The following is a 57,671-nucleotide window of genomic DNA, read 5'->3' on the forward strand; positions in this document are numbered from 1 at the left end:
CGCGCCGAAGTGCTGATAACCGAGGCCGCGCATCAGCGATGCCCACAGATCCGCGACCTGAAACGCGGACATGCCGGGCTGCGCGGGCGCCTGCGAAAACGCGAAGCCCGGCAGCGATGGTACGACCACATCGAACGAATCAGCGGGATCGCCACCGAACGCAGCAGGCTCGCAGAGCCGCTCGATCAACGCCTCGAACTCCACGAACGAGCCCGGCCACCCATGTGTAACGACAAGCGGATAAGGTGCCGGTCCCGCGCCGCGCCGATGCAGGAAATGCACGCGCTGTCCGTGCACATCGGCCACGAATTGCGGCTGGCGGTTCAAGCGCTGTTCCGACGCGCGCCAGTCGAACTGACCAGCCCAATAGTCGGCAAGCGCACGCAGCCATTGTGAATCGACACCCTGCTGCCACGCGGAAGACGGCGTAGCGGGCGCCCAACGAGTCGCGCGGATGCGTCGACGCAGATCGTCGATGTCATGGTCAGGCACGGCGATATGAAACGGCTCGATCCGCATGAATGTCGTCCTGCAACAAGTCATTGATGAAGAACTTTCTGTACGCAAGGCTCGCCGCAATCTGCTCACGGGAACCACGGAACTATCCGCATGGTACACAATGGCCGCATTTCCGTTTCCTGCTGGAGTTCGACATGCTTGCAGCGCTAGCTGCCCTGCTTACTTTTCAATGCCTCGGAGAAGGTGTCTCTTACGTGTTTCATTTGCCGGTGCCGGGTCCCGTAATCGGCATGCTGCTGCTGTTCGGCTTTGTCATGATGCGTCCGCAAACAGCCGATGCGATCGAACCCACCGCGCTCGAACTGTTGCGGCACCTGTCGCTGCTGTTCGTGCCGGCGGGCGTCGGCATCATGGTCTCGGCAAGCCGGATTCGCGGCGACGCCGTTGCGGTGATCGTGTCGATTGCCGTCAGCACGACTCTGGCGATTGCGGTGGCCGCGCTCGTCACGCGCGCGTTGATGCGCCGGCAGCAACGCCGGCAGTCGCACGATGACGCCGACCAGGAGGCCGCACAATGACCGCCTTACCGAAGCTCGGCGCAATCTGGGTCTATCTCGCAGCGAGCCCTTTGCTCGGCCTGACCATCACGCTGATCGCGTACCTGATCGCCCAGACGCTGTATGCGAAGGCGCGCTTCAATCCGCTGGCTAATCCAGTGCTGATCGCGGTCGCGTTGCTCGTCGCGCTGCTCGAAATCACGGGCACTCCGTACGCCACCTACTTCGAGGGCGCGCAGTTCGTGCACTTTCTGCTCGGCCCCGCGACGGTCGCGCTCGCGTTGCCGCTCTATCGCCAATGGGCGAAGCTGCGGCGCTTTGCGTTGCCGCTGATCGGCGGACTCGTTGCCGGCTCGCTAACGGCGATACTCTCCGCCATTGGGGTGGCAGCGCTCTTCGGCGCATCGCATCAGACGCTCGCGTCGCTCGCACCGAAATCCGCGACAACGCCGATTGCAATGGCCGTCGCTACCGAGATCGGCGGCATTCCGTCGTTGACGGCTGTGCTCGTCATCTCGACGGGCGTATTCGGTGCAGTGTTCGCCCGCGCCATTCTCAACGCGCTGAAAATTGCCGAGCCCGAAGTGCGCGGTTTCGCGCTCGGCATTGCGTCGCATGGCATCGGCACGGCGCGCGCCTTTCAGGTCAGCGAGCAAATGGGTGCGTTCGCGGGGCTCGGCATGGGTCTCAACGGTGTGTTCACAGCCTTCGTGGTTCCCGTGCTGATGCCGCTCATTGCGCGCTGGCTTGGCACCTGAGCAACGTGCTCTTTAGCTCGACGACGCAAAAAGGCCCGCAAATCGCGGGCCTTTTTGCAATGTGCCGCTAAAGCGGCACTGGATACGACTGCTTAGAAGCGATGGCGGATGCCGACCGTTCCGACCACTTGCGAACTGGTCGACGAAGCGCTCACGCCGACGATGTCCGCGGTAATGCCCGAGTTGCCAGTGCTGCCGACATGCTGGTATGCCGCTTCAGCATAGACGTCGGTACGCTTGGACAACGCGTAGTCCGTTTGCACCGTGACCTGATGGTACTTCGGGCTCACGCCGTCAAGACGCGCGTCGGTAAACGTGTACGCGCCTGACACCGACACCGCCGGCGTCAACGCATAGCGTCCGTTCACTTCGTAGTTCGTGAAGCGTGCGCTGCCGCCCGTCAAAGCCAGCCCGCTGCTCGTGCCCGATGCCGACGAACCGATCGCACTCGCGCCGTTCAGTTGCGTCTGTGTCACGACGAGACCGACGTTCGCCGGGCCGAACGCATAGCTCAGACCCGCGCCGTACGTGCGCTGACGCGCCGCCGTGAAGGTGGAGTCGCCGCTCGCAACCGCGCCGCTCGTGTTGGTCGACGAGCCGCCGCCGTTGAGTTGCAGATAACCCGCCGCGACCTTCAGCCCGCCGAACACATACGACGCGCCAACGCTGTACGCGCGGCTATCGGCGAAGCTGCCCGCTGCGTTCGAGAATCCGTATAACGCACCGAACTTGAAGCCGGCGTAATCGACGCTCTGAAATTTGACGGCGTTGTTGATGCGCACCGAGTTGTTCAGGTTGTCGTTGTCATACGGGTGTGACGCGAGCGTGCCGCCATACTGCGTGCCGTTCAGTGCAAGCGGCGCGAGATAATCGACCACGCTGTCGTACTGGCGACCCAGCGTGACGGCGCCGTACTGGCTGCTCGACAGACCGACGAACGCCTGCCGGCCGAACTCGCGGCTGTTCTGACCAAGCTTGCCGGTCGACAGATTAAAGCCGTTTTCAAGCACAAAGATTGCCTTCAGGCCATTGCCGAGATCTTCCGAGCCGCGCAGGCCCCAGCGATTGCCGTTCAGAATGCCGCTTGCCTGCTGGATGTTGCTGCTGCCGCCGGAATTGCTGGTGTAGGTCAAGCCTGTATCGATCAGGCCGTACAGCGTCACGGAGCTTTGTGCGTGAGCGACGCCCGCGGCGCCGGCAAGAGCGAGCGAGAGGCCCGACAATACGTATTTGTTCATTGAATATCTCCTGAATCCAATAGCGGGTGCTATTGAGCGGCGGAGAATACCGCATGAATTCCAAACGTATTTTTCACTGTATTACAGCGTTGCTTTTTAGCGACGTCATTGCATTTTAACTTTCAGTTTATTCTCCGCTCACATGCTTAGCGGACGCACAAACGAAATGGGGCGCACCTTGCTGCAGGTGCGCCCCAAGTGCCTGATTTACAACGCGCTCGGAATCTCAGACGAATTAAGAATAGCATATGGATTGTCTCGCAACAACGCGAATTACGAGCCTATTCTTCCAATATATTTCCGCGCGGAACTTCTGGTAATCGGACATTAGCACTTGAAACACCTTAGGCTGATTATTCCTTTAATAGCAAAGATATTTTTCCTGATCCGACAAGCTAAAAATGGTCTGGGCGCGGTAGCGGTTGCAGTTGAGCCTCCCATCAAGGTGTGTTGACGCAGACACCGGCCTCGATTACTTCGTCATCCCAACTAATCGGCACTTGGCCGCGGCTCCGCGACAGTCTCAGCAACGCCGCTCAACCCATTCACCGTGCATAGTTTGAAGCACGCCGTGTTTTATGCCATGCTAGCCACGCCCCAACTCGGGTCATCAGAACAGAGGGCGTGAGAGGCAGACCAATCCTGTTGTCCATTCCTCAGGAGGAGACATGATTGTGTCATCGCAAGCGTGCAGCATTAGCCGTGCCGGTAACGCGTCCGTCGTTCCGGGCGTCCTCGTTCAGCCTTCCCTCCCCGTCGCGCGATCGAAGTACGTGCATCGCGCGGTTGCTGTTTCAAGCTTCGCCTTCCTCGTTGGGCTGTCATCCGTCTGTCGCGCCGACACCTTGGTAGGCGGCACCTTGCCGCCCGCGCCCGATATCCTGTACGGCGACCTCTTCGTTGCGGTGCAGACGGCGCAGATCTATGCGGACCAGAAGACCTTCGTCGATGCAACGCCAAATGCGGACCCGGCCGTCATCGTGCAGTTGTACCAGCAGCAACGGGGCAAGCCCGGTTTTTCGCTGGCGAACTTCGTGAACCAGTACTTCACGCCGCCGAGCGAGCCGGTCATCACGCCGCCCGCAAATCAGACGCTGCGTGAGCACATCAACTGGCTATGGCCCGCCCTCACCCGCACGACCATGAGCGCGCCGCCGAACAGTTCGCTGATTCCGTTGCCGAAGCCCTACGTGGTGCCCGGCGGCCGCTTTCGCGAGGGCTACTACTGGGACACCTACTTCACGATGCTCGGCTTGCAGGAAGCGGGCCGTGAGGACCTCGTCGACAACATGCTCGACAACTTCGCGTACATGATCGACACGTTCGGGCATATCCCGAACGGCAATCGCACCTACTACCTTGACCGCTCGCAGCCGCCCTTCTTCTCGCATATGGTGGAACTCGCGGCGAAGGTGGAAGGCCACGGCGTCTATCAAAAGTACCTGCCCGCGCTGCGCAAGGAGTATGGCTACTGGATGCAGGGCGAAAGCTCCACGCCGGCCGGCTCGGCGACCCGCAATGTGGTCGTGATGCCCGACCGAACGGTACTGAACCGCTATTGGGACGAACTCGACACGCCTCGCGACGAATCGTATCTGGAGGACATACAGACCGCGCAAAAGGCCACCGGACGCAATCCCAACGACGTCTACCGCGAACTGCGCGCCACTGCCGAAAGCGGCTGGGACTTCAGCTCGCGCTGGTTCGGCGACAACATGACGCTCGCGACGGTGCGCACGACGTCGATTATCCCCGTCGATCTGAACAGCCTGATGTTCCACCTGGAAATCACCATTGCCAAAGGCTGCAGCGAGACGCGCGACTTCCGCTGTGTCGGCGAATTCGCAGGGCGCGCCGCCAAACGAGCACTCGGCATCAATCGCTATCTGTGGAATCCGAACGGCTACTACGGCGACTATGACTGGCAGCTCGCCAAACCGCGCGACAACAAGACCGCCGCCATGGTGTTCCCGCTGTTCGTCGGCGCGGCATGGCCTGAGCGTGCGAAAAAGACCGCGCAGCAAGTGCAGTCGACGTTGCTGCAGCCGGGCGGACTCGTGACGACGACCTACAACACCACACAACAGTGGGACGCGCCGAACGGCTGGGCGCCTCTGCACTGGGTCGCGATTCAGGGCTTGAAGCGCTATGGTCACGACGCCCTCGCGCAACAGATCGGCACGCGATTTCTTACCGACGTGAAAGGCGTCTATGCGTCGGATAAGAAGCTGGTCGAGAAATACGTGGTTGAGGGAGCGGGCACGGGCGGCGGCGGCGGTGGCGAGTATCCGCTTCAGGACGGCTTCGGCTGGACCAACGGCGTAACGCTCAAACTGCTCGATCTGTACAGCCCTGGCGAGTAGCGGCGCTCCCACGACGCAAACAGGCTCAAGCAGGCTCAAGCGGACGAGGACAAGAGGCACGGCTGGGAGGCAAGAACACTGTATAAAAACACAGTATAATGCCTTGCATGAACCAACCATCTGCTGGCCGGGCCGCTCGCGCCCGGCCTTGAACCATGGCGTCCCAGCAAGGCCTGTTTGCGCCCGAGCCCGTTGCGCTATTCGGCGACAGCGAGGGCGGAATACGCTACCTGCCCGACTCGATCCCGCTTGCCCTCGCGCAACGGTGGTTTGAAGAGGCGTTGTATAACATCGGCTGGAGCAGCCATCAACGCATGATGTACGAGCGCGAGGTGGCCGTGCCCCGGCTGATCGCCACTTTCATGCGCGAATCGGCGGACTTGCCCGCGCCGCTTGGCGAAGCGTTCGAGATGGTCCGTTCGCTGGTCGGCGCGCCGTTCAATCGGGTCGGGCTCAACCTCTATCGCGACGGGCACGACAGCGTCGCACCGCACAGCGACAAAACCGCGAATCTGGTGCGCGGCGAGCCGATTGCGATCGTGTCGCTCGGTGCAAGCCGCCGCATGACCGTCCGCCCGAAAAAAGGCTCGGGCCGCGCAGTGCATGTCGAACTCGAACCAGGCAGTTGCCTCGTAATGAGCTACGCGTCGCAGTTCACGCATGACCACGGCATTCCGAAGCTCAATGAGGGCGTTGGCCCGCGCATAAGCCTTGCGTTTCGCTGCTATAGCGGCTAGCAGCACAGCGCTAGCCACGTCGAGCATGCGCGGCCCAATCAGAACGCGTAAATATCCGGGTTCTCGAGCAGCGGCACGAATTTGCCGGTGCGGCCGTCGAGTGCGAGCATTACGCCGGTTTCAATGTCGAAGATCCAGCCGTGCAATTGCAGCGTCTTGTTCGCGAGCCCAACGGCGACCGACGGATGCGTGCGGATATTGGCCAGTTGCGCGACCACGTTGTCCTTGACCAGCGCGTCCAGACGCTCCGTAGCCGACTGATAGGTGCGCGACGCATTGATCGCCTTCGCCGCATCGGCGTGACGCAGCCAGCCGGCCACTGCGGGCAAATGTTCGAGATTCGTATTGCTCGTGATCGCGGTCATCGCGCCGCAATTCGAGTGGCCACATATCACGATGTCGCGCACGCCGAGCACGGCGACCGCATACTCCACTGTCGCCGATACGCCACCAGGCTCCGGACCATACGACGGCACGATATTGCCCGCGTTGCGGATCACGAAGAGCGCGCCCGGCTCCGCCTGCGTCAGCAGTTCGGGAACCACGCGGCTGTCCGAACAGGTCACGAAAAGCGTGCTCGGACTTTGCGCGGTCGACAGGCGCTTGAACAGAGCACTTTGCTGCGGAAACACTTCGCGTTGAAAGCGGATCAAGCCCTCGATGATTTCCTGCACGATGTTCTCCCGATAATCGAAGATGCGCGGCGCGCCCTGCATGGCGGCCGCGGTTCGCGCGAACTATACCGCGTTGTGATGGCTGCGGCAGGCGTTGCAGTGCTATTGGGGCGGCGCGATCGACCAGGCACTGGTGAACTTACCGGCGCGGCTCATGGACCGGCCACGAGTGCCGCAACGGCTCGCGGCGTCAGAGCCGAGGAGCCGCCGAGCCGCCCCAAACTTATCGGCGGAAACAACCGTCGAGCCCGGCGCATGCCGGACCCGTCGACGGCAATGACAATGGCAATGGCAATGACACTGCCAACGGCGGCAGCGGCAATGCTAAGGGCCCGTCTTGTCGAAGTCGCGCGTTTCGAGTTCCACCGACTGCCCACCGTTTTTTTCCAGCACCCGCTTGGTAGCCTTTTCAATCTGCGCGCGATTGGCCTCGAACGTACCTACCAGGTCGTGAGCCGACGGCCCGCCGTTACCGAAATGGTCGTTTAGCGCGTCGAGCGATACGCTGCACCAGACGCCTTTTCCATCGACATTGGCCTCGAAGGCGACGCGTGCCGCCGCCACCACTTCACGGCGTCCGGTGAATTCGATCCTCATAATGATCCTCCATGTGTCGAAAGAACCTTGCAGGTCGCAAGTGCTGTGCCAAACGGCGCAGAGCGCCGATGTCGCCGCTCGCATGCGAAGATTCTGTGCAAGGTGCATACTCGGGGTCGGCCGCCTCCGAACGGCCGTGCTCATGCGTCGCAGCGTGCAGGTCAAGCGCCAGGCGGCCGGACGCACCCACTATTCTGATCCAACTTCGTCCCATGTCCCGCAATCCGCAATCGTCGCGTCCTTTGGTCATTGCCGCCGTGATGGCTTCCATGGCGATGGTCGCCATCGAAGCCACCATCGTTTCCACCGCCATGCCGCAGATCGTCGCGCAACTCGGCGATCTGCATCTGTATAGCTGGGTATTCTCTTCGTTCCTGCTCGCGCAAACGGCAATGACCGTGGTGTTCGGCAAACTCGCCGATCTGTACGGCCGCAAGCCGGTCATGCTGGCCGGCATCGCGATCTTCCTGATCGGCTCCGTGCTTGCGGGCTTCGCATGGTCGATGCCGGCCATGATCGCGTTCCGGCTGATTCAAGGCATCGGCGCGGGCGCGATCCAGCCCGTCACGCTGACGATCGTCGCGGACCTCTACCCTGCGCGCGAACGCGGCAAGGTGCAAGGTTATCTTGCAAGCGTGTGGGCGATTTCAGCGGTCGTGGGACCGATGGTCGGCGGCTTCATCATCCACAACCTGTCGTGGGCATGGATCTTCTGGATGAACGTGCCGATCGGCCTCGCATCCGCGGCAGGGTTTATCGCGTTTCTACGAGAGTCCGAGCGGCATGCGCGCCCTTCCATCGACTTTGCAGGCGCGGCGCTCTTCATGGCCGCGATAGCCGCGTTGATGACCGCGCTCACCTGTGCCGGCGACGACGACCTCGCGCATGCATCGATGGCCGGCGTCGCATTCGTCGTGTGCCTGCTGCTGTTCGTGCTGCAGGAGCGCCGCGCAAAAGAACCCATGATCTCGTTTGCGCTGTGGAGCCGCCGCCCGATTGCCGCGTGCAACGGCGCGACCTTGCTGTCCGGCATGATCCTGATGGGCTCGACCACCTTCCTGCCGATGTACGTGCAAGGCGTACTCAATCGCTCGCCGGTGATAGCGGGCCTCGCGCTCACGATGATGATGGTCGGCTGGCCCGCCGGCGCCACGCTCGCCGCCAAGTCGTTTCATCGCATTGGCTTGCGGCGCATGCTGATCGGCGGCAGTGCTTTTATTCCGGTCGGCGCGGTGCTGCTGCTGTTTCTCGCGCCTGGCGGCTCGCCGCTCGTCGCCGGATTCGGCTCGCTGATCATGGGTTTCGGCATGGGCACCTCGAGCGTCAGCTGTCTCATCCTGATCCAGGAAATCGTGAAGATGGATGAACGCGGCAGTGCAACGGCGTCGAACCTGTTCTCGCGCAATCTGGGGAGCACGCTCGGCGCCACGCTGTTCGGCGCGGTGCTCAACTTCGGGTTGAGCCATTCGCATGGCGTCGCGGTCGTCACGTCCGACCAGCTGAAAAGCCTGCTGCAAAACCAGGCCGCGAGCCTCGGCAGTGGCGAAGCGATCCGCATGGTGCTGCATCAATCGCTGCACCTCACGTTCATTTCGATCTTCGCAATTGCGATTTTCGTGGTGTTGCTGCTGACTCTCGTGCCGGCGATCACCATCGGCGCGGAGAAAAAGATGCCGCTCGAAGCGCTCGCGCCGCTTGAAGATTAAGCCGCTGGCGGTAGCCGATTCGCCGGCAAACCGGTTTGCCGGTTTGCCGGTTCGCAATTGCGCGTGCGCCGTTTATGTGGAATGGGCGACGGGCGAATGCAATCGACCCGCCATCTGACACGTCACGCTTTCGCGTATAGCGTCGAATTCGCAAAGCCCTCAGCCGCGAGCACCTGTCCGACCAGAATCAACGCGGTGCGCTCGATCTGCGTGGACTCTACCTTGCCGAGAATGTCGTCGAGTGTGCCCGTGATCTTTTCCTCGTCGGGCCAACTCGCGCGATAGATCACCGCGATCGGGCACGCGCCGCCATAATGCGGCCGCAGTTCTTCGACGATGCGCGCAAGGTGCCGCACGCCGAGGTGGATCGCCATCGTCGCGCGATGCCGTGCCAGATCGGCCAGCTGTTCGCCTTCAGGCATTGTCGTTTTCGTTGCGTAGCGCGTAAGGATCAGCGTCTGCGAAATGCCGGGCAATGTGAGTTCGCAACCGAGTGCCGCCGCGCAAGCAGCCGTTGCAGTCACCCCCGGTACGATTTCGTAGGGAATTGCGAGCTCGCGCAACCTGCGAATCTGTTCGCCGATCGCGCCGTACAGCGACGGGTCGCCGGAGTGCACGCGCGCTACGTCCTGACCTTTGTCGTGCGCGCTTTTCAGTAACGCCACGATGTTATCGAGGTCGAGTTCGGCCGTGTTCACCACCTGCACCGCCGAATGCCCTTCGAGCACTGCAGCCGGTACTAAAGAACCCGCATACAGAATCACGGGACAACTGCGCACGAGACGCTGCCCCTTCACCGTGATCAGTTCCGGATCGCCGGGACCAGCGCCGATAAAAAACACCGTCATTCAATACTCCATGATTCAAACGGACGACTCAGACTGACAGATGCAGCGCTTCGAGCAACTCCGCCACGCTTTCGAATTCACGATCCGCCGCGGGCAATGACGGCCGACGCAGCATCACGACAGGCAAGCGGCGCTCACGTGCGACTTCGAGCTTGGCCTCAGTCGCGCTGCCACCGCTATTTTTGCTGACCACCACGTCGACGCGTTGCAGCGCGAACAGCGCACGCTCGCCTTCGAGCGTAAACGGTCCGCGCGCCGCGAGTATGCGGGAGCGTTCCGTGTCTGCGTGCGAGTCGAGACAGCGCACGAGCCAGAATTGATGCGCGGGGATCTCGTCGAGATGCGAGAGCGGTTCGCGTCCGAGCGTGAAGAGGGGTCGCCTGAATGGCGCGAGCGCCGTTGTGAGTTCGTCCCAGCCGTCGACCATGCGCCAGTCGTCGCCGGCGCGCGGCTGCCACGCCGGTCGACGCAGTGCCCAGCACGGCACCCGCGCGTGACGAGCCGCCTTCACTGCGTTCGCGCTGATCTGCGCCGCGTAAGGATGCGTCGCATCGATCACGAGGCCGATGTCTTCATCTGCGATGTATCGCGCCAGGCCGTCGCTGCCGCCAAAGCCGCCGACGCGCACGCTGCATGGCAGATCGTCGGGCACCTTGCCGAGTCCCGCGAGACTGTACACGTCGCGGGAAGTGAGCTGCCGGGCGATCCGCAACGCGTCGCCGGTGCCGCCGAGCAGCAGGACTCTCGTCATCGCGCGACTCCGATCAGCTTGCCCGCGCGGTCGATCGCAAACATTTCCACGTTCACCTGCGGCGGCACGATTTCGCGTGCGACGGCAAGCGCGTGCGCGCAGACGATATCGCCGAGCGGCACCTGCTCCGCATGCGCCAGCGCGACCGCTTGCTGACTCGTATTGGCCGCGCGGATTGCGGATTGCAACGCGTCGTTCGCGCCCTGTTCGGCGGCCCATGCGGCGAGCCGTTGCAGATCGATGCTCGAGTTGCGGCTATGCAGATCGAGATGGCCCGCCGCGAGCTTGCTCAGCTTGCCGAAGCCGCCGCAAATACTCAGGCGTTCGACCGGCGCGCGCTTCATATGCTTGAGCACCGCGCCGACGAAGTCGCCCATTTCGATCAGCGCAATGTCGGGTAAGCCGTAGTGCGAGCGCATCGCGTCTTCGCTGGCATTGCCTGTGCACGCGGCAAGATGCGTGTAGCCGTTAGCGCGCGCAACGTCGATGCCCTGATGAATCGACGCAATATAAGCCGAGCACGAAAACGGCCGTACGATGCCGGTCGTGCCCAATATCGACAGGCCGCCCACAATTCCGAGCCGCGGGTTCATCGTCTTGAGCGCAAGCGCTTCGCCGTCTTCAACGCCAATGGTCACTTCGAAGCCGCCGCCATATGCATGCTCGCTGGCGAGTTCTGCAAGATGCTCGCTCATCATTTTGCGCGGCACCGGGTTGATCGCCGGCTCGCCGACGGCGAGCGTCAGCCCCGCGCGCGTCACCGTGCCCACGCCCGGCCCGGCTCGGAACACAACGCCTGGCTCGGGGACCAGACGCACGCGCGCGAACACCACAGCGCCGTGCGTGACGTCGGGATCGTCGCCGGCATCCTTGATCGTGCCGGCTTCGGCGCCGTCATCGGTCAGCCGGCAGAAGACGAGCGGCATCGGCACATGCTGGCCTTTGGGCAACACGATCTCGGCCACCTCGCTAACCACACCCGCGAGCAGCAGACGCGCCGCCGCCAGCGACGTCGCGGTTGCGCAACTGCCGGTCGTGTAGCCGCTGCGCAGCGGCGCGGGTTGTTCGGGCGTTTCGTCGCGCATTAGCGTCACGTCGGTGAAGCAGCATTGGGGTAGTCAACAACACTATCGGCACCATCGGCAGCGCAACGCTTCACCACGTCGAACAAGGTGATCGGCAGCGCCTGCCGCCACGTATCGAATGCACCGAGCGGTTGAGCGTCCGAAAGCGCGATTCGCGTGAGCGTGCCGCCATGTTTGTCGCGCCATGCCGCGAGCGCCGCCTCGCCTTGCAACGTGACCGCGTTCGCAACCAGCCGGCCGCCGTCACGCAAATTTTCCCAGCACGTTTCGAGCACGCCCGGCACCGTCACGCCGCCGCCGATAAATACCGCGTCCGGCGCGGCCAACCCTTCGAGCGCTTGCGGCGCGCGGCCCGCCACGAGCTGCAGTCCAGGCACGCCCAACGCATCGCGATTGTGCTCGATGAAGCGCTGACGCTCCGCGTGCCCTTCGATCGCGATCGCCCGGCAAGTCGGATGCGCGCGCATCCATTCGATACCGATCGAGCCGCTGCCCGCACCCACGTCCCACAGCAATTCGCCGGGCGTCGGCGCGAGTCGCGCGAGCGTGATCGCTCGCACATCGCGTTTGGTGAGCTGGCCGTCGTGACGAAACGCGTCGTCGGGCAAGCCGCAGGTGAGCGGCAGACGCGGCGCGCCTTCGGTGGCGCGGCATTCGAGCGCGACCAGGTTCAGCGCGGCGGCATCGCCCGCGGACCATTGATCCGCGCGGCCGTCGATGCGCCGCTCGTCGTCGCCGCCAAGATGTTCGAGCACGGTCATCCGCGTTGCGCCGAAACCGCGCGCGTTCAGCAGTTCGGCGAGCGCGGCGGGTGTGCGCCCGTCCGCGCTGAGCACGAACACGCGTGCGCCGTCGTGCAAACAAGCGTTCAACGTGGGCAGCGGCCGCCCGACCAGCGACACGGTGGCCACGTCCTGCAGCGGCCAGCCGAGCCGCGCAGCCGCGAGCGATAACGACGACGGCGCGGGCAACACCCGCAGTTCGTTGGCCGGCAACTGCCTGGCCAGCGTCGCGCCGACGCCGAACAGCATCGGATCGCCGCTCGCCAGCACGCACACGGAGCCGCCGCGCTCGGCGAGGAGCGGCGCCAGATCGAATGGGCGCGGCCACTCGGCGCGGCGCGCGGCCAGCCGCGCGGGCAACATCGACAAATGACGTTCGCCGCCATAAATCACCGACGCTTCGAGCAACGCACGCCGCGCGGGCCGCCCCAAACCGGCGAAGCCGTCATCGCCTATGCCCACCACCGTCAGCCACGCCGACATGCGCCCTTCCTCATTTTGTATCTCAAACAATGCACTGCGCCATGCCGGTCAAAGCGTCCAGCCTCGTTGTGCTATCCGAAAAAAGGCATAATACAGCCGCCGGTGCCCTTCGGGGCCTAACAGGGAACACAGCGGGAGCATTACTGCTGTGGCTGCCCCCGCAACTGTATGCAGCGAGTCCGCCTGCGCTTGGCGCCACTGGTTCAACCGGGAAGGCCGCGGCGGACGACGACCTGCCAGCCAGGAGACCTGCCGGCGAGACTGTTCGTGCCAGCCAACATCGGGCGGGGTGTACCGATGCCGCAGCAATGCCGCTTGATCGCTTGCTCGGGCCGCCGCGCGACGCTAACCCGGTGTCCGTCTTGAATCCAGCTTCGCCCTCCACTGTCTTGCCTGACGCGGCATCTGCGCTGCGGCCCTCGGCGTGTCCGGGCCTGCTGCGGATCGTCCCCGCGCGCGACGGCGGCATCTGCCGGATCAAGCTGCCTGGCGGCGAGTTGAGCGCGGCTCAGGCCGAGGCGATCGCAAATGCGAGCGCGCAGCATGCGGCGGGCGTGATCGAACTGACGAATCGCGCGAATCTGCAGTTGCGCGGCGTTCGTGCCGGACATGAAGCTGCGCTTGTCGCCGCGCTGCTCGATGCGGGGCTCGGACCGAGCGCTGCAAGCGGCTCTGCAGGAATGGGCGGTGCACCGTCGACCGATTCCGCCGCAGACGATCACGATGGCAATCGAAACGCGCAAGCACTCAAAGCATCCGCTGCTGACGACGTGCGCAACGTCATGATCAGCCCGACTGCCGGACGCGACCCGTCCGCACTGTTCGACACCAGACCTCTGTGCACGGCGCTTCTCACGCTGCTGCAAAGCGAAGTGCGTTTCGCGGCGCTATCGCCGAAATTCGCGTTGTTGCTCGACGGCGGCGAGCGGCTCGCAAGAGTGGACCACCCGCATGACGTGTGGCTCGCGGCGGCGCAAGATTCTGCCGGTGACGTGCGCTTCGTATTTGGGCTCGCAGGCTGCCCGACCGTTGATGCAAGCGCGAGCGCAAACACACACATCGGCGGGAACTCGACATCGCCGTCACCATCATCAGGCAAAGCTGCGGGCTCGTCTGAAAAACCGCATGCGGACCCGACAGGCGCCTTGGCCTCGGTACTGCCCTCGCAAGTTCCGGCGCTCGTTCGCGCGCTGCTGCATACATTCCTCGATCTTGCGGCTGCCGATGCCACGCGTATGCGCCATCTGCTCGCCACGCATTCGGCGGACGCGATATTGCAGCATGCACAAACGTACGTGGATTTTCCATTGACACGCGACGTGACGCTCGCCGGCTGGCGCCGCAGCACGACCGCCGATGCCTCGCTGCGCCTCGGCGCACACGCGCAACGCGTCGCAGATACGTGGCATGCCGGCGGTCAGCCGCCGCTCGGCCGCATCGACGCGGCCACGCTGCACGGTCTTGCCGCACTCGCGCAACACCATGGCGACGGCACGCTGCGCATCACGCCGTGGCAGAGCGTGCTGCTGCCCGATATCCGAACGCACGCAGTGCCCGCGGTGCTTGCCGCGCTGAACGCGCTGGGCCTCGCATGCGATTCCGCCGATGCCATGACACGCCTGATCGCGTGCGCCGGTTCCACTGGCTGCGCGAAAAGCCTCACGGACACCAAAGCCGATGCATTGGCTCTCGCGAAGCGCCTGTCCGCCGGCGTCGACGTGCACTTAAGCGGTTGCATGCGCTCATGTGCTGCGGCGCATTGCGCGCCGTTCACGCTGCTCGCCGCTGCGCCCGGCATCTACGACCTCTTCCGACGCGACCAGGGCCCCGGCTTCGGTCAATGCGTCGCGCGCCAACTGACAATCGAACAGGCCGCCGATACGCTCGCGCGCCTTGTCCGAAGCGACACATGAGTGACACCGATGCTTGATTACATTCGCGACGGTCAGGAGATCTATCGCCAATCTTTCGCGACGATCCGCGCCGAAGCCGACCTGTCGCGCATTCCCGCCGACCTCGAAAAACTCGCGGTGCGCGTGATCCACGCGTGCGGGATGGTCGATGTGATCGACGATCTCGCGTTCTCCGGGAATGCCGGCACAGCAGGCCGCACGGCGCTCGCGCAAGGCGCGCCGATTCTCTGCGACGCCGGCATGGTCGCGCAAGGCATCACGCGCGCGCGGTTGCCGGCGAACAACGACGTGATCTGCACGCTCACGCATGAGCGAGTGCCCGCGCTCGCTCGCGAACTCGGCAATACGCGCTCGGCCGCCGCGCTCGAATTGTGGCGACCGCATCTGGCCGGCAGCGTCGTCGTGATCGGCAACGCGCCGACTGCCCTCTTTCATCTGCTCGATATGCTCGACGCAGGCGCGCCGAAGCCCGCGCTGATTCTGGGCTTTCCGGTCGGCTTTGTCGGCGCGGCGGAATCGAAAGCGATGCTCGCCGCGAACAGCCGCGGCGTGCCGTATGTCGTCGTGCATGGCCGACGCGGCGGCAGTGCGATGGCTGCGGCCGCTGTCAACGCGCTGGCAACGGAGGTCGAATAAATGACAGCGCAACAACGTGCAGGGCGTCTGTATGGGCTCGGCGTCGGTCCCGGAGATCCGGAGCTCATCACGCTGAAGGCACTGCGTCTGCTCAAGGCGGCGGCCGTGGTCGCCTACTTCGTGGCGAAGGGCAAGAAGGGCAACGCGTTCAGCATCATCGAAGCGCATTTGCACGATGCGCAGCAGCAACTGCCGCTCGTGTATCCCGTCACGACTGAAGCGCTGGAGCCGCCGCTGTCGTATGAAGCGATCATCGCCGACTTCTACGACACCGCGGCGGAAATAGTCGGGGCACATCTCGATGCTGGGCGCGACGTCGCCGTGATCTGCGAAGGCGATCCGTTCTTCTACGGCTCGTACATGTATCTGCACGACCGGCTCGCGGCGCGCTATGAGAGCGAAGTGGTGCCCGGCGTCTGCTCGATGCTCGGCGGCGCGGCCGTGCTCGGTGCGCCGCTCGTCTATCGCAACCAGAGCCTGTCGGTGCTCTCGGGCGTGCTGCCGGAAGACGAACTGCGCCGCCGTCTCGCGGATGCAGACGCCGCTGTAGTGATGAAACTCGGGCGCAATTTCGACAAGGTGCGGCGCGTGCTCGGCGAACTCGGGCTCGCGCACCGCGCGCTGTACGTCGAGCGCGCGACGATGGGTAACCAGCGTATCGTCCCGCTCGCCGAAGTGGATCCGATGGCGTCGCCGTATTTTTCGCTGCTCGTCGTGCCGGGGGAAAAATGGCAAGGATGATGCCGCCCGCCATCGTCATTCTCGGCGCGGGCGCGTTGGATACCGCGCGGCGCATTCAGACGCTGTATGCGGATTCGCAGGTGCATGCGCTGCAAAGCCGTGCCGAAGCCGATGTCGCGTACACCGAACTTAGCTCGCATCTGCGCGACCTGTATGCACGGGGCACGCCGATTGTCGCGCTGTGCGCGGCCGGCATCGTGATTCGCTGCGTGGCGCCGCTGCTGTCGAACAAGGGCGCCGAGCCGCCGGTGCTTGCCGTCGCTGAAGACGGCAGCGCGGTCGTGCCGTTGCTCGGCGGCCTCGCCGGCGTCAACGTGATGGCGCGCGAAATTGCCGCCGCGCTTGCTGTAGCGCCTGCAATCACCACGAGTGGCGAGTTGCGCTTCGGCACCTGTGTGCTCAATCCACCGGATGGTTATGCGCTCGCCGATATCGGCCAGGGCAAGCGTTTCGTGTCGGACCTGCTCGCTGGCGAAAGCACGCGCATAGAGGGCGAGGCGCCGTGGCTCGACCACGCGCAACTGCCGCGCTCGCCATCGGCGCGGCTTGCGATTCGCGTCACGCCTCGCGCATGGAATGGACGCGAGGACGAGCTCGTGATTCATCCTCGCAGTGTCGTCGCGGCGGTGGTGCCGGGGGCGGTGGCTTCAACGCCCGCACAAGCAGACAGCCCGGCAACGTCAACCGCAAGCAAGAACGCCGCCGCCGAAATCGCGGCTCGCGTGCACGCTTCACTCGACGCCCACGGCCTCGCTCCTCTTTCGCTTGCGGCATTGCTTGCGTCGTCGGAACACATGGCAGAACCGGCGCTCGCCGAAGCCGCGGCGGCGTTGAATGTGCCGCTGCGTTTCACCGAAGCCAATGCAGGAAACAGCAACTCACCGGCGAGCCTCCTGCGCGCCGCACTGCGCATTCCATACGAGATCCTGCACGACGATCGTGAGCAAGGCATCGCCCTCGCTCTATCGCCGTTGGCGGTCGATCCCGACACGATAGGACGGGCGCGCGGCCGGCTGACGGTAATCGGCCTCGGCCCCGGCAGCGCGGAACTGATGGTGCCCGCGGCGCGCACGGCGCTCGACCAGGCCACCGATATTCTCGGCTACGAAACCTACGTGAAAATGGCCGGCCCGCTGCGCGCCGGCCAACGCGTACATGGAACCGATAACCGCGAGGAGATGCAGCGCGCCCGCCATGCGTTCGAACTCGCGAGCGCGGGACGGTCAGTTGTGATGGTGTCGTCCGGCGACCCCGGCGTGTTCGCGATGGCCGCGGCCGTGCTCGAAGCGCTCGACGCCTCTGAGAACAGCGCATGGGCCGCTGTCGAGCTCAGCATCGTGCCGGGTGTATCGGCGGCAATGGCTACCGCCGCGCAAGCCGGCGCGCCGCTCGGCCACGACTTCTGCATGCTGTCGCTGTCGGATAATCTGAAGCCCTGGAGCATCATCGAAAAACGCTTGCGACATGCCGCGCAAGCGGACCTCGTCATGGCGTTCTACAACCCGATCTCGCGCGCACGTCCGTGGCAACTCGATAAGGCGCTCGATATCGTTCGTGAATATCGCACGGCGCACACGCAGGTCGTGCTCGGCCGTGACATTGGCAGACCGGGTGCAACGCTGCGCACGGTAACGCTGGGCGAACTGCGTTCCGCGGATGTCGATATGCGCACCATGCTGATCGTGGGCTCCTCCACCACGCGCCGCTTCACCAGGGGCGCGCATTGGGTCTACACGCCGCGCTGGTACGAGTAAGCGTCAACGGAAAAACGAGTAAGCGTCAACGGATAATCACGCCGCGGCCTTCATATCGTCGATGGCGCGCTGCCTCACGCCCAGGTCGTCCCATAGTTCCGGATGACAGGTGAACACCAGAATCTGATGCCGCGTGGCGGCGTCGATCAGCGCCCGCTTGATCGCGTCCCGCCGTGCAGCGTCGGTATGCACGGCTGCATCGTCGAGCATCAGCAACGTGGGCCGGCCGGACGCCTTCAGCAGATCGGCATACGCGAGCCGCGTAAGAATGCCGAGTTGCTCGCGCGTGCCGAAGCTCAGTGCTTCGAGTGTATCGGCGCGACCATAGCGATCGAGCGTCGCGGGACTCAGATCGTCGCCGAGCGCGATGGTCGACTGCGGAAAGACCCGCTTCAGATAATGGCCGAGCCGTTCAGTCAACGGCGCGCGCAATTGCGCGACCGCCGCATCGCGTTCCGCGACGAGCACTTCGTCGAGCAGACTCAACGCGCCGGCGCGCAAGCTCAGTTCGTCCTTGCGGCGCGTGGCCTGCTCCACTTTCGCGTCGAGCGCTGCAAGACGCTCACCGAGCCCCGACGCGCCCACTGTCTCCAACTGGCTGCGCAAACGCGTGATGCTGACCTGCCGCTCGTGCTGGTCCTGACGCGCAAGTTCCGCCGACGCGCGATAGCGCTTCGCCTCGGCCGCCGGGTCGTCCAGACGCACGGCTTCGAGTTCGCGCTCCCGTGCTTCGCGCTGTTTCGTCAGCGCCTCGACCTGCACGCGTTGTTCGACGATCTTCGCCTGCCACTGCGCGCGGTTGCGGCAGAACGCTGCATCGCTCAATTGCGCTTCCTTGCGCTGCAATTGAAGCGCGAGCGATTCGGCCGTCGCAATGCCGGTGGAACGCTTCTCGGTTGCCTCGTTCAGCATCTTGCGGGCGCTCTCCAGCGTGGAGGCCGCGATTTCGGCGCTGCGCCGCGCTTCGTCGAGCGGCAGCGCGGCGGAAACGTCGGGCAAACTCGTCAAACGCTCGTTGGCAGCCTGCAAGCGTGCGGCGGCCGAAGCCAACGCGGCTCGCAGCGCGTCGATGCCCTGCGGTGCGTACGCTTCGAGCACCTTCGCGTAACTCTTCTGCTGCGCGACGAGCGCCTTCCACTGTTCGTGCCTCGATTCGGCTTCGGCATACGAAGCCACGCCGAGCGCTTGCAACAACTGCGCATGCTGCGCTTCGAGCGCGGCGAGTTCCGACAATCGCGCGGGCAGATCCGACACGCCCGGAATCACGCGCAATTCGCCAAGCTCGCCGAGGCCGATCCGCTTTTCTTCGTCCACACGCAATACGCCCGCGCCGCTGATGGGCTCATCGCCCACCGTAATCGCGCCGCTCAACCGGTATTCGATGCGCGTCATCGCCGCTTCGGTGCGCGCACGCAACACGGTCAGCGACGCATCGAGCGCAGCGAGGCGCTTGAGCTTCGCCTCGTCGATTTCAAGCGCGGCTGCGGCGCGCGCGGCTTCTACGAGCGCTTCGTTGGCTTCGCTCGCGGCGGCAATGGCCGCTTCGAGCCGTTCCAGTTCCGCGCGATAAAGACCGATCTGGTTGCGCAGATCCGCGGCACTCACCGCCGCATTCGCCAGTTCGAGCGCGCTGTTTGCATCGGTAAAAGCCTGCTCCAGCTGCGCGACGCGGCTTGCCGCCTGTGCATATTCCGTCTCGACCGTCGCCACGTTCGCGCGTGCCGTGTCGAGTTGCTGACGCTCGCGCGCCACCGCCGTTTCCAGTTCCACCGCAGCCTGTTCGTGCTGCAACGGCAGCGCGAGTTCAGCCTCGCTGACTTTCAACGCCTGCGCGAGCCCCTGAACGCTGCGCTCCAGTTCCGCAGCCGCATCGGCGCGCTGTTGCGCCAGCACGGCCTTCTGCTCGTGAAGCTCCCAAGGCCGCTTGCGTTCGGTTTCTTCGAAGGCCTGCTGCTGCGCGGCAAGTCGTGCGATGTTTTCATCGAACTGTTCGCGTTGCCGGTTCAGATCGTCACGCTCCGCGATCAGCGCGGCGAGCGCGGCTTCGGCTTCCGCGAGCGGCCCCGTGGATTTCTGCGTGCGCGCGGTCAGCAGTTGCCGAAGCTCGCGTTGCACGGCGGCGATCAACGCATCTTCGCCCGCCGATTCGCGGCTACCGGACAATTGCGACAACGCATCGCGCAGATACTGCGCCGCGTGACCGGTCGAGTCACGCATGTCATGCGTGCCGCCCTGCTGCACCCACAGCAGACCGGGAACGCCCGCGTTTTCCGCCTTCAACGGCCCGCGCGCGGCACGCGAAAAACCGAGCAATGCGGCAAGCTTGTCTTCCGCCTCGTCTTCACCGAATACGGCCTGGCCGATCTTCAACTCACAGCGCTGACGCGTGACGAACTGCTTCGACAGGCGGCATGCGACGCCGTCGAGATCGAAGCTCACTTCGACCGACGGCTGCCCGCTCGCCTTGCCCCAAGGCAGCAATTCCTTCAGATGCGAGGCCTTGTAGCGTTCGAGAAACACCGCACGCACGGCCTCGGCAATCGTGCTCTTGCCGGCCTCGTTCGGTCCCACGAAAAGATTGAGACCGGGCTGCAGGTCGTCGATAAAAAGACGTCCGGTGAACTGTTTGAATTCCTGTATCGCGATACTCTGAAGCTTCATGCGGACCTCGCCTCACGCGGCAATTCACGTTGAAAGCGCGCCAGCAGCAATAAAGCCTCTGCCGCGCGCTTGACCTGTTGCGGGTCGGACTGCGGGTCCTCCTGCATGCCGCGCAAACGCGCGACGACTTTGGCCAGATAGCCGCTTTGCGCGCCGAGTTCGGCGAGATCCTCGGTAGTAGGCAGCACTTGCAAACCGCTCAGATCGACACGCAATGCACGCACGCGCGCGCGGGTTTCTTCGACGGCGACATGAAGCGCTTCGGCGTCGGCCAGCGCGGCCGTGCCGCTCACCGAGACGCGCAGCACGTCGCTGCCGCCCAACGCGGCGAGGCGCGCCTTCAGCGAGTCGACATCGGTCGGCACGGAAATCGTTTCGTCCCAGCGATGCCACTGATATTGACCGACCCGCACCGCGTCGACCAAGGGTTGCGCGCCGGGCTCGCTCAGCGTGACGTCGAGCATGAAGCCGGGATCGTTCGCGCGAAAACGGTCCTGCTCGTGCGTGCCGGCGTACCAGGTGCGCTCGTCGACACGAAAGTGGCCGTGCCAGTCGCCGAGCGCCAGATAGTCGAGGCGCGCGCTCGCGGCGCGCGTCGGCGAAATCGGGTTCGACGAGTCGATGCCTTCCTGCAGAATGCCGCTCACGCTGCCATGCGCGAGCCCCACACGGAGATAACCCGGCGGCGTCTCGGCGGTATCGAAGAAGCCGGTGGTGTCGTCGTAAGTAATGCGCTGCGTGAGCGGCGCGCACAGCACCGCGCAACGGCATGCGTCGAGCAACACGACGCCGGGCGCGAGCACCAGGCGCACGTTCGGCGGCACGCAATTCAGGCGCTGTGCACGCGTCCAGACGCTTTCCACGAGCGCCGCGTCGTGATTGCCAGGCAGCATGATCCATGGGCCCGTGAAGGCTTGCATCGCGGCGAAGAGGCGGCGGATTACCGTGTCGGACACCGTCTGCAGGTCGAACACGTCGCCCGCCACCAGCACCGCGTCGACCTTGCGCGCGGCTGCTTCGTCGGCGATGCGGCGCACGGTGTCGAAGCGCGCCTGTGCGAGGTGCGCTGCCTCGTCCGGCTCGAACTGGCCGAACTGCGTGCCGATCTGCCAGTCCGCCGTATGCAGAAACCTGATCACTGTGCCTCCATTGCGTTCAAATACATTGCCGCGTGGCGCACGCTGCTCGGGTCGCCGCCGCGGTTCAACCTTGAATGTTACCGCGCCGGCGGGGCAAAAAGAGACCGATGCGGCCGGATCGCGCTCAAGCGGCGCCATTCCGCGCTGTGCGGCATCATTCAGCAAGACTCGACAAGCCTCACACAACGCGGCGCACGGCGCTAAACTCGCGTTTCCCGACCCTGGCTCTCTCGCCGATGAACAAAGCACTCGAACTGAAGAAGGCCAAACGCACGCCGTTGCTGCTCCTCGCCGCGGCGGCCTGCGTTTTCGTCATCACGGCATTGATGCCGCGCGGCGTCTGGATCGACGGTATCAAGGCGGTGGCCGAAGCCGCTATGGTCGGCGCGCTCGCCGACTGGTTCGCAGTCGCCGCGCTGTTCAGGCGCGTGCCGATTCCGATGGTATCGGCGCACACGGCGATCATTCCGCGCAACAAGCACAAGATTGCCGACAACCTTGCCGTGTTCGTGCAGGACAAGTTCCTCGACGTGCCGTCGCTCGTCGGCCTGATCAAGAAACATGATCCGGCACAGAGCATCACGCGCTGGCTGACCGAGCCCGCCAACACCGCGCGCCTCGGCGATTACGTGGTGAAACTGACGAGCGGCATTCTCGATCTGACCGACGACGTGCGCATCCAGGTGTTCATCAAGGACGCGTTGCGCGATGTGCTTGCGAAGGTCGACCTCTCGCAGTCGATGGGCGCGATTCTCGACACGCTCACCAAAGACGGCCGCCACCAGGAACTGCTCGACGCCGGCATCGAACAGGTCGTCGCACTGCTGCGCGAACCGCAGGCGCGCGAGTTCATCGCGGAACGTATTGTCGATTGGGTAAAGAGCGAGTATCCGAAGATGGAGAAGATCCTGCCCTCTGCGTGGCTCGGTGAGAAAGGCGCCGAAGCTATCGCGAACGCGGTCAACCGGATGCTCGAACAGATCAGCGAAAACCCCACGCACCAGTTGCGCCAGAAGTTCGACGACGCCGCGCACAAGCTGATCGTGAAGCTTAAAAGCGATCCGGTCTTTCTGCAAAAAGGCGAGGAATTCAAGCGTTATCTGGTGGAAGGCGAAGCGCTCGCCTCGTATGTGAAGGACATGTGGGGCGAACTGCGCGCGTGGCTCAAACGCGATCTGCAAAGCAGCGACTCGGCATTGCATGCGCGAGTCGTCGCAGCGGGTCAATGGGTGGGCCGCGAGCTCGCAAACGATCCGGCGCTGCGCCAGTCGCTCAACGATCACCTCGAAGAAGCGGCACGCGCAATGGCGCCCGAGTTCGCGCAATTCCTCACACGGCATATCAGCGACACCGTGAAGAACTGGGACCCGCATGAGATGTCACGGCAGATCGAATTGAACATCGGCAAGGACCTGCAATATATCCGCATCAACGGGACCGTGGTCGGCGGCTTCATCGGCTTGCTGCTATACGGAAGCTCGCTAGTATTCGACTTGCTGCGCATGCATATCGGATGAGCGGCCCATTGTGGCAAAGCGCGACGCAAAGCGCCTACAATCCGGGCATATGGTTTGCTTAGCCGCAGTGGCCCATACGGCACCATGCCGCCGCCGCATTTACCGCGCGCGAGACTAGAAGCGATCGCGGAAGCGGCCGCGCCACTCAAACGGACAGTGTGCTCATGAAAATATCCTTACCGCCGCATGGGCGGTCGAACCGCGTTTATCCGCCCGCCGCTCCGAGTTTGCATGGTCTTGCATCGGTGATTACCGGCGTGGTCGTGGTTTGCGGGCTTTACTTCGGCCGCGCGGTGCTGATTCCGATCACGCTCTCCGTGCTACTCAGTTTTTTGCTCGCGCCGCTCGTGCAGATGTTGCGGCGGCTGCATATGGGACAGTTGCCGTCCATTTTTATCGCGGTGCTGTTCGCGTTGGCCGCACTGCTCGCCGTGGGGGCGCTGATCGGCGCGCAGCTCGTGCAACTGGCGGGCGACCTGCCGCAGTACCAGGTCGCGATCGAACGGAAGATCGAGACAGTGCAGGAGAAAACGATCGGCCGCGCCGATTCGCTGATGAGCCGCGCGGCCGCCACGCTGCAACGTGTTGCGCCTTCAAAGCCGCCGCCGCGCCCTACCGGCCGCGCGGCGCGCAATGCGCCCGCCGTGCCCACGCCTGTCGAAGTCCACGAGCCTTCGCCCACGCCGTTGCAACTCGCGCAGCGTGCGCTTTCGCCAGCCATCGCGCCGATTGAAACCACCTTCATCGTGCTGGTGGTGACGATCTTCATTCTGCTGCAGCGTGAGGATCTGCGCGACCGGCTGATCAGTCTCTTCGGCTCGCGCGACCTGCATCGCACGACGACCGCGATCAACGACGCCGCCGTGCGCCTGAGCCGCTATTTCGTCGCGCAACTCGGCGTGAACCTGAGCGCGGGCGGCGTGATTGCGATTGGTCTTGCGATCATCGGCGTGCCCGGCGCGCTGCTGTTCGGCGTGATAGCAGCGCTGCTGCGCTTCGTGCCATATATCGGCATCTGGATCGCGGCGATTCTCGCGGTGTTTCTCGCCGCGGCGATCCAGCCGCAATGGACGATGGCGGTCTACACACTGATTCTCTTTATCGTCGTGGACGTGGTGGCTGGGCAGATCGCGGAGCCGCTGCTGTATGGACACCGTTCGGGGCTGTCGCCGCTCGCGGTCGTCGTCGCGGCTATTTTCTGGAGCTGGCTGTGGGGGCCGGTCGGCCTCGTACTGTCCACGCCGCTCACGCTGTGCGTCGTGACGCTTGGGCGCTACGCCGATCGTCTGAACTTTCTCACGGTGCTGCTCGGCGACCAGCCGGCGCTCACGCCCGCGCAGAACTTCTATCAGCGGCTTCTCGCCGACGATCCGCATGAGGCGATCGTGCAGGCAGAGCGCCTTTTGCGCGAGATGTCGCTGATCGACTACTACGACACCGTCGCGCTCGAAGGGCTCAAGCTCGCACGCAACGACGCGATGCGCGGCGTGCTGATGCCCGACCAGTTGACGCGCGTGAACGAAGCGCTGGTGGATATCGTCGAAAATCTGGAAATCGCCGATGGTTTGCCGGATCGGCTGATCCGCGCCGAGTCTCCAGAGGCGCTCCTCGCTGCTTCGTCAGCGGATCTTTCCGAGCGGCACGACAGTCCGACCCGAGCGCATTCTTCGGCACATAGCGACAGCGAAAAACCGGCGGTGCTTTGCGTGCCGGGACGCGGCGCGTTCGACGAAGTCACGACAGCCATCGCGGTGCAACTGCTCGGCCGCCTCGGTTTCGCGCCGATCATGGCGACGCACTCGGGCTACCGCAGCGCGCACGCCGACGAGCCGAGCTACAAGAGTGCGCCGATCATCTGCATCGTTACGCTCGACGCTCCCGAATCGCCGCCGTATTTGCGCAATATGCTTCGACGCACACGCGAATGGCGGCCGAGAGCGGCGGTCGTGGTCGGCGTCGGCGGCACTGCGGAAAACAGGCATGAGACAAGCGTGGGCGCGACTGCCGCTTCACATTCGGCGCCGACCTTCCGCGCAATGATCGAGGAATGCCAGGTGGCCGCGTCGTCGCTGCACACGCGTCAGCATTCGCACGTCGCGGGCGGCGCAGATTGAGCGCCGCTATGGACCAACCGCGCGCCGACTTGGCGCTAATCAAAACGTGGCGGGCCTGTACCCAAAATGAGGACAGGCGCGCGTAAGCTCTCCTCCATACTTCGCTTACCGCTTTTTTTCGTATCGCCCCGCGTCCAGAAAAACTCAATGCTGCGGCGCACGTGAAAACGCGGCGAAAATCGAGGAGACATGCATGACGCGCAGTTTCAAACCCTACCCCTTTGCGCCGCGCCACTACGAGGGTGCGGTGCCCCCGCTCATCGACGGACACGATCCCGTGCGGCGGCCCGTGGCGATAGTCGGCGGCGGGCCGGTCGGCATGACGCTCGCGCTTGCTCTTGCCCGGCAAGGCGTGCGCTCCGTGCTGATCGAGGCCGACGACAGCGTATGCACCGGCAGCCGCGCCATCTGCATCTCACGGCGCAGTCTGGAGATACTCAAGCGCCTTGGCGCCGTGCAGGGCTTCCTGCAAAAAGGTCTGCCGTGGACGGGAGGCCGTAGCTTCTATCGCGACGCAGAAGTGTTCCGCTTCACGATGCATCAGGACGAAGAGCAATCGTTGCCGCCGATGATCAACATCGCGCAATATCAGATCGAACAGTTCCTGCTCGACGAACTGGAGCGACACGCGGATCTCATCGACATCCGCTGGCAAACTCGTGTGACCGGCATCGAGCAATCCGATGGTTCCGACGCTCAACGCGGCGCAACACTCGCGCTGCGCACCGGCGACACCGCGTGGCGCATGCACGCCGATTGGGTCGTCGCGTGCGACGGCGGGCGCAGCACCGTACGGGAAGCGCTCGGTCTGAAGCTCACCGGCACCACGTACGAAGGCCGCTATGTGATCGTCGATATTGCGTTGCGCAGCGAGCGCGCGACCGAACGCCTCGCCTATTTCGATCCGCCGTCGAATCCGGGGTCCACGGTGCTCGTGCACAAACAGCCAGACGACGTATGGCGCATCGACTACCAGCTTCGCGACGACGAAGATCCACAAGCGGCCGTCGAGCCGGACAACGTCATTCCACGCGTTCAGAGCGTGCTCGACGCAATGGGCGAACGAGGCGAATGGTCGCCGATCTGGATTACTGTCTACAAGGCAAACGCGTTGACGCTGGAGCGTTATCGCCACGGCTCGGTACTGTTCGCCGGCGACGCGGCGCATCTTGTGCCGATCTTCGGTGTGCGCGGCGCGAATTCGGGCATTGACGACGCCGACAATCTCGGCTGGAAACTCGGCTGTGTGGTCAACGGCATTGCATCGCCCGATCTGCTCGACAGTTATAGCGACGAGCGCGTGTTCGCCGCGCGTGAGAACCTGAGCTACGGGATGAAAAGCACGGAGTTCATGGCGCCGCCCACGTTCGGCTTCGAGTTGATGAGAACGGCCGTGCTCGGGCTTGCCGAACATCATGCCGCCGTGCGGCCGCTGATCAATCCGCGCCAAACGCACCCGATCGCGTATGTGGAGTCGCCGCTCAATCGCGTTGCAGCGGACTGCGCGCAAGCAGTCGGCGCAGTGCGCGCGGCGAGCCAATTTGCCAGCGGTCCCGCACCGGGCAGCGTATTGCCGGAGTGCAGGCTGAAGCGCATCAGCGACGGCAAGACGACCGATATACACGTTACCGATCTGCTGACACCCTGCTTCACAGCGCTGCGCTTCGGCACGGACTCATCGCAAGATGCCGAGTGGCAGCGCATACAGGACGATCTGGCGAGTCGTGCGATTCCATTCAAAACGATCACCGTAGTCGACACGAACGTCAACGTGAGCGGAGACAGCACAGCCGCTATCGATCACACCGGCCGGCTGCATCAAATGCTCGACGCAACACCGGGCACGGTCTATCTGATCCGCCCGGATGGCCACGTGCTCGCCCGTTGGCGCAATGGCAGCGCAACCGCGACACACAGCGCGCTGATCGCCACACTGAACATTCGGAACAAGGAGAGTCTGTCATGACCGATAGCGACCTCGATCGCATCTACACGACGCTTTGCCAAACGATCACGGCCGAAGGTGAAGCGCAGGCTCCGCTCTATCTCGCCCGCCTCGCGCTGCTCTGCATGACCGAACTCGATGACACGCAACGCGCTTTGTCTCTGATCGAGGCGGCTCGACTGCCTTCGCCCGGGGCAGTCACGGCGACGGCTGCATAGCTTGAAAAGAGCACGACGAACCCGGCGCAAAAAAGCCGCCGCGAGTTAACCAGCGGCGGCTTTCTTCAGCGAAGCATTACTGCTACACCGGATTCAGTACAAACCCAGCGTACTCGCATGCAAACGCGCGAGACCGAGCAGCGCGTCCGTGTATGGCGTTTGAACACCGGTCAGTTGTCCGAGTTCGCGCACCGCGCTCACGAGTGCGTCCAGTTCCACGGGCTTGCGCGCCTGCACGTCCTGCAGCATCGACGTTTTCATTGCACCGAGTTTGAGCGTGACCGCATGCCGGTCCTGCGGCGCCTGATCGATCGGAATGCCGAAGCGCGCGCCGATCTCCTTCGCTTCGAGCATGACGCTCGTGACGAAGTTGCGCACCAGCTCGTCGCTGAGAATGCGGTCGGTGGTCGCGCCGGTCATTGCGCTGATGGGGTTCATCGTCATATTGCCCCACAGCTTGTACCAGACATCGCGCTGGATCTGCTCCGACATCGACGCATTGAAACCGGCGGCGACCAGCGCTTCGGTCAGCGCCTTGACGCGTTCGCTGGGCCGCCCGGCAGCCTCGCCGACGATCAACCCATTGCCTTGATGATGCCGGATCACGCCAGGCGCTTCGACGAGGCAGCTCGCATGCACCACGCAGCCCACCGTCTGCTCGCCCGGAATCGCCTCGGCGATAGCGCCGTCGGGATCGACGGACTTGAGCCGCTTGCCGGCGAAGTCGCCGCCGAGCCCGTCGCAGAACCACCATGGCACGCCGTTCATCGCCGTGAGCACGATGGTTTGCGGCCCGAGCAGCGGCGCGATATGCGCGGCCACCGACGCCATGGCAGGACCCTTGACCGCCACCACCACGAGATCCTGAACGCCGAGTTCCGCTGGATCTTCAACCGCTCTCACGCGAACAGCCCGCGTCTCGCCGCCTTCGATCAAACGCAAGCCGTGCTCGCGCAAAGCGGCGAGCGTCGCGCCGCGCGCCACCACGCCGATATCGTGGCCTGCTTGCGCGAGCTTCACGCCCATCCATCCGCCAATCGCGCCTGCGCCGTAAATCACTGCTTTCATTGATTCAGTCCTTGTAACTCGCGTCGATGCGTTCGACGCGCCGCACCAGCGCATCGTACACATCCTGCCCCGCGCCGTGACGCGGATCGAACTGGAGCGCGTCGCGCGAACAGCGGATCGCCACTTCTTCCGGGACCGGCCGCGCCTTGCCCATCGAGAACGTCGCCATCTGAATCTCGCACGCGCGGTTCAGTGTCCAGAGAATCGCAAAAGTCTGCGGCAACGTGCGGCCCCACGCAAGCAGTCCGTGGTTGCGCAGAATCACTGCCTGCCTGTTGCCGATATGTTCGACGAGCCGCGGCCCTTCTTCCGCATGCACGGTGATGCCCTCGAAATCGTGATACGCGATGCGATCGTGCAACTGCGCGCTGTAAAAATTGGTCTGCTGCAAGCCGTCTTCGAGGCACGCCACCGCGACGCCCGCCGTGGTGTGTGTGTGCATCACACAATGCGCGTCGGGCACGCCTTCGTGGATCGCCGCATGCACGACGAAACCGGCCGGATTGACCGGATAACGCGAGTCGTCCAGCACGCGGCCCTGGGCGTCGATCTTCACGAGATTGCTCGCCGTGACTTCGCTGTAGTGCAAGCCGAAAGGATTGATCAGGAACTGGCGTTCGCCGCCGCTCACGCTCGCCGGCACGCGCAACGTGATGTGGTTGTAGATCATCTCCGTCCAGCCGAGCATGTCGAAAATGCGGTAGCACGCAGCCAGTTGAACGCGCGACTGCCATTCGTCCGGGTGCATGTCGGTACTCTTCGGCGCACTCGCCGCTGGCATATCAAGTGTCGTCATCGATCTCTCCATGGGTATCTGCTGGCTGCGCGCGGTGCTTATCGCCGCCGTTATGCGCCGGACACGACGGCCGCGATGGACGACGCCACGTAGTCCGCATTGCGCGCATTCAAGCCAGCCACGCACATGCGGCCCGAACGCAGTACGTACACCGCGTGTTCGTTGCGAAGACGCTCGACCTGGCTTACGGTCAAGCCCGTATAGGTGAACATGCCGCGCTGCGCCACGTACCGCGCACGCATCACTTCATCGACGCGGCCAGCGAGTCCCGCGTGGATCGTGCCGCGCATCGCAAGAATGCGTTCGCGCATGGTGGCCAGTTCCGCTTCCCACGAAGCGCGTAACGACATATCGGACAGCACGTTCGCGACGAGGCGCGCGCCGTGCGTCGGCGGATTGCTGTAGTTCGCACGCACGGCGGACATCAACTGACCGAGCACACGGCTCGCTTCGTCGGCGCTCTTGCAGACCACGCTCAGTGCGCCGCACCGCTCGCCGTACAGCGAAAAATTCTTCGAGAACGAATTGGCTGCGATCAGCGGTATGTCGGCCTCGGCCAGCATGCGAACACAGGCGGCGTCTTCTTCGAGGCCCGCGCCAAAGCCCTGGTAAGCCATATCGACGAACGCGATCAACTTGCCACGTTGCAATACCGGCACGAGCTCGGCCCATTGCTCGACGCTGAGATCGACGCCAGTGGGGTTGTGGCAGCACGCATGCAGCAAGACAATGCTGCGCTCGGGCAAACGGCCGATGGTGTCGATCATATCGGCGAAACGCAGGCCGCCGGTCTGTTCGTCGTAATACGGATAAGTGTTGACGGTTAGACCCGCGCCCTCGAATACGACGCGGTGATTCTCCCAACTCGGGTCGCTGATCCACATTTGCGAACCCGGAAAATAGCGCCGCAGAAAATCGGCGCCGACCTTGAGCGCGCCGGAGCCGCCTATGGTCTGCAACGTCGCGATGCGGCCCGCGGCGCGCGCTTCGCTGTCCGCGCCGAACACGAGCGCCTGTGCGGTGTCGCGATAGAGCGGCAAGCCGGCCATCGGCAGATAGGAACGCGGGCCGATTGCGTCGAGCAACGCGGTTTCCGCGCGGCGCACCGCGTCCATGACGGGCAGCTTGCCCGCGTCGTCGAAATAGATGCCGATGCTCAGGTTGACTTTGTTCTCGCGTGGATCGAGCTGGAAGTCTTCGTTGAGGCTCAGAATCGGATCGCCGGGATAAGCGGGGATATCTTCGAACATGGCATTTCCTTGAAGGAGCCCTGAGGTGATGCCGACATTGCGTCGACGGCCGGGCGACACTGAAAGTCTAAGCGTCTTTTTGTGCTCCCGTCGATTGGGACAAGTGTCGATCAACGCGCCTCGATCCACAATCAACGGATTTTTCACGATTCGTAAGTTTTTCTTTAGAATCGGGTCATGGCACTTACTCGCGTCACCATCCGTCAATTCGAGGCGTTTCTCGCCATTGTCGATCTTCACAGCATCGGCGCGGCGGCAGAGCGGCTCGGGCTCACTTCGTCGGCAGTCAGTCAACTGCTCGCCGAGCTTGAAACGGAACTCGGCTTTCGCCTGTTCGACCGGACCACGCGGCGCGTGAATCTGTCGAGCGCGGGGCAAGATTTCCTCGCGTCGGCGGAATCCGTGTTGCGTCACGTGCGCGCCGCCGCCCAATCCGCCGACGATATCCGTAACCGCGCCGCCGGCATCGTTCGGATCGGCGCGCCGCTCGTGCTGGCGTCGACTGCGTTGCCCGCGGCGATCGCCGAGTACGCGCGCGACAAGCCGAAGGTTGTCGTGCGCATTTGCGACACGGTGGTCGAGCAACTCGTCGAGCGTGTGGAAAGCGCGGACGTGGACCTCGCGGTCGGGCCAGACAGGCAAAGCGGAGCACGCGTGCGCCGCGACTCCGCGTTCGCAAGTCCGTGGGTGATGTGGTGCGCGCCGTCGCATCCGCTCGGCACACGGCGGCGTGTGCAGTGGCAGCAGTTGCGCGATGTACCTATCGTCGCTACAGGCCGCGATCACGAACGCGCGGTCGACCAGATGCTCGCAAATCTTCCGGTCGAGGCGCGCATCGTTCCAGTCGATGTGGTGGACAACGTCACCACCGCTTTCGGCATCGCTTCGCGCGGACTGGCCGTGACGCTGGCGCCGGCTTACGTCGCACCGCTTGCGCGCACTTTCGGGCTGGTGATGAAGCGGATTGTCGAGCCGGAGACCATCCGCGAGGTTTGCGTGTATCGCTCGACCGAACGCGCGCTGTCACCGCCTGCGGCCGGTTTTGTGGATTTCCTGTTGCCGTGGCTCAAGCGCTGGGATCGCGAGACGCAAGCCGATGCGCGCGCAAGACGCGGTTGAAAATGCGTGACTACAGCGCGGCAAAATAACAATCTCAGCCACGTTGCGGCGCCATGCACAGCGCGAACAGTTGCCGCTGGCTGGAGATGCCGAGCCGCGCATACGCGCGCTTCTGATAAGTGATAACGCTCGTGGGCTTAACGCCCATCTGTGCGGCTATTTCCGCTGCTGTCGCGCCTTCGAACGTGCCGCGCAGCACGTCGAGCTCGCGTGGCGTAAGCGCCGGACAGATTCGTCTGATGCGTACGAGCATTGCCGCTGCCGGGCCTTCCTGATGCTGCCCATGAAGCGCGTAATGCCCTTTCGCTGCGTGCGCAAACAGATGCGCGAGACTTTCGACGCGTTCCATCTCGCCCGCGGTGAACGTGCCGTATGCGCGGTCACGGTACAGATTGATGGACAGCCACACGCTTTCCACAGGTTGCACGAGCAGCGACAAGCGGTCGGATACGTTGGGCTGCGAGTAGCACGCTGCGCGATACGCTTCGTTCGAGATTTCTTCGCTTTGCTGCTGATGCAGAACTAGCGCGTCGTGCGATCTCGCACTACTCGCGCTTCCGACAATCGCCCTATTGCCGTCCAGCGCGTAAAAGTGCGTCGCGTAGCGGTCCGCAACGTCACGCAGAAAACGTCCACCCCGATGATCGGCGGCGGAGATAGTGCGGGGTCGCGCGTCGAATTCATACGCAAACACGGTGCACTGCGAAACCGGCAGCATATCGCCTACGGTTTTGAGCATGCTGGCGGCGAGTGAGTCAGCGTCGCTGTGCGAAATCGACATGACGAGCTCGGCCGCACGCGCGGTGCTGATCTGTTCGCTTCGATGCGGCAGGGAAATGCGCCATGAACGCATGATGGCTTCGTACTCGCGCGGCGTGGGTTGGATTCTGCCAAGCGTAGCACAGCGCGGCGTTGACATCGGTGCTAGTGCGGAGCATGCGCCGACCACAGTATGCGCAGCGCCGTTGCCGCATAGGCGCCGCATTTATCGTCGCGCTTATTTCCCTGAAAACGAGCCGCGTTGCAGCGTTACCATTCGCGGCAGTTCGATCGTGAAGACCGTGCCGTCCGCTTCGTCCGACTTGACGCTGACACCGCCGCCGTGCATCCGCGCGATTTCCTGCACGATATGCAAACCGAGCCCGAGGCCCTCGCGCGAGCGGGAGCCGCTGTTATTCGGGCCGAAGGCCTTGAACAGATGCGGGAAAACGTCGGGCGGAATGACGCCGCGGTTGGCCACCTGCAGGCGGACGCAGTCGGCGGCTTCGCCGTCCACCTCGACGCTGACGTCACCGCCCTCCGCGCCATGGTGCAGCGCGTTGCTCACGAGATTCGACACGGCCTGCCAGACGAGATCCGTGTCCCACGCGCCCGCCGTATTGCCGCGGCTCGTGAAGACGATACGCTTGCCGTTCTCACGCGAAACGAATTCGTCGATTACCGATCTGCATAGCGTCGCGAGCTCGATCGAGCGCGGCTGCAACGGCAGGCGTCCGCCTTGCAGACGCGCGAGGTTGAGCAACTGCTCGACCATGCGCGCCATGCGCAGGGAACTGTTTTTCACGCGCGCGGCAACCGTTGCCGATTGCTGGTCGGCGGCGGTGCGCATCAGATATTCCGCAGACGCGAGCACAGCCCCGAGCGGCGTGCGCAGATCGTGGCTAAGCACCGCCATCAACATCTCGTTCGCTTCGAGCATCTGACGTGTGGTCACGAGTTGCGCGGCGAGCTGGCGCTTCTGCTGTTCGAGCTGAACGAACACGTCCACCTTCGATTGCAGAATGCGCGGGTCGAACGGCTTGTAGAGGAAATCCACCGCACCTGCTTCATAGCCGCGAAACGTGCGCGACGCGTCATGCGCGGTTGCGGTCAAAAAGATAATCGGCACATGCGACGTGCGAGGGCTGCCGCGCATCAGCGCCGCCAGTTCGAAACCGTTCATGCCGGGCATGTTGACGTCGAGAATCGCGAGCGCGACTTCGTGCTTGAGCAGCAGATCGAGCGCGGCGGTGCCCGAATCGGCTACGAGCACAGCGACATCGGGCCGTGTCAGCAAAGCTTTGAGCGCGGTGATGTTGTGAGCGATGTCGTCGACAATCAGAATGTTCACGGGTGGGTTCGACATGGCATCGGGTCAGAGAGAGGCCGGCAAAGCTGCAAGCTGCCGGGCCATTGTTTCGGGAGAGAAGATGTAATCGGCCGCACCGCGCTCAATTGCGGTACGCGGCATTTCCGGCGAAGTGGCGGTGTCCGGTTCCTGCACCCACGTAAGGCCGCCACACGCGCGCACTCGCTGCAAACCGCGCGCGCCGTCGTCGTTGGCGCCGGAGAGCAGCATGGCCAGCAATTGCTCGCGATATACGGCCGCCGCGGACTCGAACAACACGTCGATGGAAGGCCGGGAGAAGCGCACTGCTGCATCCGTTGAAAGTGCAACGGTCCGGTCCACTTCCACGAGCATGTGATAGCCGGGCGGCGCGACATGCACGCGGCCCGGCATGATCTGCTCGCCCGCGTCGGGCTCGACTACGGGAAGGAGGCAGCGATGCGCCAATGCGTGCACGAGATAGCTCGGCGGATCGGGCGGCAGATGCATGACGACCATCACGGCGGGCGCAAAGCTCGCTGGCAGCGCGGCAAGCAGCAGGTTGAGAACTTCCATGCCGCCTGCCGAGCCGCCAATCACGACGAGCTCGCAGGCGCGCCCGTTTCGCGCGCCCCGCGGAGCGTCGGCGGCTGGCTGGATCGTTGTGCGTGGGATCACGGTGGTTTCAGCGTTTCTGGTAAATACGCTCGCCCGGACGGAATTCGTCGAAGGCTTCGTAATGGCGGGAAAAACGCAGCGTTTCCTTGCTGCCGAGGCCGAGAAAACCGCGCCGTACCAGCGCGTTCTCGAACAGCCCCAACGCGCGGTCCTGCAAACCGCGATCGAAATAGATCAGCACGTTGCGGCACGACACGAGATGCGCTTCGAGAAAGACCTCGTCAGTCGAGAGGCTATGGTCGGCGAACACCACGCGGCCTTTGAGCGAACCCGCAAAGCGCGCACCGTTATAGGCCGCGTGATAGTAGTCCGACAGCGAGCGCTTGCCGCCCGCCGCGAGGTAATTCTGTGTGAAGCCCTGAATGCGATCCAGCGCGTAGATCCCGGCTTCGGCGCGCGCGAGCGCGTCCGGGCTGATATCGGTCGCATAGAACAGCGTGCGCTCGGTCAAGCCCTCTTCGTCGAAGAGGATTTTCAGCGACCACAGTTCCTCGCCGGTGCTGCAGCCTGCCACCCACACCTTGATGGACGGATACGTGCGAAGACGAGGCAACACATGCTCGCGCAGCGCCAGAAAATACGCAGGATCGCGAAACATATCGCTGACCTGCACGGTGAGGTACTGGAACAACCGCGAAAACTGGTCGCCGTCGCGCATGATGCGGTCCTGCAATTGCGACAGCGTGCTCAGGCCGAATTCGTCCAGTGCCTGAGACAGACGGCGGCGCAAAGACGACATCGCATATTGACGGAAATCGTGCTGGTATTTGAGGTAAATAGCTTCCAGCAGCAATTTCAACTCGATGTCGAAATCGCTTATGCGTTGCCGTGCGTCGAGTTCGAACTGGCTCATTGCTTTTTCCGTGTCTGGACCGTTGTCTCAGCCTGTTGAACGCTAGCGTTGGCGCAGCCAGACACGGCAGAGCGCAACGAGCTTGTCCACGTCGATCGGCTTGGAGACGTAGTCGTCGGCGCCTGCTTCGAGACAACGCAGGCGATCGTTCGCCATTGCCTTTGCCGTCAACGCGATAATCGGCAGATGCGCATAGCGCGGATTGCGCCGAATCTCGCCCATTGCGGTCAAACCGTCCATCTCAGGCATCATGATGTCCATCAGTATGAGATGCACCTCCGGGCCGTTTTCCAGCGCGTCGAGCGCTTCGCGGCCATTGCGCGCGATCTGCAATTTCGCGCCGAGCGGCTCGATCACATGCGAGAGCGCGAAGATATTGCGCACGTCGTCCTCGGCAAGCAGGATCGTGCGGCCTTCGAAGGCGTTATCGCGTTGCCGCACGGTGCGCAGCATGCGCTGCTGCTCCGGCGCGAGCGACGACTCCACGCTGTGCAGGAACAGCGTCACTTCGTCGAGCAGGCGCTCCGGCGACTTTGCACCTTTGATAATGATCGATTTCGAATAGCGCCGCAGGCGGTGTTCGTCCTCATCGGAGAGCATGCGCCCGGTGTAGACGATCACCGGCAATGCCGCATGCCCGGCGTCCCCGGCGAGGCGTTCCAGCAGATCGTAGCCGGTGCCGTCGGGCAGCGCGAGATCGGTTACCACGCAATCGAACGAGAATTTTTCGATGTACTCCAGCGCCTCGGCCAACGTAGCGACAGCAACGATTTCGGTGTTTTCGCTTTGCAGCAGCGCGCGGATGCTTTCGCGCATGGCCGCGTCGTCTTCGATCACCAGTACGCGTTTGAGGTGCTGCTGCAAGCGCGCTTCGAGCCGGCGGATCGCGGCTTCCATTGTGGAGCGCGCGGTCGGCTTGAGCGTATAGCCGATTGCGCCGAGATGCAGCGCCTTGTCCGCGTGGTCGGTGGCAGACACGATATGAATCGGAATATGACGCGTGAGCGGATCGTTTTTCAGCCATTCGAGCACGGTGAGCCCCGAACGATCCGGCAAGCCCACGTCGAGCAGCACCGCCGCCGGACGCATGTCGCGCACGAGAGCGAGACCGCTCGCCGCGCTGCTTGCATGCACGAAGTCGAAGTCGAGTTCATGCACGAGATCGCGAAGGATTTCGGCGAACGCAAGATCGTCTTCCACCGCGACGATCAGACGGCCGGCACGCGTGCGGTTGTCGCGATCGTCGGCAATCGACACCATGGCCGAATCTTGGGCGCTCGCCGCCTTGCCCGCATGCACAACGCTTGCCCCGTTGTGTCGCGTTTCCGTCATCAGTCCGTTGGCCGCAGTGATGACCGTCGAGGCAGCGCCGCCCCATGACGTAGCGGAAAGCAGCGGCTCGCCCCGCGAGTCGCCGGCGGCCGCTGCGTCGCCTGCCGCCTGAGCCTGAGCCTGAGCCTGAGCCGTGGCCGTTGCCGTAGCACCCGCGGCTGTGCTTTCGCCGTCGGCCGCCAGTGCTGCACGCGCGTCGAGCGGCAACCACAGCGTGAAGACGCTGCCCTTGCCCACTTCGCTGACAACGGTAATCCGGCCGCCCATCAACCGCGCGAATTCCCGCGAAATGGACAGACCGAGTCCGCTGCCGCCGTACTGACGACTGGTGGACCCGTCAGCCTGCTGGAACGCTTCGAAAATCATCTCCAGCTTGTCGGCCGCGATGCCGATGCCGGAATCGCGCACATCGATACGCAGCATGTCGCCGTCCGCAGACGCGACCGATAGCGCAACTTCGCCGCGCTGGGTGAACTTCACCGCGTTGGACAGCAGATTGCGCAATATCTGGGTGACACGTTGGCCGTCGCCGATGAACGTATCCGGCACGCCCGGCGAGCGGTCGAACGCGAGGCTCAGGTGCTTTGCACCCGCCATCGGCTTGAACATCTCTTCGAGCGATTGCAGCGTTGCGTCGAGCGACACGGTTTCGAGCTCGACAGTCACCTGCCCCGCCTCGACCTTCGACAGATCGAGAATGTCGTTGATCAGCACCAGCAGGTCGCTATTGGATGCATGGATGGTTTCCGCATAGCGCACCTGCTCCTCGGTCAGATTGCCGCTGCGGTTCTGTTGCAGCAGCTTGGCGAGAATCAGCGAACTGTTCAGCGGCGTGCGCAACTCGTGCGACATGTTGGCGAGGAACTCGGACTTGTAGCGGCTCGATTGCTCCAGGCGTTCGGCGTTCGCCGCAAGATCGTCCTGCGCGCGCAGCAGATCCGCTTTCTGCCGCTCGAGGCGCTGCGCATATTCCTCGAGTTGCACGTTGGTCTGTTCGAGTTCGGCCTGCTGCGCTTCGAGGCGCGTTTGCGAGTCGAGCAGCGCGCGGCCGCGCTCTTCGAGCCCTTCGTTCGAAACACGCAACTCCTCCTGCTGAACCTGAAGCTCTTCGTTCAACTGCTGCGTTTCGATCAGCGCATCTTGCAGGCGCTCGCGATAAAGCGCTGCCTCGATGAAGTCGCCCATGCTCTCGCTGACGAGTTCGATGAACTCTTCGTCACGCGACGCGAGTGCGCGGATAAAACCCAGCTCCACGACGCCGTTGACTTCGCCTTCGCTCCTGATCGGCATGATGATCAGGTTCTTCGGTGCAGCTTTGCCGGTTGCGGAAACCACTTGCACATAGTTGTCCGGCACGTCGCGCATCACGACCATACGGCGCGAGAGCGCGGCCTCGCCGACCAGCGTGTCGGCCTCGCCGAGATCGCGCCCGGTGGCCTGCTCGCTCTCGCGGCTGAAGCCATAAGTCGCGATGCGGCGCAACGTGCCGTGCCGCTTGTCGCGCACATAGATAGCGCCGACGGCAGCCTCCATGTACTGCGCGAGGCAGTCGAGCATCGCGCGGCCGACGAGCTGCGGCGAGGCCTGGCCGACCACTCTCTCGGCCAGCATGCGCTGCCCCGAGCGCAACCACACCTGTTTTTCCAGCACTTCAGTCTGTTCGGCTTGCTGACGTATAGCTCTGTCGTAAGTCCCCGCCAGGTTGAGCAATTCGCGCCGGCCCATCCATGCAAGCAGGCTGTTCACGCCGATGCTAAAGATCAGGAACACGCTCACCAATATTGCGGTGACGCGACGCGATGCCTCGCCGCGCTCCTGACGCAGGCGCAATTCCACTTCGAGAAAGTCGCCGAACTCTTTTCGGGTCTCGTCAAATTCCATCTTGCCGCGGCCGCTCGCTACGGCACTGGTGACGTCCTGCATTCTGCGGCGCGCGTCGATCATGCTTTCGGCAAAGCGGGTCCAGCGGTCCTGAATCGCCTCAATCTGCCTGAGTTTCTCGACTTGCGGCGGATTGTCGGCAACGAGACGCTGCAGGTCTTGCATTTGCGCCTTGAACTGCGGTCCGCCGTTTTCGTACTGCGCGAGAAAACTCTCGTCTCCGGTGATCAGAAAGCCGCGCATCGACGATTCGCGATCGACTGCAAGCCGCAACATTTGATTGGCCTTGCCGACCACGCGCTCGGAATGCTCGGCCCAATTCGTGGTGGACACCAGATACGCGATCAGCCCGACGAACACGGCTATCGTGATCAGGCCGACAAAAAGAGGCAAGGCGATGTTGCGGCGGACAATGCCGCGAAAGTAACGTTCGTCGACAACCTGGGATGCGGTCATTTTTTCTATATTCAGCAAGACGGATCATTGCGATCCGGAATATTTTTCGGATTTTCCGCGTGGCGTTTTCGGGTTCTTACACAGCCGCATAATCATACAGGACGGGTCTTGTCTTTTGCGTGTAGCACCGCGCTCGGCCTTGCTGGGAAAGGCCGCGCAGATACGCGCAACTTTGCCGGGGCGCGCGCGGTCAATGATGCGAACAATGCAATTTCGCTTACCCCATTCATGCCTCGACGTCCTTTCTCCTGCCGATGACCGATCACGCCTTCGCCGCTTTTGCCCGTCTCCGTTTGCGTAACGCGCGGACTGCCCGGCGGGTTGCTTCGCCTGGTGCCGCGCTTGTTGCCGCGCTCGCCGCCGCGCTTGCCGCCGCGTTCATGCTGCAAGCGTCCCTCGCGGCGGCTGCCCCGGCTGCCGATGCACCGCCGCGAGCGAGCGGTATCACGCATGTCGCAGTGCATGTCGAGCCCCCCGTGCAGGCGTCGCCGGTTGTGCCGGTGCCGCCCTCCGAGCAATACCCCGACCTCTATCGGGACGTGCAGCTCGCTCACCTCTATCCGGACAGCAAGACCTTCGCGGACATGGTGCCGCTCGCGCCTCCGGCACAGATCGCCGCTGCGTATGAAATCGTGAAGCAGCAACCGGGCTTCAACCTGGGCGACTTCGTGAAGCACAATTTCACGCTGCCCGTTCGTACGGCGAAGAGCTATGTCTCCGATCCCAACCAGGACGTGGTGAGTCATATCGATACGCTGTGGAATGTGCTGCGCCGTGAGCCGGATGCCACGGCGAGTCCGTGGTCCTCGCTGCTGCCGCTGCCCGATGCCTACATCGTGCCGGGCGACCGCTTCGACGAAATCTACTACTGGGACTCGTACTTCATCATGCTGGGTCTGGAAGCGAGCGGACACCATGCGTGGGTCGTCGACGATCTGAAGAACTTTGCAACGCTGATCAATCGCTACGGCCATATACCGAACGGCAATCGCACTTACTACCTGAGCCGCTCGCAACCGCCGTTCTTCGCGCAGATGGTGCGGCTTGTGGCCGAGAAAGACGGCGACGCCGTGTACGCGCAATACCTGCCGGAACTGCAACGCGAATACGCTTACTGGATGGACGGCAGCGAGGGGCTGGCCGCCGGCCATGCAAGCCGCCATGTGGTGCGCCTCGCGGACGGCTCGCTTCTCAACCGTTACTGGGACGAACGCGCGGCGCCGCGCGACGAGTCGTATCGCGAAGACGTCGCGACCTCGCAGCAAACGCCGCAACGCAATGCGGACGATTTGTGGCGCAATCTGCGCGCAGGCGGTGAAACGGGCTGGGATTTCAGCTCGCGCTGGTTTGCCGACGGCAAGACGCTTGCCACGGTCGACGTGACGTCGCTCGCGCCGATCGACTTGAATTGCCTGATCGTCGATCTCGAACGCGCGCTCGCGAAGGCGTACCGCGTGCGCGGCGACGTCACGCATGCGGAGAACATGTCGCAGCGCGCCGCCACGCGAGCCGACACGATTCGACGCGTGCTGTGGGACCCGCAATTGCAGGCATTCGGCGACTACGACTTCGTGCATCGCACGCTCACGCACAGGCTCACCGCGGCCACCGTTTACCCGTTGTACACGGGGGTTGCGAGCCGTCAGCAGGCGAAGGCCGTCGCCGCGACCTTGCAGCGCGAGCTGCTGCGCCCCGGCGGCCTTGCTACCACCAAGGTCGCGAGCGGTCAGCAATGGGACGCGCCAAATGGCTGGGCGCCGTTGCAATACCTCGCGGTGATCGGCCTGCGCCGTTATAGCGAACCCGCGCTCGCGCAAACCATCGCGACGCGCTGGATCAGAACCAACGTCTCGTACTATCAGCACACAGGCAAGCTCGTCGAAAAATATGATGTGGACGCGGCGTCGCCCGGCGTGTCCGCGGGCGGCGGCGAGTATCCGTTGCAGGACGGCTTCGGCTGGACGAACGGCGTGTTGCGCTCGTTGCTCGCGCTGTATCCGCAAGCCGCGGGCACTTCACGCCCGAGCGATATTCCAGCCGGGCCGGCGGGCGTATCGGCAGCGGCAGCGTCTGCCGCCGCCGCGTCCAAAAACACGCACCGGCTACAGGGCACGCGCGTGAATCCGTAACCGTGACGGTTGCGCAACCGCCACGGTTGCACTTCGCTCAGAACCGGTAGTTGATCGATACGTCCGCAACGCCATTGCCCTTGCGGTGCGTGATCGGACTATTCCCGGCGCTGCCGACGAGTTGCTGGAAAGCGCCGTCGGCGGTAGCGAACCAGTGCTTGTCGAATAGCCATACCGCACTAACGCCGAAGCCGACCGACTTGAAACCCGCGCTCGCGTGGTACTGCGAGTAGTTGGAATGGGCGGCCTGGTTCTGATTCACGCCGAACCAGCTATTCATATAGGTGGAGTCCGCGAGCGTCACGTTGGGGCCGGCAAACCAGAAGAATTTCTTGGAGCTGCCCGGCATCGGCATGTACGCGCCGAGATCGCCGATCCATCCATTTGAACCGCCGAAATAGCGGCGCACGGCTGCGCGCAGCACGAGCGGAAAGTCTCGCGACACGACGTACTCGCCCGAGAGCTTCAGACCCGGCGCCGGATTGATGTTGCCCAGACCGTTCAGTTCTTGCGGATCGTCGTGAGCGCGACGACCGAGGTCGTATACCACCGCGAGGCTTGCGCGCCAGTTCTCGCCCTGCGCGAAGTTGCCCCCGAAACCTTCGCCGCTCGACAGGAAGAACAGATCTTTATAACGCACGTCGATGCTCGGTCCCGCCATCAGGTGATACCGCTCCGAGCCTTCATAGCGCGGCTGGAAAGACGTCGCGGCGCCGACGCGCACCTGCCAGTCGGGAATATTCGGCTGCCACATCTTTTGCAGCGGAATGCCGACCGAGTATTGCCACTCGCCCAACGGCGAAGGCGTTTGCGCCGACGCGCCCCCCGGTAGCGCGGCGAAGCCGCCTATAGTGATGGCCACCCAGGAAGAAGCCGCGATGCCTGTTTGTTTATTGCGGACCTTGCCGATCCGCTTTCTACGGCTGTTCAACACCAATGCCTCCAATCTCGCGTATCGCGAAGAGGGTTTATCTTTCTCGCCCGGGCTCACCCGCGCAGCGCAAGAGCCCGGCCGACCGCCGCGTTGCTACGCGCAGCATGTAAGTTTTTCAGCAACCGACACGCATTGCACGGCAAAACGCGCACCATTGAGAGTCTGCCGACAGCAGGAACAAGCTTCCTGCCAACGTATTCGTCATAACAGACGATGCGAAAGTTTTGCCGACGGACGTGCTAGTGCAAGATATGGGCCTACGTGGTGGAGGCACGCCTCGACCGCGTTGCAGCTGTGCAAGGCAAGCCTCTGCTGAAGGCCGCGGGCGGCGATCGTCGCTAGAAAAGCAATGGGATGAAAGCGCCGCCGCAGCGGCGGCGCTCCTACACGCGAACAACGGGCACGACGTCAGCCTTTCTATTGCGCTGCCTGAACGAGCACCGGCGTGTCGCGATACAGATTGGGGAACATACGCTTCAGATTGGCCACCTTCGGCATGTCATAGAGCGCGATGTACGCCGAGTTCGGATGCTGCGTCAAATAGTTCTGGTGATAGAACTCCGCGGGATAGAAGCCTTTGAACGGCTCCGCCCTCGTCACGATCGGCGCTGCGAACGCATGGGCCTTCTCGAGTTGCGCGATGTAGCCCTGTGCGACGCGCCGCTGCATATCGTTCAGGGGAAACACCGCGGACCGATATTGCGTGCCGCTGTCCGGCCCCTGGCGATCGAGTTGCGTCGGGTCGTGAATCACCGAGAAATACACCTGCAACAACTGGCCGTAGGTGACCTGCGTGGGATCGAACGTGACCTGCACGGATTCCGCGTGGCCGGTCGCGCCGCCGCTGACCGTTTCATATTTGGCGGTGTCGCGCTGGCCGCCCGAATAGCCCGACACGGCCTGCTTCACGCCCCGCACATGCTGGAATACGCCCTGCACGCCCCAGAAGCAGCCGCCTGCGAACACGGCGGTTTCCTCGTGAGCCGTGGCTGCGGCGACCGGCTCATCGAGCGCGGGCGGCGCGATCGCCACCGCGCCCTCGGATGAAAACGCCATTCGTTGCGCCAGCAGCAGCGCGAGCGCGCCGAAGCCAACGGAGAGTGAAAGCCTGGCCGCGCGCGAGCGGACGCGCTTGCCGTCGATATGTGTGTCCATGTTCATGATGTCCTGTCCTGATTCCGCCTTCGCAAAGGCACGCGGTTCACTCTTGCCGGCGCGGGTTGCGTATGACTCGAGTGTCCACAGTGTTAGTCGCACATGCGCCGCGTTAATGACAGCATGCGCGCCTTTCTCGCTTCGTGCCTGATCACGACGAGCGTCAGAGCGGGAATCGGGTCGTCGACAAAATCTCCTTGAGCACCATGAACGAGCGGATTTGCCGCACACCCGGCAAATACAGCAGCTGTTCCGCGTGAAGACGGTTGAAGCTGTCGCTGTCGCGCGTGCGGATCGTCATGAAGTAATCGAATTCGCCAGTCACGACGTGGCACTCCATACAACCCGCCACTTTCTGCGCGGCTTTCTCGAACTCGGCAAACGATTCGGGCGTTGAGCGATCGAGCACCACGCCGATGATGACGAGCATGCCGGCGCCCGCTGCCTTCGGGTCGATCAACGCGACAACGCCACGAATCAACCCCGATTCCTTGAGCCGCTCGACTCGCCGCAAGCAAGCCGGCGCGCTCAGTTTCACCTTCGCAGCGAGAGCGACGTTCGAGATCGACGCGTCCGTTTGCAATTGACGCAGGATCGCCCGGTCGATGCGATCGAGCGATTGAAGCGGATCCGCGTGGGTGCTTGCCGTGGCGCGCGTTACAGCAGGGTTGCGAACTTTTGTTTTGTCCATTCGGTGTTATTCACAATTACGATAGGCGTTCCGCATTGTCGCACTACCAAAATTTCGGCTGCGTGAATTTCTTCGCAAGCTCATTTCCCGGCGTTTTTTCTACCATGTGTTGAACGCGGCTCCCGCTCACCGCGCCGAACCCACCGACCACGGAGATACCATGAACCTGCAACGATTCCCCCGCTATCCGCTCACTTTCGGGCCGACACCCATCCAGCCGCTCAAGCGGCTGAGCGATCATCTGGGCGGCAAGGTGCATCTCTATGCCAAGCGCGAGGATTGCAACAGCGGCTTCGCGTTCGGCGGCAACAAGACGCGCAAGCTCGAATACCTGATTCCCGAAGCGCTCGCGCAAGGTTGCGACACGCTGGTGTCGATCGGCGGCATCCAGTCGAATCAGACGCGCCAGGTCGCGGCCGTGGCCGCGCATCTCGGCATGAAGTGCGTGCTCGTGCAAGAGAACTGGGTCAACTATTCGGACGCGGTGTACGACCGCGTCGGCAACATCCAGATGTCGCGCATTCTCGGCGCAGACGTGCGCCTCGTGCCGGACGGCTTCGACATTGGTTTTCGCAAGAGCTGGGAAGACGCGCTCGAAAGCGTGCGCGCCGCCGGCGGCAAGCCATACGCGATTCCGGCAGGCTGCTCGGATCATCCGCTGGGCGGTCTCGGCTTTGTCGGTTTCGCGGAGGAAGTGCGCCAGCAGGAGGCGGAACTCGGCTTCAAGTTCGACTACATCGTGGTGTGCTCGGTGACGGGCAGCACGCAAGCCGGCATGGTGGTGGGTTTCGCCGCCGACGGCCGCGCGGATCGGGTGATCGGTATCGACGCGTCAGCGAAACCGGCGCAGACCCGCGAGCAGATCACGCGAATCGCCAGTCGAACCGCCGAAAAAGTGGGCCTCGGGAGAGATATCACGGCTAACGACGTCGTGCTCGACGAACGCTTCGGCGGCCCCGAATACGGTCTGCCGAACGACGGCACGCTGCAAGCGATCCGCCTATGCGCCCGCCTGGAAGGCGTGCTCACCGATCCGGTGTACGAAGGCAAGTCGATGCACGGCATGATCGACATGGTGCGCAACGGCGAATTTCCCGAGGGCTCGCGCGTGCTCTATGCGCATCTTGGCGGCGTGCCTGCCCTGAACGGCTATAGCTTTATCTTCCGCGACGGCTGATCGCCGAGCCATGCAGCGGCCCGAGTTCGTTTTCGAACGTTGGGCCGTTGCTGTTGATAACTACGCTGCGAGACGCTTTTTCAGATGCTTGCGCAGAAAGTCGACGAAAGCACGAATGGTCAGCGAGCTTTGCCGGTGCTGAGGGTAGACGGCATAGACACCCGTCGGGCTCGGCAGGAATTCATCGAGCACCGTGACCAGCTGGCCGCTTCGCAGCGCGTCGGCGACAATAAAATCAGGAAGCCGAACTATTCCAAGGCCGGCAACCGCCGCATCGCGGATCAGGTCGCCATTGTTGGCCCGCAGCGGCCCGTGTACCTCAAAGCCCTTCAACGCGCCCTCCACTGAAAAATCCCACGTCACCACGCCGCCGTGCCCGTACAGCAGGCATGAATGGCGCGCGAGATCGGCAGGCGTGGCGGGGGCGCCGCGACGGCGCAGATAGCCCGGGCTGCAACACGCGACGAGACTCACATCTACCAGTTTTTGCGCGATGAGCGTGGAATCGGGCAACACGCCGATTCGTACAGCCATGTCGAAGCCCTCGCCGACCACGTCGACGGTGCGGTCGCTCAACTCCATGTCGAAGCGCACGTCGCCATGCTCGCGCAGAAAGTCCGCGACGAGCGGTGACAGATGCATCATGCCGAACGACATCGGCGCGCTCACCTTGAGCAGCCCACGCGGCCCGGCCCGCCGCAGCGACATGGCCTGCTCCGCTTCCTCTACCTCGCCCAAGATGCGTTTGGCGCGCTCGTAGAACTCCTGACCCAGCTCTGTGACGGCCAGCTTGCGAGTGTTGCGGACGAGGAGCGGCACGCCGAGCGCTTCTTCGAGCGCCATGACGCGACGGCTGACGAACTGCTTCGACAGAGAGAGGCGCTTTGCGGCCGCGGTGAAGTTGTGAGCGTCGACCGCAGCGACGAAGATGCGCATGTCATCGAGTTGCATGGTTATTGTCCACTTAGGCGAGACGGTGTTTCCATTTTCCTGTCGATTATAGCCCTCCGAGTTGACCTAAACTGTCGTTCATGGATCGCGGACAAGCACTTGCCCGGATCGCCCGCAACGCAAGTTGCATGGACCCCAGAACATGCGCTTCACGCAGACTCTGGTCGACAGGAGAAAAAGATGCTTGAAATCAGACATGCCAATCAACGCGGCCGTGCGGAACACGGCTGGCTCAGCTCGCGTCATACGTTTTCGTTCGCGAACTACCATGATCCGAAGCAGAACGGCTTCTCCGACCTGCTCGTGATCAACGACGACCGTGTCGCGCCGGCCCAAGGCTTCGGCAAGCACCCGCATCGCGATATGGAAATCTTCTCGTACGTTCTGGAAGGCGCGCTCGAGCATAAGGACACAATGGGCACCGGCTCGGTGATCGTGCCGGGCGACATTCAGTTGATGAGCGCGGGAACCGGCGTGGCGCACAGCGAATACAACCATTCGAAGAGCGAGCCGGTGCACTTTCTGCAGATCTGGATAGCGCCGGCGCAAAAAGGCACCCCGCCGCGCTATCAGCAACAGCACTTCAGCGCGGACGACAAGCGCGGTGTGCTGCGCCTCGTTCTGTCGCCGGACGGCGCGAACGGTTCGCTGGTGTTGCAACAGGACGCACGCGTTTATGCCGGACTCTTCAACGGCGACGAAACCGCGCAAGTGGAACTGGCGAGCAACCGTTATGCATACGTGCATGTGGCGCGCGGCAGCGTGACGGTCAACGGCGTGGAACTCGGCGAAGGCGACGGCGCCCGTGTACGCGGCGAAGAAGCGCTGACCTTCGCCCAAGGCCGCGACGCGGAAGTGCTGGTGTTCGATCTGCGCGACAACGAAGTGTCGGAGTTGTGGGCCTAAGCCGTTCGCCTCCGCAGGCTTATGCTTGAGCAAGAGCCGCCCGGTTTCACAACCGGGCGGCCTTTTTTGCGCCTTGCGCCGGCTCTCAGCGCAATCTGCCGGGAAGCCGTGTACACATCCGCCCACCAGATAAAACGGCGGCCCGCGGGCCGCCGTCGTTCACTACATGTGAAGCTTTACGGCCGGTCAAACCGCAGCTTCGGCTTCGACCTCACTAACGGCTTCCGTTTCCTCGCTGTTGCGGATCAGATGATCGAACGCGCTGAGCGATGCCTTCGCGCCCTCGCCGACCGCAATCACGATCTGCTTGAACGGCACCGTGGTTACGTCGCCCGCTGCGAACACGCCCGGCACCGACGTCGCACCGCGTGCGTCGACGATGATCTCGCCGTGCTTCGACAACTCCACCGTGCCCTTCAGCCACTCGGTGTTCGGCACCAGACCGATCTGCACGAATACGCCTTCCAGTTCGACGTTCTTCACTTCGCCCGAACGCAGGTCCTTGTAGACGAGACCGTTGACCTTCTTGCCGTCGCCGGTGATTTCGGTAGTCCGCGCCTGGGTGACGATGGTCACATTAGCGAGGCTGCGCAACTTGCGTTGCAGCACTTCGTCTGCACGCAGCGTAGCGCCGAATTCGAACAGCGTGACTTCTCGGACGATACCCGCGAGGTCGATTGCCGCTTCCACGCCCGAGTTGCCGCCACCGATCACCGCGACGCGCTTGCCCTTGAAGAGCGGTCCGTCGCAGTGCGGGCAGTACGCCACGCCGTGATTGCGGTACTCGCGCTCGCCCGGCACGTTGATTTCGCGCCAGCGCGCGCCCGTCGCGAGAATGATCGTTTTGGCCTTCAGCACCGCGCCGTTCGCGAGACGCACCTCGTTGATGCGGCCGGGGATCAGCGTTTCGGCACGCTGCACGTCCATGATGTCGACTTCATACGTTTTCACGTGCTGTTCGAGCGCCGTGGCGAACTTCGGCCCTTCGGTCTCCGTTACGGAGACGAAGTTCTCGATAGCCAGCGTGTCGAGTACCTGACCGCCGAAGCGTTCCGCGACAACGCCCGTCGCAATGCCTTTGCGCGCCGAATAAATCGCCGCAGCTGCGCCAGCGGGGCCGCCGCCGACGATCAGTGTGTCGAACACCGGCTTCTTTTCCAGTTCCTTCGCGGCACGCGCACCGGCGTTGGTGTCGAGCTTCGCGAGGATTTCCTTCACGCCGCTACGGCCCTGGCCGAACACTTCGCCGTTGAGAAACATGGTCGGCACAGCCATGATCTGGCGCGAGTCGACTTCGTTCTGGAACAGCGCGCCGTCGATCGCCACGTGGCGAATGCGCGGGTTGATGAGCGCCATTACGTTCAGCGCCTGCACGACTTCCGGGCAGTTCTGGCACGACAGCGAGAAATACGTTTCAAATTGGTAGTCGCCGTCGAGACTGCGGATCTGTTCGATCACCGCGTCGTCGAGTTTGACCGGATGGCCGCCGACCTGCAGCAATGCGAGGACGAGCGACGTGAACTCATGCCCCATCGGAATGCCCGCGAAGCGGATGCCGATGTCCTTGCCCGGCTCGCCGATCGAGAACGACGGCTTGCGTTCGCTGTCATCGCGACGTTCGATCACGGTGACGCGTTCCGACAACGTCGCGATATCGTTCAGCAATGCCAGCAGCTCTTGCGATTTTGCGCTGTCGTCGAGCGACGCGACGATCTCGATAGGCCTGCTAACCTTTTCGAGGTACGTTTTCAACTGAGTCTTGAGATTGGCATCAAGCATGGCTATTCGATTCCGTGACGATGGGGTGTTGGGTTCCCGGTCCCGCTCGTGTCCGATAGGACACGGGCGAACCGGGGACGCGCGAACCGCTGTATGAAGCGGCCCGCACGCCGATGCGCCGCGAAGGCGCTACAACTACTGCCTGAGGCTTTGAAGCTGCTAAACCTTAGATCTTGCCGATCAGGTCGAGCGACGGGGTCAGCGTTTCAGCGCCCGGCGTCCACTTGGCGGGGCAGACTTCACCCGGATGAGCCGCGATGTATTGCGCAGCTTGCACCTTGCGCAGCAGTTCGCTCGCGTCACGGCCGATGCCGTTGTCGTGGACTTCGCACAGCTTGATCTCGCCTTCCGGGTTGATCACGAACGTGCCGCGCAGCGCCAGACCTTCTTCTTCGATCAGCACGTCGAAGTTGCGCGAGATTGCGAGAGTCGGGTCAGCGATCATCGGGTACTTGATCTTCTGGATCGTGTCCGACGTGTCGTGCCATGCCTTGTGCGTGAAGTGCGTGTCGGTCGACACGCTGTAGATTTCAACGCCGAGCTTCTGGAAATCGGCGTAGCGATCGGCCAGGTCACCCAGTTCGGTCGGGCAAACGAAGGTGAAGTCGGCCGGATAGAAAACGAAAACCGACCACTTGCCCTTCAGGCTTTCTTCAGTGACGGTCACGAAATCGCCATTGTGATAAGCCTGTGCCTTGAACGGTTTGACTTGACTATTGATGATCGGCATTTACTGAGTCCTCTTTCGGAGTGGTTGGAAAGTGGAGTCAGTATGTCAGACAGCGCTTAATAGGTAAAGTGGATTGTTTTAATTATATTGATAGATTTGCGCTATCCGATCCAGCCCCGCCGGCTATCGCACGCCTTCTGCTTTCAGCAGCCGCCAGAGCGTAGTGCGGCCGATGCCGAGCGCCCGACTTGCCGCTGCGCGGTTGCCGCCGCAGCGTTCGAGCGCCTTCAATACGTCGTCACGGCTCGGCGCGACGCGGCCGGCGCCCGCGGTGGTGGCGTCCGCGGCAGTTTTGGTAAGCCTCGCGCTCACGTCTGCATGCCCCATCCGGCTGAATTCGGGGAATAGCGCCAGCAGATCGGGCTGGACGATGCCGTCCCGATCGTCGCGCTGATCACTCGCTGCATCGCCGAGATAGATCGCTGCGCGCGCCAGCAGATTATCCAGTTCGCGTACGTTGCCCGGCCACGCGTAGCGCTCGAAGAGCGGCGCCAGAAACTTCAGCGCGCGCCCGATTGCCGCTTCAGACAACCCATATTGGAGCGCACTGCGGCTTAACAAGTGCCGCGCGAGCGGAGCGACGTCGGCGCGCCGCTCACGCAGCGGCGGCAATTCTATCTGAAGCAGATTCAGACGAAAATACAGATCCGCGCGAAACGCGCCCTCGTCGACGAGCCCGTGCAGATCGCGGTGCGTGGCGGCTATCACCCGCACGTCGATGGGCGTCGCGCGGCCCGAGCCGAGCTTCATCACCTCGCGTTCCTGGAGCACGCGCAGCAGCCGGCTTTGCAGCGCCGGCGGCATTTCGCCGATTTCATCGAGGAAAATGGTTCCCGTGTGAGCCATTTCAAACAGGCCCGGCTTGCCACCGCGCCGCGCGCCGGTGAACGCGCCTTCCTCGTGACCGAACAGTTCGCTTTCGATCAGCCCCTCAGGCAGCGCCGCGCAATTGAACGCGACGAACGGATTGCCGCGCCTCGCGCTCGCATTGTGGATGCCCTGCGCGACCAGTTCCTTGCCGGTGCCGCTCTCGCCGGTCAACAAGACGGTCGCGTCGTGCGCCGCGCCGGCCCGCGCGAGCCGGCGCACACGTTCGAGCGCCGCCGACTCGCCGATCAGATCGTCCAGCCGATGCCGCGCAACCAGATGCTTCGGCCGCTGACTGGTGCGCAGCGACCGGTCGATCCGCTGTGCGACCAGCGCGTCCTGCGCCGTCACGACGAAGCCCGAGCGCGCGCCCTGCTCGACTATCGGCACGCAATTGACGATCACCGAACGCTCGCCGATCTGCTCGACGCGCTCGTCGAGCGCGCCGTCACCTTGCAGCGCCTTGCGCAGCCACGGGCCGACCGTCCGTGCGAGTTGCGCCGGGAGGTCCCGGTCGCGCTCGAGGCCCAGCAGATCGAGCATGGCCGGGTTGACGGCTTCGAGCTGACCGGCGTCGTCGAAGGCCGCCACGCCGTCGCGCAGATGCGCCACGATCGTGTTCAGGCGCACGCGCTTGGACTCCTTCTGCCGGCTCACGCGCGCCAGTTCGACCGAGCGCTCGAACGCTTCCTCGACGGCGCCGAGCGAGTACAGGAACACGCTCTCGAGACCCGCCTGCTGCGCCAGATCGCAAGCCATGCCCGGTCCGATGATCACACGGCAGCCTTCGGCGGCGAGGTTACTCACAGCGGTTCTGACTTCATCGACCGAGCGGTACGCGCGCTGTTTCAGGTCGACCCTCAACCAGCCGCTGAGACCGGCCAGTTCATGCGAGATGGTTTCGTGCAGCACGAGCCCGACCGGCCCGCTGGGCCAGAGGGTGGTGGCGCGGGTGATCGCGCTCAGCATGTCGAAGCCGTTCACCTTCACCATGACGACCGGCACGCTCAGGTGGTCGCGCAAGTAGGCGCCGTTCGAGCCCGCCGCGAGGACGACGTCGACGGAGCCCGCATCGACGTACGCCTGTAGCGCGGCGACAGCCGCGCCATAGCCTTCGCGGATCGAGAAAAATCTTGCGCGGCCGGCGTAGCGCGGCGCAATAGTCTCGCAAAGCGACTCCAGGCGACTGATACTGACTAATGCAATGCCCGGGCGGCCCGGATCTGCGTTGACGGGAGACGGAGCAAAGGTCGACACGTGAGACGCTCCAGGAGAGAGGGTTGAAACGTTCCGCGAAACGTTTCATGGAACGCTCAGGCATTCTGCCACGAAACGCCGGCCGCGAGTTCGCCTCACCCAAGCGCTTGATTCCGCTTGGATAGTTCCCAGCGCTGAGGTATTGGCATACTTTCTGCAATTTCCACCCTGCTCGCCTTACTCACCTTTCCCCCGGAGACAACCGTCATGACAACTTCCGCCACGCGCCGCGCCGCCTTCCGCGCCAAGGTCAACGAACGCCAGGGCCTGCTCGTGCCCGGCGCCTTCAATGCGATGAGCGCTCGCGTTATCGAGGACGCCGGTTTCGAGGCGATCTACATCACCGGCGCGGGCGTCACCAACATGTCGCTCGGCTTGCCGGACCTCGGCTTCATTGGTCTCGCCGAAGTCGCCGAGCACACCGCGCGAATCCGCGATGCGGTCGCGCTGCCGCTGATCGTCGACGCCGACACCGGCTTCGGCAACGCGTTGAACGTACGCCAGACCGTGCGCGTGCTGGAACGCAGCGGCGCCGACGTCATCCAGTTCGAAGATCAGGTGATGCCAAAGAAGTGCGGCCACTTTTCCGGCAAGGAAGTGATCGGCGCGAGCGAAATGGCCGGCAAGATCCGCGCGGCGGTCGACGCCCGCGAGGACGGCAATCTGCAGATCATGGCGCGCACCGACGCCGCGGCCGTCCACGGTATCGAAGACGCGATTGAGCGCGGCCATCGCTTCATCGAAGCGGGCGCCGACATCCTCTTCATCGAGGCGACGGAGTCGCTGGCGGACATCGAGCGTTTGCCGTCGCTGTTCGACAAGCCGCAGCTGATCAACATCGTGATCGGCGGCAAGACACCGGTGCAATCGCGTGAAGCGCTCGGGAAGCTCGGCTACGGCATCGTGCTGTATGCGAACGCCGCCTTGCAAGGTGCGGTGCTCGGGATGCAACGCGCGCTCGGGACCCTGAAGAGCAACGGCCGCCTCGACGAGGACGCGACGCTCGTCGCTCCGTTCAGCGAGCGCCAGCGTCTCGTGAACAAGCCGTTGTACGACCGGCTGGATCGCGAATACGCGGCGAAGGACTGAACCGCGCGTCGCATCGAAACGTGTTTGCTGACAGCGGCGCACGGCACGCGCCGTGCTCGGCGTGAGTGGCGCCTTTTGGCCGGGACGCATTGGTCTGTGCCACGCTCGCCGATGCAGCGCGCGTGATTGCGATAGGATTCAGGGCCGGCGATATATCACCGCGATACGCGTCCCGGCGCTCGTCATTCTGCTCGCGGAATGACCGACGCGCTGCCCCGGCCCCGCTCCTGTCGCTCGTCCGCTTTGTATGGACGGTGCCAACACGTCTTCGAAAGGTAGTCGAAAACATGAAGTGCATAGCATTGCGTATCTCGCGTGGAATTCGCCCGTGCGTTCGCGGCCTTCACGACGCACACGCGCGCGCGCTGCCGGGAGCTGGGCAATGAACGCAAACAGCACGCCTCTGAAGCATGCCGCCTGGCTGCCGTATATCGTCGCGGCGACGTTTTTCATGGAATATCTCGACACCACGGTGATCGCGACTGCGCTGCCGCAGATGGCGCACTCGTTCGGCGTCGGGCCCAACAGCGTCAGTCTCGGCATGACGGCCTACATGCTGGCGCTGGCGATTTTCATCCCCGCGAGCGGCTGGGTCGCCGACCGCTGCGGCTCGCGCACCGTATTCTTCAGCGCGATCGGCGTGTTCACGGTCGCCTCGGTGCTGTGCGGGCTGTCGCAGAACGTCGCCGAATTCACCGCCGCGCGTTTGCTGCAAGGCATCGGCGGCGCGATGATGGTGCCGGTCGGCCGGCTGATCGTGGTTCGGAGCACCGAAAAAAGCCGCATGATGCAGGCGATTTCAACGATCACGTGGCCCGCGATTGCCGCGCCGGTGATTGGCCCGCCCGTCGGCGGCTTTATTACCACGTATGCGTCGTGGCGCTGGATTTTCCTGCTCAATGTGCCGTTCGGTCTCGCGGCAATGGCCGTGGCGCTCGCGTTGGTGCCCAACCTGCGCGGCAGCGAACGCAAGCCGCTCGACGTGGTCGGTTTGCTGCTGAGCGGCACCGCGCTCACCGCGATTCTGTACGGCGCGGAACTGGCGAGCCAGCCCGCCGAGAACCCGTGGATAGCCGGGGCGGTCATCGTCGCCGGTCTGCTGGTGGGCGCTGTCGCCTTCCAGCATGCGAAGCGGCATCCGCATCCGTTGATCGACGTTTCCACACTGAAGATCCCGACGTTTTCAGTGACGGTGATAACGGGCTCCTTCACGCGCATTGGCATCGGCGCCGTACCTTATCTGATGCCGCTGCTGTTCCAGGTGGGCTTCGGCTTGTCGGCGTTCAAGTCGGGACTGCTGCTGCTCGCCAGCGCGTTGGGCAATCTCGGCATGAAGGCGCTGACCACGCGGATCCTGCAGCGCTTTGGCTTCCGTATGGTGTCGATCGTCGATGTGACGGTGGCCGGCATCTTCATCATTGCATGCGGGTTGCTGACGCCGGACGTACCGCTTGCGCTCGTGCTGATCGTTGTGTTCGTGTACGGCGTAGCGCGCTCGATGCAGTTTTCGACACTCGCCACACTTGCCTACGCCGACGTCGCGCAGCCGCAAATGAGCGCGGCCAGCACGCTATGGAGCGCGGCGGCCCAAATGACGATAGGCCTCGGCATTGCGTTCGGCGCGGTCTCGCTGCGGGCTGCGGCGTTTTTCAACGGCGAGACGACGGGCCGCGTGTTCACGCTCGACGATTTCCGCCTCGCGTTTCTGCTTGCGGGCGTCCTGACGCTCGTGTCCGTGATCGGCTACATGGGTCTTTCACGCGATGCGGGCCAGAGCATCGGCGGCGGTTCGCGCGGCGCGGAAGGTCCCGCCAAGGGTTAACAGACTTCGGGAGACGGCGTGGCGACCCCTAACGAACTAAGCGAACTGAGAATTTCCAGCAACAAGGACGAACTCGACATCGCAATGGTGCACGCGTTTCTGTCGCAGGAAACGCCGTGGGCGAAGGGCATGCCGCGCGAAACGCTCGAACGCGCCATTGCCGGGTCGCTGTGTTTCGGCGGCTATGTCGGGAGCAAGCAGGTCGCGTTTGCGCGCGTCGTCACGGATCACGCGACTTTCGCGTACCTGTGCGATGTTTTCGTGCTGCCCGAGTATCGCGGCAAGGGATACGCGCACGCGCTGCTCGCGCAACTCTTCGCGAGCGAGTCGCTGCAGGGTTTGAGAAGAATCATGCTGGCGACGACAGACGCGCACCACGTGTATCGCCCGCACGGGTTCAAGGCTCTGTCGAACCCGGCGCTTTTCATGGAAGTGCACGACCCGGACGTTTACCGGAGCAATTGAGCAGGAAGTTCAAAGGCGCCCCTCGCGCGCGCTGATACGGAATCAGACGTACGCGCGTTCGCGCACCCACTTCGTCATGATCCACTTCTCGCCGGCAAGCACCGGCGCGCCGCCGTGCAAGGTCAGCGGATCGAGTTGACGCTGGCCGTTCATGTAGCGGAAATACACGGCACCGCCCCGGTTCGCCGCCACCGACAAGCCCGCTTCAGGGAAAATCGTTTCGCCGCCTTCGGGCACGTCGTTCAGATAGATGACGAGCGTAGCCACGCGCTGGCCGCCACGTGCCGTATGTACCGCGCTGCCCGGTTGATCGGGCGGGAAATAGTCGAAATGCGGCCGGTATTCGCCGGCCGGGCCATAGTGCAGAACCTGCAGACCTTCGCCGTTCTCGACCGGCCAGTTCATCAGGCTTGCAATGCGCTGTTCCAGCCGTTCGATCAACGCGTCTTCCCCGCGTTGATACCAGATGCCCTCACTCGTCCGGTTGCGGATCACGTCTTCGCGACCGGTCGTGGGATTGACGGTGGTCGATCGTTTCAGCCGATGCCGCGAACGCTCGATCATCTCGCTGCATTCTTGCGCGGAAAGCACATTCCCGAACACGATTACCTGCGGCCGCTCACAGCGCGTCAACACCTGCACGTCGCGGTCATGGGCGTGGATCGTGTTGCCGCGCGCGACCGGCGCGTCGTCATACCGGTACGCTTGTGGCGCCTTTTGCGGTGACGCGGCCTCGGTGCCGCCCGCCGCTGAAACCGGCGCCGTTGCTGCGCTCGTCACACTCGAGCCGAAGGCGGCGCGCACCGCTTCGCTGGCTGCGTCGGCGGCAAAACCCGCTTGCGTCATGGCCTCGATCATCGAGTCCATCGTGCAGCCGCGCGCTGCGTTGGTGCGCAGCCATTCGTGCCAAGCGGCATCCACTACCGGCATACGTGTCCCCGCTGATGGATGAAACAAGGATACTGCATCGACCCCAGCCCTCGCGTTCAGGTGTTATGGTCCTGGCGCCGATAGAGCGCGAGCCCTCTTCTCGCCCGCGAGCGGATCGAGCGATGCACGAGCGGCGACCATCCGAGCAGCGCGCCTCGTGCGCCTAACGCCTGACGCAGCCACGCCCACAAATCGAAACTGTCGCGATGCTCGACGATCAGCCCGTCGCGAAACGCAAAGCGCGCATCGATCTGGTTGACCACCGGGCGGCCGGTCTGGCTGAACACGTAGCCTGCCGTCCAATGCGCGCGGCCGCTATGTTCGTCGGCTTCGATGCTGTCGAATGTCAGCGAAAAATCCTGCGCGCGCGTGACGAGCATGCGCCACATGTCGCGCACTTCGTCGCCGTGCAATTCACCGAATGCGGGGTCGCTGAAGACGACGTCGTCGGCGTAGCAGGCGATCATGGTGTCGGCGTCGCGCCGCTGGAACGCGGTGTAGAAGCGCTCGATCAGTTCAGTGTTGGAATGGCTCATTGTTCTGGTATTTGCGTTGCCTGTATTGAAGCGCGTGTTGAAGCCGTGTTGAAGCGCGAATCGAAGCCGTCGAAGCCGTGTTACAGCCCGCGATAACGGCGATTCGCCGGATTGTATCGAATCATTGCGCCTGCGGGCCTGGATGCGCAGCCTCTATGCTTCGTGTGCATGCGCGCGAGCGCGAATCTCCGACAACGATACGTCGACCAGCAGTTTGCCCGAATCGAACACGGTGATCATCGCATCTTCCCAATCGGCTTCGCCTGAGTCCGCGTCCACGGCCGGCGCGAGCGGCAGCGTCGCCGTGCGGTAGTCGCCCGTTCGACGGTTGCGCAACAGCGTGAGGCGTCCTTTCATCGAGCGTTTGGTCATGTCCGTGACCGGATCTTTCGACACATCGTGCCATGCGTCGCCGAGGCGGATCGCCGAGCACTTCATCGCAAAGCGCTGCGTGTCGCGATTGATCTGCTGCAACAGCGCGCCGCCCATGCCGAACACGATGTTGTCCGCCGCAAAACCCGCATTGTCCATCGCGGCGAGAATGCCCTCGAGCGAGTCGGGATTCACGCCATCGCCCTGTATCACTCGCACGTTGTTCAGCACGCGCCGCCCCTTGCTGTTCAGCGCCGATCCAAACGACGCCTCCAGCGCATGCAAGGTCTGCAACACGATAGTCTGCGGATCGCCCGAATCCGGCCTGATCACAAGCGTGCCGCCGGACTCGAGCACGGCCTGTTTCAGATCGGTGCCCCAAACCTTCAGCGCGGCGTACAGATCGTAGGAGTCCGATACCACGGAAACGATTGCGCCCGGCCTTGCGAACTTCGCGATCATGTTCCGATACGCGTCGGTCTCGCGCTCGCGGCCCCACGAGGTGATCGTGCTGTGCTCGGCGGCCGGCACCGAAAAAGCGGCCATGCTCTCGTTGTAATAATGGTTGGCGGCGACCACGCCGAGCACCGTGTCGGAGCCCATGAAGCTCACGAGATGCGCGGCGCCGCCGATTGCCGCCGACTCCGCGCTCGACACGCCGCGAGCACCGAAGTCGTGCAGTTTGA

Annotated in this window: 48 protein-coding genes and 1 riboswitch (2 of these 49 running past the window's edge); of the genes, 20 read left to right on the plus strand and 28 right to left on the minus strand. The window is 63.5% G+C overall.

Annotated elements, in window-relative coordinates; translation table 11 throughout:
• Positions 1-519, minus strand: the start of a protein-coding gene (locus tag JMY24_RS22705) for an epoxide hydrolase family protein (RefSeq protein ID WP_128596904.1). It extends 636 nt beyond the left edge of the window; the window shows 519 of its 1,155 coding nt (coding positions 1-519); the start codon lies at positions 517-519; its stop codon lies beyond the left edge, outside the window.
• Positions 520-653: 134 nt separating this feature from the next.
• Between JMY24_RS22705 and JMY24_RS22710 the strand changes: the two genes are divergently transcribed.
• Together JMY24_RS22710 and JMY24_RS22715 are read left to right on the plus strand one after the other, a co-directional pair.
• Positions 654-1,037, plus strand: a complete 384-nt coding sequence (locus JMY24_RS22710; protein WP_128596912.1) for a CidA/LrgA family protein — start codon at positions 654-656, stop codon at positions 1,035-1,037.
• Positions 1,034-1,774 (plus strand): LrgB family protein, encoded by a 741-nt coding sequence (locus tag JMY24_RS22715; RefSeq protein WP_128586119.1) that lies wholly within the window; start codon positions 1,034-1,036, stop codon positions 1,772-1,774. The genes JMY24_RS22710 and JMY24_RS22715 overlap by 4 nt, the downstream gene beginning before the upstream one ends.
• A gap of 92 nt (positions 1,775-1,866) precedes the next feature.
• On the opposite strand, the gene JMY24_RS22720 is transcribed toward JMY24_RS22715, so the two are convergent.
• The gene (locus JMY24_RS22720; RefSeq protein ID WP_128596905.1) at positions 1,867-3,012 is read right to left on the minus strand and encodes a porin; all 1,146 of its coding nucleotides are present in this window, start codon (positions 3,010-3,012) and stop codon (positions 1,867-1,869) included.
• A gap of 668 nt (positions 3,013-3,680) precedes the next feature.
• Between JMY24_RS22720 and treA the strand changes: the two genes are divergently transcribed.
• Both treA and JMY24_RS22730 read left to right on the plus strand, forming a co-directional pair.
• A complete protein-coding gene (treA, locus tag JMY24_RS22725; RefSeq protein ID WP_128596906.1) occupies positions 3,681-5,375 on the plus strand; it encodes an alpha,alpha-trehalase TreA in 1,695 nt (564 codons plus the stop codon).
• A gap of 155 nt (positions 5,376-5,530) precedes the next feature.
• A complete protein-coding gene (locus JMY24_RS22730) occupies positions 5,531-6,112 on the plus strand; it encodes an alpha-ketoglutarate-dependent dioxygenase AlkB (protein ID WP_128596907.1) in 582 nt (193 codons plus the stop codon).
• A 38-nt stretch (positions 6,113-6,150) separates the two neighbouring features.
• On the opposite strand, the gene JMY24_RS22735 is transcribed toward JMY24_RS22730, so the two are convergent.
• Both JMY24_RS22735 and JMY24_RS22740 read right to left on the minus strand, forming a co-directional pair.
• Positions 6,151-6,786 (minus strand): carbonic anhydrase, encoded by a 636-nt coding sequence (locus JMY24_RS22735; protein ID WP_128586127.1) that lies wholly within the window; start codon positions 6,784-6,786, stop codon positions 6,151-6,153.
• Positions 6,787-7,110: 324 nt separating this feature from the next.
• Positions 7,111-7,383 (minus strand): DUF1488 family protein, encoded by a 273-nt coding sequence (locus JMY24_RS22740; RefSeq protein ID WP_128586116.1) that lies wholly within the window; start codon positions 7,381-7,383, stop codon positions 7,111-7,113.
• Positions 7,384-7,595: 212 nt separating this feature from the next.
• Between JMY24_RS22740 and JMY24_RS22745 the strand changes: the two genes are divergently transcribed.
• Positions 7,596-9,089 (plus strand): MDR family MFS transporter, encoded by a 1,494-nt coding sequence (locus JMY24_RS22745; RefSeq protein ID WP_128596908.1) that lies wholly within the window; start codon positions 7,596-7,598, stop codon positions 9,087-9,089.
• A 122-nt stretch (positions 9,090-9,211) separates the two neighbouring features.
• Here JMY24_RS22745 and cobM read toward each other — a convergent pair whose 3' ends face one another.
• From cobM to cbiE, 4 genes are read right to left on the minus strand one after another with little or no spacing between them, the layout of a single operon-like run.
• Positions 9,212-9,937 (minus strand): precorrin-4 C(11)-methyltransferase, encoded by a 726-nt coding sequence (cobM, locus tag JMY24_RS22750; protein WP_128596909.1) that lies wholly within the window; start codon positions 9,935-9,937, stop codon positions 9,212-9,214.
• Positions 9,938-9,965: 28 nt separating this feature from the next.
• Complete coding sequence (locus tag JMY24_RS22755; protein WP_128596910.1) at positions 9,966-10,688, minus strand: cobalt-precorrin-6A reductase; 723 nt, start codon at positions 10,686-10,688, stop codon at positions 9,966-9,968.
• Positions 10,685-11,773 (minus strand): cobalt-precorrin-5B (C(1))-methyltransferase, encoded by a 1,089-nt coding sequence (locus JMY24_RS22760; protein WP_201702952.1) that lies wholly within the window; start codon positions 11,771-11,773, stop codon positions 10,685-10,687. Before JMY24_RS22760 ends, JMY24_RS22755 begins: the two co-directional genes overlap by 4 nt.
• Positions 11,774-11,778: 5 nt before the next feature.
• Positions 11,779-13,038, minus strand: coding sequence for a precorrin-6y C5,15-methyltransferase (decarboxylating) subunit CbiE (gene cbiE / locus JMY24_RS22765; RefSeq protein ID WP_201702986.1), 1,260 nt, complete (start codon positions 13,036-13,038; stop codon positions 11,779-11,781).
• Positions 13,039-13,121: 83 nt separating this feature from the next.
• Positions 13,122-13,309, plus strand: a riboswitch (cobalamin riboswitch).
• A gap of 82 nt (positions 13,310-13,391) precedes the next feature.
• Here cbiE and JMY24_RS22770 point away from each other — a divergent pair.
• Genes JMY24_RS22770 through cobJ form a run of 4 tightly spaced genes read left to right on the plus strand, consistent with a single transcriptional unit; the run spans position 13,392 to position 18,082 of the window.
• Complete coding sequence (locus tag JMY24_RS22770) at positions 13,392-14,951, plus strand: oxidoreductase (protein WP_328809251.1); 1,560 nt, start codon at positions 13,392-13,394, stop codon at positions 14,949-14,951.
• A gap of 9 nt (positions 14,952-14,960) precedes the next feature.
• Positions 14,961-15,587: a precorrin-8X methylmutase gene (locus JMY24_RS22775; RefSeq protein WP_128596914.1), complete on the plus strand. Its 627-nt coding sequence runs from the start codon at positions 14,961-14,963 to the stop codon at positions 15,585-15,587.
• Positions 15,588-16,328, plus strand: a complete 741-nt coding sequence (locus JMY24_RS22780; RefSeq protein WP_128588580.1) for a precorrin-2 C(20)-methyltransferase — start codon at positions 15,588-15,590, stop codon at positions 16,326-16,328.
• A complete protein-coding gene (gene cobJ, locus JMY24_RS22785) occupies positions 16,325-18,082 on the plus strand; it encodes a precorrin-3B C(17)-methyltransferase (RefSeq protein WP_201702988.1) in 1,758 nt (585 codons plus the stop codon). The genes JMY24_RS22780 and cobJ overlap by 4 nt, the downstream gene beginning before the upstream one ends.
• A 36-nt stretch (positions 18,083-18,118) precedes the next feature.
• Here the strand turns inward: cobJ and JMY24_RS22790 are convergent, their stop codons facing one another.
• Together JMY24_RS22790 and JMY24_RS22795 are read right to left on the minus strand one after the other, a co-directional pair.
• Positions 18,119-20,743, minus strand: coding sequence for an AAA family ATPase (locus tag JMY24_RS22790; protein WP_128596915.1), 2,625 nt, complete (start codon positions 20,741-20,743; stop codon positions 18,119-18,121).
• Positions 20,740-21,882: a metallophosphoesterase family protein gene (locus JMY24_RS22795; RefSeq protein ID WP_128596916.1), complete on the minus strand. Its 1,143-nt coding sequence runs from the start codon at positions 21,880-21,882 to the stop codon at positions 20,740-20,742. Before JMY24_RS22795 ends, JMY24_RS22790 begins: the two co-directional genes overlap by 4 nt.
• Before the next feature lie 236 nt (positions 21,883-22,118).
• Here JMY24_RS22795 and JMY24_RS22800 point away from each other — a divergent pair, with 236 nt between their 5' ends.
• From JMY24_RS22800 to JMY24_RS22815, 4 genes are all read left to right on the plus strand, one after another.
• The gene (locus tag JMY24_RS22800; RefSeq protein ID WP_128596917.1) at positions 22,119-23,399 is read left to right on the plus strand and encodes a DUF445 domain-containing protein; all 1,281 of its coding nucleotides are present in this window, start codon (positions 22,119-22,121) and stop codon (positions 23,397-23,399) included.
• Between the two features lie 164 nt (positions 23,400-23,563).
• On the plus strand, positions 23,564-25,513 hold the full coding sequence (locus tag JMY24_RS22805; RefSeq protein ID WP_201702956.1) for an AI-2E family transporter: 1,950 nt from the start codon (positions 23,564-23,566) through the stop codon (positions 25,511-25,513).
• A gap of 193 nt (positions 25,514-25,706) precedes the next feature.
• On the plus strand, positions 25,707-27,479 hold the full coding sequence (locus tag JMY24_RS22810) for an FAD-dependent oxidoreductase (RefSeq protein WP_128596918.1): 1,773 nt from the start codon (positions 25,707-25,709) through the stop codon (positions 27,477-27,479).
• Complete coding sequence (locus tag JMY24_RS22815) at positions 27,476-27,676, plus strand: hypothetical protein (protein ID WP_128596919.1); 201 nt, start codon at positions 27,476-27,478, stop codon at positions 27,674-27,676. Before JMY24_RS22810 ends, JMY24_RS22815 begins: the two co-directional genes overlap by 4 nt.
• Positions 27,677-27,769: 93 nt before the next feature.
• On the opposite strand, the gene JMY24_RS22820 is transcribed toward JMY24_RS22815, so the two are convergent.
• From JMY24_RS22820 to JMY24_RS22830, 3 genes are read right to left on the minus strand one after another with little or no spacing between them, the layout of a single operon-like run.
• Positions 27,770-28,744 (minus strand): 2-dehydropantoate 2-reductase, encoded by a 975-nt coding sequence (locus JMY24_RS22820; RefSeq protein ID WP_128596920.1) that lies wholly within the window; start codon positions 28,742-28,744, stop codon positions 27,770-27,772.
• A gap of 4 nt (positions 28,745-28,748) precedes the next feature.
• Complete coding sequence (locus JMY24_RS22825) at positions 28,749-29,540, minus strand: class II aldolase/adducin family protein (RefSeq protein WP_128596921.1); 792 nt, start codon at positions 29,538-29,540, stop codon at positions 28,749-28,751.
• 50 nt (positions 29,541-29,590) lie between these two features.
• Positions 29,591-30,790 carry an amino acid aminotransferase gene (locus JMY24_RS22830; protein ID WP_128596922.1) on the minus strand — a complete coding sequence of 400 codons (1,200 nt, stop codon included), beginning with the start codon at positions 30,788-30,790 and terminating at the stop codon, positions 29,591-29,593.
• A gap of 177 nt (positions 30,791-30,967) precedes the next feature.
• Here JMY24_RS22830 and JMY24_RS22835 point away from each other — a divergent pair, with 177 nt between their 5' ends.
• On the plus strand, positions 30,968-31,909 hold the full coding sequence (locus tag JMY24_RS22835; RefSeq protein WP_128596923.1) for a LysR family transcriptional regulator: 942 nt from the start codon (positions 30,968-30,970) through the stop codon (positions 31,907-31,909).
• 34 nt (positions 31,910-31,943) lie between these two features.
• Here JMY24_RS22835 and JMY24_RS22840 read toward each other — a convergent pair whose 3' ends face one another.
• The 5 genes from JMY24_RS22840 to JMY24_RS22860 all read right to left on the minus strand — a co-directional run bounded on the left by JMY24_RS22840 (position 31,944) and on the right by JMY24_RS22860 (position 39,195).
• On the minus strand, positions 31,944-32,762 hold the full coding sequence (locus JMY24_RS22840) for a helix-turn-helix transcriptional regulator (protein WP_128596924.1): 819 nt from the start codon (positions 32,760-32,762) through the stop codon (positions 31,944-31,946).
• Positions 32,763-32,906: 144 nt separating this feature from the next.
• Positions 32,907-34,034, minus strand: a complete 1,128-nt coding sequence (locus tag JMY24_RS22845) for a hybrid sensor histidine kinase/response regulator (RefSeq protein WP_128596925.1) — start codon at positions 34,032-34,034, stop codon at positions 32,907-32,909.
• Between the two features lie 9 nt (positions 34,035-34,043).
• Positions 34,044-34,670 carry a chemotaxis protein CheB gene (locus tag JMY24_RS22850; RefSeq protein WP_193414793.1) on the minus strand — a complete coding sequence of 209 codons (627 nt, stop codon included), beginning with the start codon at positions 34,668-34,670 and terminating at the stop codon, positions 34,044-34,046.
• A gap of 10 nt (positions 34,671-34,680) precedes the next feature.
• Positions 34,681-35,526 (minus strand): CheR family methyltransferase, encoded by an 846-nt coding sequence (locus JMY24_RS22855; RefSeq protein WP_128585383.1) that lies wholly within the window; start codon positions 35,524-35,526, stop codon positions 34,681-34,683.
• A gap of 42 nt (positions 35,527-35,568) precedes the next feature.
• The gene (locus JMY24_RS22860; RefSeq protein ID WP_201702958.1) at positions 35,569-39,195 is read right to left on the minus strand and encodes a response regulator; all 3,627 of its coding nucleotides are present in this window, start codon (positions 39,193-39,195) and stop codon (positions 35,569-35,571) included.
• A gap of 254 nt (positions 39,196-39,449) precedes the next feature.
• On the opposite strand from JMY24_RS22860, the gene treF reads away from it, so the two are divergent.
• Positions 39,450-41,324: an alpha,alpha-trehalase TreF gene (gene treF / locus JMY24_RS22865; RefSeq protein WP_128596927.1), complete on the plus strand. Its 1,875-nt coding sequence runs from the start codon at positions 39,450-39,452 to the stop codon at positions 41,322-41,324.
• A gap of 37 nt (positions 41,325-41,361) precedes the next feature.
• On the opposite strand, the gene JMY24_RS22870 is transcribed toward treF, so the two are convergent.
• The 3 genes from JMY24_RS22870 to JMY24_RS22880 all read right to left on the minus strand — a co-directional run bounded on the left by JMY24_RS22870 (position 41,362) and on the right by JMY24_RS22880 (position 44,104).
• The gene (locus tag JMY24_RS22870) at positions 41,362-42,258 is read right to left on the minus strand and encodes a MipA/OmpV family protein (RefSeq protein ID WP_128596928.1); all 897 of its coding nucleotides are present in this window, start codon (positions 42,256-42,258) and stop codon (positions 41,362-41,364) included.
• Between the two features lie 417 nt (positions 42,259-42,675).
• Positions 42,676-43,419, minus strand: coding sequence for a peptide-methionine (S)-S-oxide reductase MsrA (gene msrA / locus JMY24_RS22875; RefSeq protein ID WP_128596929.1), 744 nt, complete (start codon positions 43,417-43,419; stop codon positions 42,676-42,678).
• 157 nt (positions 43,420-43,576) lie between these two features.
• Entirely contained in the window at positions 43,577-44,104 is a 528-nt protein-coding gene (locus JMY24_RS22880; RefSeq protein WP_128596930.1) for an Lrp/AsnC family transcriptional regulator, read from the minus strand.
• A gap of 160 nt (positions 44,105-44,264) precedes the next feature.
• On the opposite strand from JMY24_RS22880, the gene JMY24_RS22885 reads away from it, so the two are divergent.
• On the plus strand, positions 44,265-45,281 hold the full coding sequence (locus tag JMY24_RS22885) for a 1-aminocyclopropane-1-carboxylate deaminase (protein ID WP_128596931.1): 1,017 nt from the start codon (positions 44,265-44,267) through the stop codon (positions 45,279-45,281).
• Positions 45,282-45,341: 60 nt separating this feature from the next.
• Here JMY24_RS22885 and JMY24_RS22890 read toward each other — a convergent pair whose 3' ends face one another.
• Entirely contained in the window at positions 45,342-46,232 is an 891-nt protein-coding gene (locus JMY24_RS22890) for a LysR family transcriptional regulator (protein WP_128596932.1), read from the minus strand.
• Positions 46,233-46,412: 180 nt separating this feature from the next.
• Between JMY24_RS22890 and JMY24_RS22895 the strand changes: the two genes are divergently transcribed.
• On the plus strand, positions 46,413-47,138 hold the full coding sequence (locus JMY24_RS22895) for a pirin family protein (protein ID WP_128596933.1): 726 nt from the start codon (positions 46,413-46,415) through the stop codon (positions 47,136-47,138).
• A 186-nt stretch (positions 47,139-47,324) separates the two neighbouring features.
• Here JMY24_RS22895 and ahpF read toward each other — a convergent pair whose 3' ends face one another.
• From ahpF to prpR, 3 genes are all read right to left on the minus strand, one after another.
• Complete coding sequence (gene ahpF, locus JMY24_RS22900) at positions 47,325-48,917, minus strand: alkyl hydroperoxide reductase subunit F (protein ID WP_128596934.1); 1,593 nt, start codon at positions 48,915-48,917, stop codon at positions 47,325-47,327.
• 166 nt (positions 48,918-49,083) lie between these two features.
• A complete protein-coding gene (gene ahpC / locus JMY24_RS22905) occupies positions 49,084-49,647 on the minus strand; it encodes an alkyl hydroperoxide reductase subunit C (RefSeq protein WP_128585392.1) in 564 nt (187 codons plus the stop codon).
• Positions 49,648-49,770: 123 nt separating this feature from the next.
• Positions 49,771-51,771, minus strand: coding sequence for a propionate catabolism operon regulatory protein PrpR (prpR, locus tag JMY24_RS22910; RefSeq protein ID WP_201702960.1), 2,001 nt, complete (start codon positions 51,769-51,771; stop codon positions 49,771-49,773).
• A gap of 207 nt (positions 51,772-51,978) precedes the next feature.
• Here prpR and JMY24_RS22915 point away from each other — a divergent pair, with 207 nt between their 5' ends.
• From JMY24_RS22915 to JMY24_RS22925, 3 genes are all read left to right on the plus strand, one after another.
• A complete protein-coding gene (locus JMY24_RS22915) occupies positions 51,979-52,860 on the plus strand; it encodes an isocitrate lyase/PEP mutase family protein (RefSeq protein ID WP_128588713.1) in 882 nt (293 codons plus the stop codon).
• A gap of 382 nt (positions 52,861-53,242) precedes the next feature.
• Positions 53,243-54,682 (plus strand): MFS transporter, encoded by a 1,440-nt coding sequence (locus JMY24_RS22920; RefSeq protein ID WP_201702962.1) that lies wholly within the window; start codon positions 53,243-53,245, stop codon positions 54,680-54,682.
• An 84-nt stretch (positions 54,683-54,766) separates the two neighbouring features.
• A complete protein-coding gene (locus JMY24_RS22925) occupies positions 54,767-55,147 on the plus strand; it encodes a GNAT family N-acetyltransferase (RefSeq protein WP_128596940.1) in 381 nt (126 codons plus the stop codon).
• A 42-nt stretch (positions 55,148-55,189) separates the two neighbouring features.
• Here JMY24_RS22925 and JMY24_RS22930 read toward each other — a convergent pair whose 3' ends face one another.
• The 3 genes from JMY24_RS22930 to JMY24_RS22940 all read right to left on the minus strand — a co-directional run.
• On the minus strand, positions 55,190-56,077 hold the full coding sequence (locus JMY24_RS22930) for a 2OG-Fe(II) oxygenase (RefSeq protein WP_128596937.1): 888 nt from the start codon (positions 56,075-56,077) through the stop codon (positions 55,190-55,192).
• A 56-nt stretch (positions 56,078-56,133) separates the two neighbouring features.
• Positions 56,134-56,613, minus strand: a complete 480-nt coding sequence (locus tag JMY24_RS22935) for a nuclear transport factor 2 family protein (protein ID WP_128588707.1) — start codon at positions 56,611-56,613, stop codon at positions 56,134-56,136.
• A gap of 153 nt (positions 56,614-56,766) precedes the next feature.
• Positions 56,767-57,671, minus strand: partial view of a nicotinate phosphoribosyltransferase gene (locus JMY24_RS22940; protein WP_128596938.1) — the 3' portion only. It continues 544 nt past the right edge of the window; 905 of the gene's 1,449 nt are visible here — the last part of the coding sequence; its start codon lies beyond the right edge, outside the window; its stop codon occupies positions 56,767-56,769.

It is taken from the genome of Paraburkholderia kirstenboschensis (genome assembly GCF_904848585.1).
In the GTDB taxonomy this organism is placed as follows: Bacteria; Pseudomonadota; Gammaproteobacteria; order Burkholderiales; family Burkholderiaceae; genus Paraburkholderia; species Paraburkholderia kirstenboschensis.

Excerpts from the sequence above, each read along its gene's own strand:
- JMY24_RS22710 (WP_128596912.1), top strand. The coding sequence starts at position 654 with ATGCTTGCAGCGCTAGCTGCCCTGCTTACTTTTCAATGCCTCGGAGAA.
- JMY24_RS22715 (WP_128586119.1), top strand. The coding sequence starts at position 1,034 with ATGACCGCCTTACCGAAGCTCGGCGCAATCTGGGTCTATCTCGCAGCG.
- JMY24_RS22720 (WP_128596905.1), bottom strand. The coding sequence starts at position 3,012 with ATGAACAAATACGTATTGTCGGGCCTCTCGCTCGCTCTTGCCGGCGCC.
- treA (WP_128596906.1), top strand. The coding sequence starts at position 3,681 with ATGATTGTGTCATCGCAAGCGTGCAGCATTAGCCGTGCCGGTAACGCG.
- JMY24_RS22730 (WP_128596907.1), top strand. The coding sequence starts at position 5,531 with ATGGCGTCCCAGCAAGGCCTGTTTGCGCCCGAGCCCGTTGCGCTATTC.
- JMY24_RS22740 (WP_128586116.1), bottom strand. The coding sequence starts at position 7,383 with ATGAGGATCGAATTCACCGGACGCCGTGAAGTGGTGGCGGCGGCACGC.
- JMY24_RS22745 (WP_128596908.1), top strand. The coding sequence starts at position 7,596 with ATGTCCCGCAATCCGCAATCGTCGCGTCCTTTGGTCATTGCCGCCGTG.
- cobM (WP_128596909.1), bottom strand. The coding sequence starts at position 9,937 with ATGACGGTGTTTTTTATCGGCGCTGGTCCCGGCGATCCGGAACTGATC.
- JMY24_RS22755 (WP_128596910.1), bottom strand. The coding sequence starts at position 10,688 with ATGACGAGAGTCCTGCTGCTCGGCGGCACCGGCGACGCGTTGCGGATC.
- JMY24_RS22760 (WP_201702952.1), bottom strand. The coding sequence starts at position 11,773 with ATGCGCGACGAAACGCCCGAACAACCCGCGCCGCTGCGCAGCGGCTAC.
- cbiE (WP_201702986.1), bottom strand. The coding sequence starts at position 13,038 with ATGTCGGCGTGGCTGACGGTGGTGGGCATAGGCGATGACGGCTTCGCC.
- JMY24_RS22775 (WP_128596914.1), top strand. The coding sequence starts at position 14,961 with ATGCTTGATTACATTCGCGACGGTCAGGAGATCTATCGCCAATCTTTC.
- JMY24_RS22780 (WP_128588580.1), top strand. The coding sequence starts at position 15,588 with ATGACAGCGCAACAACGTGCAGGGCGTCTGTATGGGCTCGGCGTCGGT.
- cobJ (WP_201702988.1), top strand. The coding sequence starts at position 16,325 with ATGATGCCGCCCGCCATCGTCATTCTCGGCGCGGGCGCGTTGGATACC.
- JMY24_RS22790 (WP_128596915.1), bottom strand. The coding sequence starts at position 20,743 with ATGAAGCTTCAGAGTATCGCGATACAGGAATTCAAACAGTTCACCGGA.
- JMY24_RS22800 (WP_128596917.1), top strand. The coding sequence starts at position 22,119 with ATGAACAAAGCACTCGAACTGAAGAAGGCCAAACGCACGCCGTTGCTG.
- JMY24_RS22805 (WP_201702956.1), top strand. The coding sequence starts at position 23,564 with ATGAAAATATCCTTACCGCCGCATGGGCGGTCGAACCGCGTTTATCCG.
- JMY24_RS22810 (WP_128596918.1), top strand. The coding sequence starts at position 25,707 with ATGACGCGCAGTTTCAAACCCTACCCCTTTGCGCCGCGCCACTACGAG.
- JMY24_RS22815 (WP_128596919.1), top strand. The coding sequence starts at position 27,476 with ATGACCGATAGCGACCTCGATCGCATCTACACGACGCTTTGCCAAACG.
- JMY24_RS22820 (WP_128596920.1), bottom strand. The coding sequence starts at position 28,744 with ATGAAAGCAGTGATTTACGGCGCAGGCGCGATTGGCGGATGGATGGGC.
- JMY24_RS22825 (WP_128596921.1), bottom strand. The coding sequence starts at position 29,540 with ATGACGACACTTGATATGCCAGCGGCGAGTGCGCCGAAGAGTACCGAC.
- JMY24_RS22830 (WP_128596922.1), bottom strand. The coding sequence starts at position 30,790 with ATGTTCGAAGATATCCCCGCTTATCCCGGCGATCCGATTCTGAGCCTC.
- JMY24_RS22835 (WP_128596923.1), top strand. The coding sequence starts at position 30,968 with ATGGCACTTACTCGCGTCACCATCCGTCAATTCGAGGCGTTTCTCGCC.
- JMY24_RS22840 (WP_128596924.1), bottom strand. The coding sequence starts at position 32,762 with ATGCGTTCATGGCGCATTTCCCTGCCGCATCGAAGCGAACAGATCAGC.
- JMY24_RS22845 (WP_128596925.1), bottom strand. The coding sequence starts at position 34,034 with ATGTCGAACCCACCCGTGAACATTCTGATTGTCGACGACATCGCTCAC.
- JMY24_RS22855 (WP_128585383.1), bottom strand. The coding sequence starts at position 35,526 with ATGAGCCAGTTCGAACTCGACGCACGGCAACGCATAAGCGATTTCGAC.
- JMY24_RS22860 (WP_201702958.1), bottom strand. The coding sequence starts at position 39,195 with ATGACCGCATCCCAGGTTGTCGACGAACGTTACTTTCGCGGCATTGTC.
- treF (WP_128596927.1), top strand. The coding sequence starts at position 39,450 with ATGACCGATCACGCCTTCGCCGCTTTTGCCCGTCTCCGTTTGCGTAAC.
- msrA (WP_128596929.1), bottom strand. The coding sequence starts at position 43,419 with ATGAACATGGACACACATATCGACGGCAAGCGCGTCCGCTCGCGCGCG.
- JMY24_RS22880 (WP_128596930.1), bottom strand. The coding sequence starts at position 44,104 with ATGGACAAAACAAAAGTTCGCAACCCTGCTGTAACGCGCGCCACGGCA.
- JMY24_RS22885 (WP_128596931.1), top strand. The coding sequence starts at position 44,265 with ATGAACCTGCAACGATTCCCCCGCTATCCGCTCACTTTCGGGCCGACA.
- JMY24_RS22890 (WP_128596932.1), bottom strand. The coding sequence starts at position 46,232 with ATGCAACTCGATGACATGCGCATCTTCGTCGCTGCGGTCGACGCTCAC.
- JMY24_RS22895 (WP_128596933.1), top strand. The coding sequence starts at position 46,413 with ATGCTTGAAATCAGACATGCCAATCAACGCGGCCGTGCGGAACACGGC.
- ahpF (WP_128596934.1), bottom strand. The coding sequence starts at position 48,917 with ATGCTTGATGCCAATCTCAAGACTCAGTTGAAAACGTACCTCGAAAAG.
- ahpC (WP_128585392.1), bottom strand. The coding sequence starts at position 49,647 with ATGCCGATCATCAATAGTCAAGTCAAACCGTTCAAGGCACAGGCTTAT.
- JMY24_RS22915 (WP_128588713.1), top strand. The coding sequence starts at position 51,979 with ATGACAACTTCCGCCACGCGCCGCGCCGCCTTCCGCGCCAAGGTCAAC.
- JMY24_RS22920 (WP_201702962.1), top strand. The coding sequence starts at position 53,243 with ATGAACGCAAACAGCACGCCTCTGAAGCATGCCGCCTGGCTGCCGTAT.
- JMY24_RS22925 (WP_128596940.1), top strand. The coding sequence starts at position 54,767 with ATGGTGCACGCGTTTCTGTCGCAGGAAACGCCGTGGGCGAAGGGCATG.
- JMY24_RS22930 (WP_128596937.1), bottom strand. The coding sequence starts at position 56,077 with ATGCCGGTAGTGGATGCCGCTTGGCACGAATGGCTGCGCACCAACGCA.
- JMY24_RS22935 (WP_128588707.1), bottom strand. The coding sequence starts at position 56,613 with ATGAGCCATTCCAACACTGAACTGATCGAGCGCTTCTACACCGCGTTC.